The organism is Endozoicomonas sp. ALB115 (genome assembly GCF_049310245.1).
Classification (GTDB): Bacteria; Pseudomonadota; Gammaproteobacteria; order Pseudomonadales; family Endozoicomonadaceae; genus Endozoicomonas.
Map to the genome: position 1 here is coordinate 1 of NZ_JBLYZG010000041.1, position 47733 is coordinate 47733.

The window sequence follows — 47733 nt, forward strand, 5'->3', positions numbered from 1 at the left end:
GCATAGCCGTAGCTATGTGACCGTAGTTGTAACGCCGCAGAGTGACTGCCCACTTAGTCAGAAAATACGATTTCATTTGGTTAACTACTTAGTGTCGTAGCGGTTGCAAAGCAGGGCTGAAGACGATTTATTGACCGGTCTATTGATATCAGTCAATACCGGTTGATAATTGAACGGTTTTATTGTGTTACTGTCTTTTGTAATGTTGCAGTTTTGTTGTCAGTATCACACTACCTTTACGGATTTGATGTCCATTATGAGTTTGCCTGTGCAGCTACCGCTCAGTGTCCAGTTAAGAGACGATGCCACGTTCGCCAACTTCTACAGTGGGCGAAATGAGACGCTGGTCAATCTTCTGGATATGGATAGATCGGTTCCCGGCATCGAATCCGAGCAGTTTATTTTCCTCTACGGCCCCAAAGGGGTCGGCTGCAGCCATCTGCTTCAGGCGGCCTGTCATCAGGTGGACCGGCGCAGCGGGCGAAGCATTTATCTGCCCATGAAAGAGCTGGTTCACTACTCGCCAAAGCTTCTGGAAGGTATTGAGCGGCTGCAGCTGGTGTGTCTTGACGATATTGGTGAGGTTGCCGGTATCGATGAGTGGGAAGAAGCGCTGTTTGATCTGTTTAACCGGCTCCGGGACTCCAGAACCCGGTTTCTGGTGGCGGCGGACAATCCTCCCAGGGCTCTGGGAATTCAACTTCAGGACCTGGTTTCCCGCCTTGGCTGGGGCATGGTATTTCAGGTGCATCCACTGGATGATCGGGATAAAGTCGCAGCGCTCAAGCTTCGGGCTCATTACCGTGGCTTTGACCTGAGTGATGACGTTGCCCGCTTTATTATTCACCGTGGTTCCCGGGATATGGGCAACCTGTTTACCTTGTTGCATAAACTGGACAGTGCCTCTCTGCGCGCCAAGCGCAAGCTCACCATCCCCTTTGTTAAGGAAGTCATGAGGTGGTGACCATAAAATTCCGCATCAAGTGTGGTGAAAACCTTGGGGTTTGGTTTTTGCGGAATTTTTAGGGTTAAGGAGTGGTCATCAGGTTTGGAGCTGGCCTATGTGGTTGAGAAAGGTTGGTGGTTTTCAGTTTGTGGGGCTTTTGGGGCTGCTTTTTCTGGGGGGGCTTTCTATTTCTGGGTGGTGGTTTGCCCGGGTTTCTGATCGGGTTTTGAACAGCCTTCACCAACAGACCGGGCAACGCCTGCCTGGTAAAGACATTACTTTTGATCCATGGCAGCGCCGATTGACCGGCAGTGATATTCGGGTGGAAGAGCAAGGGATTCAGTTCACTGCTCAGAAGGTCAGTGTCGTGTTGAACTATCGCCATTGGTGGGGGGCGTGGTTTGGTGAGAATATTGAATCGTTAAGTGGGATTGAACTGGATGATGTCAGCATCGCTATTGATCCGGAGTTGATTGCCTTGCCTCTGCCGACGCTCTTTCAAAGGCTGTCCATCAATCGTGGCCGCCTTTCTATCACCGGAATAGATCAGCCACTCTTTGTTGACCAGCTGACGCTGGCGAAAGAAGAGGGTGGCAGAATCAGGATTCATTCAGATAACCGTGATGGTGAGAGCTGGAGTTTCTCAGGCGTTTATCAGGTCAGTAAAGGCTTGCTGGATGGTGAAGTGAGGCTGGTCGAACTGCCTTTGTCCGCGCTGGTTAAAGCTGTGCCTCTTAATGTATTGGCGACGCAGAATAATGAACTGTCTGCCAATGACCGTTTTTCCGGGACAGTGAGTGCCACATTATCACTGTCCTGGGATAAGCCGGGCGGCCTGATTCTGAAAGGCAATGCAGAAGGGCGCAGTGGGCAGCTCTTGTGGTCGGGACTATCTGCCCAATGGCAGCAGTGGCATCTGAATAACCTGCAATTCCATGGCAATGATCCTGCACAATCTACGGCAGAGCTGGCTATTTCAGGTCTTGATCTGAGAGTGCCAGAAACACTGGCAGGAGAATGTCCGGTTCAGTTAATGCCAGCCTTACCGGCTGGTATTACTTCGTTTGATATTAACGACAGTCGTCTTGAACTGGCAAATGGCCATTCACCCTGGGTATTTGAAAGCGTAAATGGAAGGCTGGTTGCCGATGGTATGTCGGGGAAAGAAAAAAATTCCCGAACCTATCAGTTCAGTGCTGCACTGGCCAACATCGGGGATTTGCAGTTGAGTGGTCGATTATCCGGCTCTGATAATGATTTTGCGTTTCAGCTCAACGATGCTCGTCTTGCAGGTCCTTTAAAAAAGTATTCGGCTGTTGCCGGTTATGATATGCAGGGTAGCCAATTTGACTTGAGTTATAACAGTCAAAATCATACAGGTCAGCTTGATATTTCTGACTGGCAGGCAAAAAAGATCGCAAACAGCCTGCCGGTTTCATCCATCCATTTATTAAAAGCCCTGATAACCGATTCGTCAGGTAGAGCGGCTATCCCGTTTTCACTTGAGTCCGATAAATCGAGATTACCACAGCGTATCTATCGGGCGGTTGAGCAACGTGTTATGGCCATTGTCCAAGCTCCGTTCGACTACCTTTCCCATACCAGCGGTCATGCACTTGAACCTGTGCTTTACCATGAAGCGGGTAAAGCGACATTAACACAGCGATCACAAAAAAATCTGGTAAACCTTAAGAAAGCGCTTATCGAGAGACCAAAGTTGAATGTGTTGGTTAATGTGGGTGTTTCTGAATCCAGAGATTGGCCCGAGCTCTCACGTTATGAACTGGAAAAGGCATTGCTGGAACTGTACGCAGCGACCAGTTCAGTGGAGCCTGCTGAGATGATCACTATTCCACCCGGGGTGCGGGCATCGCTTGTGGAGCAAATGTATCTGGCTACCCGTCGTCACCAGAAAATTCCCGAAGTGGGTGAACAATCACCCGGGCAGAGGTTTCAGCAAGCCGAAAGCTGGTTGTTGAAAAACTGGCCAAAGATGCCTGATCAACTGGAGAGTTTGCAAAAGGCCAGATACGACTACCTGAAAAGTGAAACTGGCACGGCGTCCGGGCATATTGAGTTGCAGTTATCATCAGGCCCGGACCGAAAAGGGAGTGAGCCTGTATCGGTACTAACTCTCCACTAACCTGTTCGCCTGAGCCTGCCAGCGCACAAACATCATGGAAGTAATAAATAGCAGTACGCTGAATCCGGTGATCAGCCAGCCCTGGGGTTGTTCCGGCCTGAACCAGGCATCAAGAACGCCGCTGATAAAATAAAAGCAAAGGATAAAACAGAGCCAGGAGGCTGCTCTCAGGCCACGCTTCAGAAGGCCGGGAAGTGGCAACAGCAGTGGCAGTATCTGCAGGGCCGAGATACCAAGGATCGAACCCTGTGGCGGATTCAACCACCAGGTTTCTGCCAGCAGAGAGAGAATCAGGCCAGCATAGAGGGCAAGGCAGACTTGGTAGATTTGGTTGGCTTTTTGCTGCATTGTCAGAGGATCTCAAGCACGGACTCAGGAGGGCGGCCAATTCTGGCTTTTTCGCCGTTGACCACAATGGGGCGCTCAATCAATCTGGGAAACTCGCACATAACGTTGATCAGTTGCTCTTCCGTCAGGGATGGATCTTTGAGGTTATTATCCTTGAACTCCTGTTCACCTTTACGAAGCAGGTTCCGGGCATTGATGCCCAGTTTGCCCAGAATGGCTCTCAGCTGATCCGCATCCGGCGGGCTTTCCAGGTACAGCACCACCTCAGGACTGATTCCCTGCTCTTCCAGAATGCTCAGGGTTTGACGGGATTTGGAACAGCGTGGATTGTGAAAGATAGTAATGCTCATGATGACCTTGCCTGGAGGACTATAGATATTTTCCGCAAAGCCTACCAATCTCTGTGGATGCTCTGCAAATCATTTGTAATAGATGTCGGATGTATAGTCAGGAAGTAAACCTGTCCCTTTCAGCCTCTGAATTCGGTACACTTATCTCTCGTTTGACAGGGAGTTCATCATGGCACCGGTACTGCAATTCTGGTCATCCTTCCAGAGTTTTTTCACGGCGGTTATTAAACGCTTTCTAGATAACCGCTGCATTGAAAATGCCGCGGCACTGACCTATACGACGCTGTTCGCCGTGGTGCCACTGATGACGGTCACCTACAGTATCCTGTCAGCGGTGCCCAGTCTTCAGGATGTTGGAGACACCATTCAGAACTTTATCTTTACCAGTTTTGTGCCTTCGACGGGGGAGATGGTTCAATCTTATCTGAACGATTTTTCCCAACAGGCAAGAAAATTAACCAGTATCGGTATCGCTTTCCTGCTGGTCACTTCCTTTCTGATGCTGAGAACCATTGATAAGGCATTGAATACTATCTGGCAGGTGGCGCATGTGCGCCGTGGCATGACCGGTTTTCTGCTGTACTGGGCCATCCTCAGCCTGGGGCCTGTGCTATTGAGTGCCGGGTTTCTTACGACTTCTTATCTGGCATCCTTCAAACTGGTTTCTCATACCACGGCCATACTGGGCGCAGAGCAGTGGCTTTTGCGCCTTATGCCGGTTGTTCTCAGTACATTGGTTCTTACCCTGCTGTATACGGCGGTGCCCAACAGAAAAGTGCCGGTTCGTCATGCTTTGGTCGGTGCGGTTTTTGTGGCCATTCTGGTTGAACTGGCCAAGGCAGGCTTTACCTTATTTATTACTCTGTCGCCTACCTATCAGCTGATTTACGGTGCTTTTGCCGCTGTGCCTCTGTTTCTGCTCTGGGTGTATCTAAGCTGGCTGATGGTGCTGTTTGGTGCGGTGCTGGTTCGATCCCTGGATCTTTATGGCAAACAGGCCGGTGGTGAGCGGCCACACCCGTTAATCTCGATTTTATTAATCCTTAAGCAGTTGCAGGAAAAGTTTGAGCAGGGACGGGGGTTGCATTACAGCGACCTGCGCAAACGTGATCTTCCGGTTTCTCTTGATGATTGGGAGGGGCATACTGCCCGGCTGATGGCAATGGGGTTGATCAGCAAGAGCGATGACGGCGAATGGCTCCTTGCCAGGGATCTCAGACACATCAGTCTGTTTACTTTCTGTGAGCAGTTGCCCTGGCCGATGCCTCAGGATGAGCAGCTCCGGAATATTCTTATCGCTGATGATCCGAACTGGTTATCTGATCTGATTCAGAGGTTGCAGACAGTAAACAGTGCCAGACTGGAAGCGCTGGACTGTTCGCTGGATCAGTTACTGTCTAAATAGCGGGTTTTGGCAGCTTTTGGTCAACTTGATCAGGTGCTGTCTCTGGCTAATACTGAATTGCGTCTGTCTGGTAAGCCGGAACTTTGTGGAGCCCGGTGGATGGGCGTGGTTCTGGCTCTTGTTATGAGCAGCAGGTAGAGCGAGTTAAACGGGAGTTGCATAACATTGTGCGTCCTTCCCGATGAATGTTTTTTCGGAGGTATTCGTGAGGATAACAAGAACATTGGAATACTTTCTGGTGGTTGTACTGTTGGGTGCTCTTGTGGCCTGTAGCAAGCCAGTGACTTTTGCGGATTTAAACGGCAACCCTGTTGCTATTGCCAGCGAAAATGGTCAATGGCTCGCGTTGAATTTCTGGGCAGAATGGTGTGACCCTTGCCGGGAAGAGATTCCGGAGCTGAATGAGCTGGCCAATGATGGTCAGGTCAGGGTGCTGGGCGTTGATTTTGACAACAGTCAGGGGGAGGCGTTAATCAAGAAGGCAAAAGCCCTGGATATTCTCTTTCCGGTGCTTCGGGAGTCGCCACTGACGGTGTTGAACGAGCCTCCTCCCCAAGTGTTGCCCGCCACATATATTATTTCGCCAGAAGGTAAAGTGGTGAGCAAACTGTTTGGACCACAGACCAGGAAAAGCCTTGAAGAGCAGATTCACAAGTTAAGTAAACACCAATTACAGGAAACCTCGTCCAATGGCTGATGTATGCAAAAGAGCCTTTGTTGAAGGCAGGGTTCAGGGTGTCTGGTTTCGAGGCTCAACCCAGGAGCGAGCCCGTCGCCTGGGCATCGGTGGCTGGGCAAGAAATCTGCCGGATGGACGGGTTGAAGTGTTGATGTGTGGCTCAGAAGAAGCCGTTGCCAGGCTGGAAGAGTGGCTTCATAAAGGACCACCTCTGGCCAGGGTGGTTAATATTTCCATTACCGAAGAGTCGCTGCAGGCGTTTGACTCGTTTACCACGGGTTAATTCACAACCCAGTGACGTTCCCAGTTGGTCAGTACGCGCTCCGGATACCAGGTTTTGCCCAGGCTGCCATTATATCGGGCCAGAGCCCTGGTCAGATTGCCATTTTCTTTCTTAAGGTAATAACTGAGAATGGTGCAGCCATAGCGCAGGTTGGTCTGAATGGTGATGAGGTTGTCCTTATCCCGGCCAATAACATTTTTCCAGAACGGCATAATCTGCATTAAACCCAGGGCACCAGCCGAAGACACTGCATACTGGTCAAAGGCAGATTCTGTCTGAATCAGTGCCAGCACCAGCTCCGGTTGTAAATCTACCTTGGATGCTTCGAAGTGAATCATCCTGAGCACCTCAAGCCGAAGGTCCGGGTCTTTAATAAACCGGGCCAGACGGGCAGACATATCAACCAGCCAGACCTCGGCGTCAAACTGATCGTCAAAGCTGCTGGGTTGATCCAGTGAGCGTGACAGCACTTCCTGTAAAATCGGGTCGTGCCATTCCGCCTGACTGGCTGCTGGCATAACAAGAGCCATGACAAGAACGGCCACAATTCCCAAAGCCCGGAATCGGGCTTTGGGGGTGGCAGTTTTCAGCAAGCTACTTAAGTAGTTAACCAAATGAAATCCTATTTTCTTACTAAGTGGACAGTCACTCCCGGCAACTGCTCCTGCGTTGCTCTAGCTCCTGCATCCATGCAGTCGTGCGGCGTTACAACTCCGGTCACATAGCTAAGGCTATGCTCCCTGCGTTGTGCCTTGCATAGTAACTGCCCACTTAGCCAGAAATATACGATTCCATTTGGCCAACTACTTATCACGGGTAAAAGGCTGTCAGCAGTTAAAGTACCGTTAGCGTTTTGTGCGTTCTTTAAGCAGTTCGATAATTTCACTGAGCTGAATATCTTCTTTATCGTTTGCAGTCCGGTGCTTGTATTCCACCATGCCATCCGCCAGGCCACGGTCACTGAGAACCACGCGGTGCGGAATACCGATAAGCTCCATATCGGCAAACTTCACTCCGGGGCTGGCTTTTCTGTCGTCCATCAGCACTTCAAAGCCTGCTGTGGTCAGTTCCTGGTAGAGTTTTTCGGCCGCTTCACGGACTGCTTCGGATTTTTCAATCTTCAGAGGTACCAGGGCGATCTGGAAAGGCGCGATGGCTTCCGGCCAGATAATGCCACGGTCATCGTAATTCTGTTCAATGGCGGCGGCGGCGGTTCTGGAAACGCCGATGCCATAGCAGCCCATGGCCAGCGGAATGCTCTTGCCATTTTCACTGAGAACCGTGGCGTTCATGGATTCGCTGTATTTGGTACCCAGCTGGAAAATATGGCCAACTTCGATACCACGCTTGATAAACAGCTGTCCTTTACCGCAGGGGCTTGGGTCACCTTCCTGAATATTGCGCAGGTCTTCAACGCGGCTGAAGGTGCAGTCACGCTCCCAGTTGATGCCGAAGTAGTGTTTGCCTTCGATATTGGCACCGGCACCAAAGTCGGCCATTTTCGCTACGGTTCGATCGACAATCACCGGGATTGGGCAGTTAACCGGGCCAAGTGAGCCAGGGCCGGCACCCATGATGTTTTTAACTTCTTCTTCGGTGGCAAAGCGCAGGGGAGCAGCCACATCCGCAAGGTTTTCCGCCTTGACTTCGTTAAGCTCGTGGTCGCCACGGATCAGCAGGGCAATGAACTCGCTGTCAGCGTCTTCTGCAGCCGCAACAATCAGGGTCTTGATGGTTTTTTCAACAGGCAGGTTGAACTGTTCTACCAGTTGATCGATGGCCCGGGCATCCGGAGTGTCCACCAGTGTCATCGCTTCAGAGGGGGCAGGGCGTTCACCTGCAGGGGCAATAGCTTCTGCTTTCTCAATGTTGGCTGCATAGTCGCTCTGGTCGCTGAATACGATGGCATCTTCACCGGACTCGGCCAGTACATGGAACTCCTGGGAACCACTGCCGCCAATGGCACCGCTGTCAGCCTGCACTGCACGGTATTCAAGACCCAGGCGGTCAAAGATGCGGCAGTAGGTCGTGTGCATATTCTGATACTCTGCCTGCAGACACGCTTCAGTGGCATGGAATGAATAGGCATCTTTCATCAGGAATTCGCGGCCGCGCATCAGGCCGAAACGTGGGCGACGCTCGTCACGGAATTTGGTCTGGATCTGGTACAGGTTGATTGGCAGCTGCTTGTAGCTGTTCAACTCGTTACGGGCAATGTCAGTAATGACTTCTTCATGGGTTGGGCCAATCACAAAATCACGACCGTGGCGATCCTGAAAACGCAGCAGTTCAGCGCCAAATTGATCCCAGCGACCGGTTTCCTGCCACAGTTCCGCCGGTTGAACGGCGGGCATCAGGGTCTCCAGTGCGCCAGAGCGGTTCATCTCTTCACGAACAATGTTTTCTACTTTTTGCAGGACCCTGAGACCCAGAGGCAACCAGGTATAGAGGCCGGATGCCAGTTTGCGGATCATACCGGCACGCAACATCAGCTGGTGGCTGATGACCACGGCATCGGCAGGCGTCTCCTTAAGGGTTGGAATCAGATACTGACTGGTTCTCATGTGCTCATTTACCAGGCTGTTCAAAAAAAGCGTGTCAAAATTTGACGTCAATTAATGCGGCATTTTAAGGCCAATCGGTTATTATACCAACCGCTGTTGCAAAATCCCCTGTTGTTGATTGGTTGTTCTGAAAAATACCTTCTCTATTCTATTTTCTCTGGATGGGCTGTACCGTGAGTAGCTTTGAACTGGATCCCCAGCTGGCAAGAGACAGTGTGGTTATTGGTGATTTTCCTGTTTGTCGCCTTTTGCTAATGAACGATAGCCAGTATCCCTGGTTTATCCTGGTTCCCCGTATCCAGGGGGTGGAAGAGATTTATCAGTTGGATGAGGCGGCCCAGCAACAGCTGCTTTTCGAATCCTCATATCTGGCGGAAATGCTGCAGGTGCTGTTCTGTGCAGACAAGATGAATGTGGCCGCGTTGGGTAACGTGGTTCGACAGCTGCATGTGCATCATGTCGTCCGTTTCACGGCGGATGCTGCCTGGCCAGCGCCGGTGTGGGGCAGGCATCCAGCCCGGCCTTATACGGATGAACAGCTCGCAGAGGTGATGCACAAGCTGAAAACGGGCATTACCGATATGCCTTCTTTCCAGTGGGCTTAACAGGTAAGGTAAATTTGGAAGGCAGAAGCTCAAGGAGTAGACTGCGCAGATTAATCTGCTTCCGGTTGCCTGTAATCGATCTTGTTTAATGACCGGAAGTGGTTTGGCTGGCTGCCTGTGGGAGTAACAAACGATGCAAGATGAACTGCTTGAGCTGCAAACCCAGTTGAGTTTTCAGGAGGATACGATTGCTCAATTGAATGAAGTGGTTACCCGGCAGCAGAAAGATATTGACCGGTTAACAGAAGCCATGGCGCAACTGAAAAAGCAATTTGAAGAGATGGTGGCTGAACAGCTGGAAAGCCAGGAAGAGTTACCTCCTCCCCACTATTGATTGATGATTAGACGGCTCTGGATTCTTCTGGCCGGAATAACGTTTGCCAGCCAGAAGACCGGAATGCCTATCTTCCTTTCGGTGCGGCAATCACATCTTCCGCCTGAAGGCCTTTGTCCCTTTCAACCACAATAAACTCAACCCGCTGTCCTTCACTCAGGGTTCGGTGTCCTTCACCACGTATGGCACGGTAATGGACAAAGACATCTTCCCCCATATCACGGGTAATAAAGCCAAACCCTTTGGTGATATTGAACCATTTGACCGAGCCGGTTTCCCGTCCGGAGTCATCAAGCGGTTCCTCCGCTGAGCCGGAACTGCCGGGCAGGTTGGCAATAACATGAAACAGGGTGCCGGTGCTGACTGAAAACAGCGTCATCTGGTCGAGAGTCACGCCAGAGATCATCAGGGTGTTGTTATAGGCGAAACCAACCGCTGCGCAGAGCGCTGAAAACAGCAAGACGGACCCGGCTATCTGCAGCCACCGTTGGAAGCCATTGCGTCTGCTCAGGTAGGCTCCTGTCATTAAATTTAATGAAGCGGCCATCAGTAATAGTGCAACCACCGGGTTGGTCGGGTTGGCAGCGGCTGTTGATGGCTGGTAGAGGTTGGTCATGATGGCAATGACGAAAAAAAATGCCAACAGGCCGGTTAAAAGATGAGCTATTTTTAAATGTTTCAAGGCATGTTCCCTTAATTTGTTATCAGTATCAGTTGAAAACATCGAGCCCTTCTACGCATAGGCTTTTCAGAACCACAAGCCATCCGTGAAAACAGAATCTGGTGTAAAGCTGTCGTGCATTTTTTAATCATGACCAGACAGCATTGAGCCCGACAAACACGTTGTGCAACTTATTATGATGGAACACATGGTTTCCCATATCAGTGTTAATGTACCTTTATGATGTTTATTTCTCAAATATTGACAGGCCTGCCTGACATTTAACATCAGTCGAGACACTTCACGGACGGTGCAGGCAGGCGGGAAAGAGCCTGTAAACAGCGATGTGAGCTTTCTGGTGGGTTGTTGGAAGGGGTGATTGACTCTGTTATTTGGGTGTGAATCTTTTGGTAAAAAATGCTCGACGTGGAAAAATACCGATATTATAGTGGTATTCAGTACCTTGTATATCTACTGCTGCCGTCTTCTATTAAGCATGGTGTTCGTAAAGTTGTAGAAATGTCTAGAGGTTGTTAATAGATAACGTTGTACTCATGGAGTGATAAGGCAACTCTGGTCATGTCTTATTGAGAAAGGGAGGTACCAAATCCGCCTGGTGCTGTGGCAGATAATGCAGTCGCTGATAGTTGCCGTTAGCTGGTCAAAGCAGATTGCTTTAATCAGATAACAGTAAAACATTGGCAAGCGCTCAATGCCCTCTTTAAAAGGGAAAGCCTAAGGGAAGGCTTAAAAGGAATTTTCATCAGGAGAGTACGACTATGGCTGGGAAAAAAGCACCCGCAATCAAGGAAAAATACAGCAAAACCCAGATGCTGGCAGAAATTGCCGAGAATACCGGGCTTAGCAGAAAGCAGGTCAGTGCGGTAATGGATGAACTGAGCGAACTGGTTGAGCGCCATATTAAAAAACGGGGGTGTGGTGAGTTTACCTTGCCCGGTCTGTTAAAAATCGTGACCAAGAAAAAACCGGCGCAAAAAGCCAAAAAAGGGGTGCCAAACCCTTTCAAACCCGGCGAATTAATGGATGTGCCAGCCAAGCCTGCTTCTATTCAGGTGAAGGTAAGGCCATTGAAGAAGCTGAAGGAGTTTGCAGCATCGTAGTGCATCATTTCAATGAGTTTGATGTGTACAATCTCCGTTCACCCTGAGCGCCCTTCGGCTCGGCTCAGGGTGAACGGACGAAGGGTGGTTGGCACAGTCTTTATTCAGGGTATGGAGCTTACGCCCTTCGACTCCGCTCAGGACGAACGAAGTATGGAGGTCAGTGAAGGAACCCATCAATTGCATTGAAACCATTTACCAGGCTGCTTATAAGAGCTGCAACACCAAAGGAGCTTACCGGCTCCTTTTTTTATGGTTGCAATTTGTTCAGGGTTGTAGAAAAATAATTTCTCGTTGCGAATAGGATGTATCACCAAGGGGAACTGCTTATGTCAGTTGGTGGTAGTCGCAATAATAAACACAACACAAAGTACTCAGGGAGCAATTCTGATTATGAAAACCCTCGCTAAAAGCGCACTGGGTGTAGCTGTTGCTACAGCTGTCGCCGCTACCTCTGTTCAGGCTTCTGAAGCTGTGACTATGGATCCGAGTCTGACGTTTACGTATAAGAATTTTTACTGGAAAGAAGATGGTAAGAATGGAAGCGGTCATGTAGGTGATGGTGATTATGATCGCAAAGAATGGGTTCACGGTCTGATTGCTGACTTTGATACCGGTTATGTAAATGACCTGGTTGGTGCTGTAGTTACTGCTGGATATGCAGGACCATTAAGCATTAAAAAAGAATACGGTACTGCTTCAAACGTCCCTGGTGGAAGTGATGGCAAGGGTGATGGAATCTCAGGCTTTCAACAGGCCTACCTGAAAACAAAAACAACATTCAGTGGTGTTGAATTGGCAGGTACTGTTGGTGTCAAGAAGCGTAGTACAGAAACTTACTCTGATTCAGGCTCTCGCGTTCTGGCGGCCAGCTCTACAGGTTACGACCTTTCGGTTGGTTTCGAAGGTGCTAATGCATACATTACTGAAATCACCAGTGTTAGTGAGCGTAATGCTTCAACATTGAATGGCGACCTTTCTGGTAATGGCGATAAGGTTGATTATCTCCGTATCCTGGGGGCAAATTACAGTTATGAAGGTTTGGATCTCGCAGCAGAATATGGAAACTCAAAAGGCTTGGTTAAGCAGACTTTCCTGAAAGCCGGTTATGGTTTTGAGCTTGATGATATGAGTTCTGTTGATCTTGACGTTCGTTACGGTAAAGCCAAGAGTGATGAGTCAGGTAATGATGCAAAAGCCAAGTATTATAACCTGAATGCAACTTATAACTATGGCAATGCTTATGTCGGTCTTGGTTACAATAAAACCAAAGATGGTGATTATAATTCTGACTACATTGATGGTGAGCATGGTAAATTCAATTCCAGCTTGTCTCTGTGGGCAGATTATGCAGAAGAAGGTGAGAAAGCTTACGTCGTCTCTGCTGGCTACAACTTTGCTGATCAAGGTCTGAGCGGTTTAACTTTAGATGTTTGGTACGCTAAAGGCGATGATGCTGATGAAATAGAAGATTTCAAGCGCCGCGAGTATGGTAGTTACGTTTCTTATGCTTTCGATGGCTCTCTTGAAGGCCTTTCTCTAGCTTGGCTTTACACCAATTATCGAGCTCAAGGTGATACAAGTGAAAGCCTTGGAGATCTTTCTAATCAGGATGTAAACCGTCTGTACCTGACTTACTCTGTTGCTGCATTCTAAGCAGTTAACTGCTTAAGTTAAAAAAAGAGGGCGAATGCCCTCTTTTTTTGCTTAAAAATTAGTGAATCAATATTCCAGATGCCTTGTAATCAGGGTATGCCAGTGCATACAAATCTTTCATTATCTAAATTGCTTATTTCGGTGATGGCTTTATCAATGAGTTATTGTATGTTCTGAGGCCTCAGTCCATCTGTAAGTATCCGCAAATTCCATACGACTGATTTTTAATTCAGGTGCTGAGTGAAAAAAAGATAGCACAGAATTTTATATAAACATTTGATTTCTATAGTGATTAGGTCGGTTTTCAGCCTTGCTGCTATTAATGATAAATAGGTATAAATATAAACTGGTTATAATGGAATAATACCTTACACAATTTTATCAGGGATGAGGCTTTTGAGGGTTATGGATAATAAGGCTGATCAGCCGTCCTCAGCGTCACTTTGGCTCGCTTATCTGGCTAAAGGTGGCTCCATGAAAGAACTTCGTAATTTGGATCAATGTCAGCTTGATGCTATGTACAGGTTGGCTTTTGCCCAATTCAATTCCGGCCATTTTACCGATGCTTTAAAGGTCTTCCGACATCTTTGTCTGCTTGATCATACCAGCTATTCCTATTTTCTTGGCCTGGGCTTGTCTCAGTATGAGCTTTCCCTGTTTGCTGAGGCTGCGGCAACGCTGGCTTATGGGGAAAAGCTTGATCAGAAGGACCCAAGGGCTTCACTGATGATGGCTAAATGCTTTATTGAGATCAAACGCTGGTCTCTGGCTCAGAAAGCCTTATCTGAGGCGGTGACCAGAGCAAGCCAGTCTGCCCGTTGGAAAGATGAGCTTCAGCAGGCGAAAAAATTGACCAGTTTTGTTCGTGGCAAATTGCAGTGAAGATGTTTCAGGGATTGTTTGTTGCCCGGTAAGGAATACCGGGCAGGGTGATTTTCAGGCGTCAGAGTCAGGGAGGGCGTTATTATGTCGAACACAGTTGGAGAACCGGGTGGTGTACAAACAGGAATAACGCCTGCTCCGGGCACACCGGGCAATGTTTCGGCAAATCCCGGGAATGGGGTAAGCAGTGGCTACAGTCCAGCAAATTCTGTCTCACAATCTGGGGGTTCCGGTCCGGACGGAAGTCAGGCGGGTGTCCAGCTGAATGCGCCGGCAAATAGTGGCAACAACGGTGTTGACTATCTGGCAAGAACCTTGCAGTCAAGGCTGGATTCGTTTCGTGCCACGATTGCCCAGAATAATGCCATGACCCCGGGGGAGCTTGATCTTTCTGATACCCAGAACCTGCTGTTGTCCTTAAGAGGTGCGATTAATGACCTTAAGGTACTCAACAGTGTGACAACCATTGAAATACGGGCTGCGGATCGACAGGCACAAGTCTCTCTTTCATCAGACATTAGTGCAATGAGAAAAACGATTGAGTCTACGCAGCATTCGATCAACAGCAAGCAGTCAGAACGGGACAGGGCTCCTGACCATCAGAAGCCAGCACTGGATGCTGAAATAGAATCATTAAAAGGGAGGAAAATGGCCGCGGAGGTGCGACTGACTGCAAAAGAGGCGCTGCTTTCGAGTTCTGATGATAATGCGGTCAGGGACCTGTCGGTTCCCCTGGTGAAGGCTATCAGTCCGGAATCTCTGGAATCCGGTGAAGAGCAGCTGGATGAACTTAAACATGAATTAAAAGTATTAGAAAAGCGTTTTGACAGTGACGAGGTTCGCTCCAGGCTGACCAGTCTTATTGCTGCTGACTATGACAGGGAGATTCTTCGGGTATCGGATCGTGACATTGAAAGTCGTCAGCCCCGGGGAGGTAAAGGCTCTCCTGAGGCCTTGAAATCGCTGGTAAGCCCGGAGGTCGTTGATAACCTGTTCAGTTTCTTTTCGGCCCGTGACACCTCTGCGCTGGACTCTGTGCGCAATCAGGCCGCTCCATCTGAACAACAGTTAACTGATGCTGCTGAAGGTCTGGCTCTGGTGCTGCTTGCAGAGCCTCCCGTGACAGCCCGTGAAAAAAATACCGTCAATCGGTCATATCCTGATGATAGTACCAGTATTGAGGATGCCGATAATTCACAGGCTCCAATGCTGCGCGCAGAGCTACCAGTAACGGCCAATGATAAAAATGCAACTGATCAGCCAAATCCTGGCGATAGTCTTGAAGGCACCAAACATGCACAGTCTCCGATACCCCCGGCAGAGCCACCAGTGACAGCCAGTGAAGAAAATCCCGTCGATCAGCCCTATCTTGGCGACAGTCTCAGTCTTGAAGGGGCTAATAATCCACAGGCATTTACAATGCTCCTGTTAAAAGAGCGAATGGCTGATATGCAAGAGGCGCTGGAAAAGAGATCGGATGGGGACATGGTTGATTCTGTTGGGACCAATCAACTTGCCCAGCTTCTTGAAGCAGAGCGAGAGGTCGAGGCCATGGTTGTCGAGGCGATCAGGGATCAGGAGCGCTATGAGGCGGATATGCTTAAATCTCATCCGGTTTAAGAGGCAATATCTACGATAGGGATTCAGTGTTGTTCGTTCTATTTGATAAGCCGTACTGGTGACCAGTGCGGCTTTTTTTGTCTGGCAACGGCTGACTCTGCCGGTCTTTGGGGTATAATGGCCGTTTTTCTGCGAATCAGTATACGTAAGCGCCCAATTCAATACGATATCAATGGTGCTTACTGTTGTAAGTGAAAGGGTAGGCCAGCGTCAATGCCGATCTATGAGTATCAGTGTGAGCAATGCTCCGAAGTGACGGAAGCGATTCAAAAATTCGGTGATGCACCGTTGAGTGATTGCCCGGTCTGTGGTCAGGCCGCACTGAAGAAGCTGTTAAGCGCGCCGGCCTTCAGGCTGAAAGGTGGTGGTTGGTATGAAACCGACTTCAAAGGAGGCAGTAAGAAAAACCTGTCTTCCAGTGATAACCACTGTCCTGGCAAAGACAGCAAAAGCAGTTGTGCCGGTTGCCCTGCAACCAGTCAATAAAAGCGTTGCCCGGCAACCAGTGATTGATCCAAATCCTTTCAGCCCGGTGGCTGTAGGGAAGAAATCCAGTTGAATTCCTGATTTGAGGTATATTATGCGCAGCCATTATTGCGGCGAACTGAATCTTTCCCATGATGGGCAGGAAGTCACCCTCTGCGGTTGGGTACATCGCCGTCGTGATCACGGTGGCGTGATTTTCCTGGACCTGCGTGACCGTGAAGGCCTGGCTCAGGTGGTGGTCGACCCTGATACCGAAGAAGCGTTTGCACTGGCTGACAAGGTGCGTAGCGAATATGTCCTGAAAATTACCGGTATTGTGCGTCCCCGTCCGGAAGGCACTGTGAACAGCAATATGTCTACCGGTGAGATTGAGGTGCTGGGTAAGCAGGTGGAAATCCTTAACCAGGCCCAGACTCCGCCTTTCCAGATCGAAGGTTATACCGACGTGGGTGAAGATGTGCGCCTGCGTAACCGGGTCATTGATCTGCGTCGTCCTGAAATGCAGGAAAAGCTGATTATTCGCAGCAAAGCCACCGCTGTAGTCCGTCGCTTTATGGAAGAGCACGGCTTTCTGGATATCGAAACACCGATGCTGACCCGTGCAACTCCGGAGGGTGCCCGGGACTACCTGGTGCCCAGCCGTGTGCATCCGGGGCACTTCTACGCACTTCCCCAGTCTCCTCAGTTGTTCAAGCAGATGCTGATGGTGTCTGGCTTTGATCGCTACTACCAGATCGTCAAGTGTTTCCGTGATGAAGATCTGCGTGCTGACCGTCAGCCGGAATTTACCCAGATCGATATTGAGACATCCTTCCTGGATGAAGCTCAGATCATGGGCATTACCGAGTCCCTGATCAAAAAACTGTTTATGGAAGTGAAGAGCGTGGATCTCGGTACCGAATTCCCACGCATGACCTATGCCGAAGCCATGAGCCGTTATGGTTCTGACAAGCCAGACCTGCGTATTCCCCTGGAGCTGGTGGATGTGGCAGACCTGATGGCCGGCGTTGACTTCAAGGTATTTAAAGGCCCGGCAGAAGATCCTAAAGGCCGGGTTGCCGCACTGAAAGTGACCGGCGGTGCCGAGCTGAGCCGTAAGCAGATTGACGACTACACGAAGTTTGTCAGCATCTACGGCGCCAAAGGTCTGGCCTGGATCAAGGTGAATGAGCTGGAGAAAGGGGTTGAAGGCCTTCAGTCGCCAATCATCAAGTTCCTGGGAGATGATGTCACCATGAACATCATGTCCCGTATTGGCGCTGCCAATGGCGATATTGTCTTCTTTGGTGCGGATAAAGAAACAATTGTGAATGAGGCGCTGGGTGCTCTGCGTTGCAAGGTGGGTGAAGATCTGAATCTTTATACCTGTGACTGGGCACCGTTGTGGGTTATTGACTTCCCGATGTTTGAAGAGACCGATAATGGCTCCCTGACTGCGCTGCACCATCCATTCACAGCACCAACCTGTTCTCCCCAAGAGCTGGAAGCTAATCCGTCTCAGGCACTGTCCCGTGCTTATGATATGGTTCTGAATGGCTATGAAGTGGGTGGTGGTTCTGTCCGTATTCATCGTCAGGACATGCAGCAGGCGGTATTCCGTGTGCTGGACATCCAGGAAGAAGAGCAGCGTGAGAAGTTTGGCTTCCTGCTGGATGCCCTGAAGTACGGTGCGCCTCCTCACGGTGGCCTGGCGTTCGGCCTGGACCGTCTGGTGATGCTGCTGTGTGGTACCACTAACATTCGTGAAGTGATTGCCTTCCCGAAAACCCAGTCAGCTTCCTGTTTGCTGACCCAGGCTCCGGGTGAAGTGGAAAGTCAGCAGCTGCGCGATCTGAATCTGCGCATTCGTCGCGATCCGGCATCTGCAACCAGTCACTGATTCATCCTGGCAGCCTCTCAGTGGAGCGGCTGCCAGCCAAGCGTTTAAATAGAGGTTTTTATGGCAGGTCATAGTAAATGGGCCAACATCAAACACCGTAAGGCTGCGCAGGACGCCAAGCGGGGCAAAGTCTTTACCAAAATCATCCGGGAACTGACCGTTGCCGCCAAGCAGGGCGGTGGTAATGTTGAGGATAACCCGAAGCTGCGAGCGATCGTTGATAAAGCCCTGGCTGCCAATATGACCCGGGATACCATTAACCGCGCAATTGCCCGTGGTGCCGGTGGTGAAGATGATTCCAATATGGAAGAAGTCACCTATGAAGGGTACGGGGCTGGTGGCATCGCGGTGCTGGTTGAGTGTCTGACGGATAACCGCAACCGGACGGTGGCTGAAGTTCGTCATGCTTTTTCCAAGCATGGTGGTAACCTCGGTACCGATGGTTCCGTTGCTTATCTGTTCGAGCGTAAAGGTCAGATTTTCTTTGAAGAAGGTGTTGATGAAGAGCAGCTGATGGACGCAGCCCTGGAAGCCGGTGCTGAAGATGTCGTCACTAATGATGATGGCTCAGTAGAAGTGCTGACCGAGTGGACTGAGTTTATGGCCGTCAAGGATGCTCTGGAAGCGGCCGGGCTCACTCCTGCCGGTGGTGAAGTCGCCATGATCGCTTCTACCCAGACAGAGCTTGATCTGGCAGGTGCCGAGAAAGTCATGAAACTGATTGATCGTCTGGAAGATCTGGATGATGTTCAGAATGTCTATACCAATGCGGACATTTCTGCAGAAATCATGGAGCAACTGGGCTGAGTTCTGGTCTGGATTGAGTTAAGTGAAAGCCCGGATTGCTCCGGGTTTTGTTTTACATCAAACCGGGAGGGAGTCGTTAGCCCGGGATAAGTCTGGAGGAAACCTGTTTACTGTCCAGATGGCATCCGGCGTGGAGAAGGCATGAAATTAACACAGCCTCCTGGCAGAGACCCTGCAAGAGTCTGAGTACCAATGCAAGGCACAGGGGCTGACGATCCCGTAGTAGTGATGAAGATGCTGTAATGGCGCTGGAGCAAAGGGGGTCGATCATCCCGTTGAATTTGGAAATCAACCAATGGTAACTCATCGCTGCCGGTGGGAGGGATTTTTGGTAACAACAAGTCCCTGGGTTTATGCTTCACTGGCAGATACGTCAGAAACTTTCTCCGGTCATTATCCCCATAATGAGTTTTTACTGGCTTTTTTTCTCTTCCTTTTTCTCTTTTTTGGATTACCTGTCTGTTCTTCTAAATATTCTTCCGCAGTAAAGTAACAGTCATCTGAGAATTGCTCTCCTTCATCGGCAGTAACGTATGCCTCATCGTTTGCCCCCCCGCCGCTATTAAGTGACACAGAGCCATGGGGCTCTGGCAGGACTGCTAACTTTGTCTTTATTTGATCAATAACGATTTTCATTGAATTCTGGTTATCAAGCTTGTTCACCGGGATTTCAATGACATCAAATCCCAGTTTTTGCAGCAGGGCGATTTTAAGCAAAGTCGAACCATTCCTGGTTTTGAAATCACCACTCACGTAATGAGAAGGTCCCTGAACATCGATAACCATGTTGTAATCTGGCAGTCGCAGGTCAACCGGAGGTAATGAGTTCAGACTCTTTTCTTCTTCAATCTTCAACGACGGAAAGCTTGATTGGAGGTGATCGCGGAAGGTGGATTGAGATTGTGAAATGATTGTTCGGTAATGGGGGACCACCGGACACGTTCTCCCTAGCCAACTTGCAGCCATGGCAATGATGTATTGATCATCTGTATTGCCTGATGATGTATTTTCCAGGCGAGAAAATAGTTCACCTATGTGCTTTTCAAGCGAGTTTTTATCACTGCAACCTCTGTCCAGATAAAATCTGGCACAGAATGCCATTACTCCCCAGAGAGACATCAATATACCCTGCTCAGAGAGCTGAGGGTTTTCACTGATTCTCTCGACAAGAGAATCGAACGTTGATTTAACCGCGTTCAGCTCAATAGCCTCACCCAGTTTTGCCAGGGACCACAGCAGGTTGGCGACTTCCTGTGGCTTGAAATGGTCTTTCTCTTCCTTTGATTCGGCTTTGATTTTCACATGTGGCAATAGTGCGACCACGGCCTCTTTGAGTTTCGGTGTTTGCTCCAGCTCCAGCACCAGCCCATTGTCCGCCAGTTTCGCCAAGGCCCACAGCAAGTTGGCGACAGCCTGTGGCTTGAATTGGTCTTTCTCTTCTTTTGATTCGGCCTTGGTTTCCACATGGGGCAACAGCGCGGCCACGGCCCCTTTCAGCTTCGGTGTCTTCTCCAGCTCCAGGCCATTGTCCACCAGTTTCGCCACGGCCCATAGCAGGTTGGCGACATCCTGTGGCTTGAAGAGGTCTTTACCTTCTTTTGTTTCGGCTTTGGTTTTCACGTGGCGCAAAAGTGCGGCCACGGCCTCTATGAGCTTCGGTACCTTCTCCAGCTCCAGCCCGTTGTCCACCAGTTTCGCCACGGCCCATAGCAGGTTGGCGACATCCTGTGGCTTGAAGAGGTCTTTATCTTCTTTTGTTTCGGCTTTGGTTTTCACGTGGCGCAAAAGTGCAGCCACGGCCTCTATGAGCTTCGGTACCTTCTCCAGCTCCAGCCCGTTGTCCACCAGTTTCGTCACCGCCCACAACAGGTTGGCGACCTCCTGTGGCTTGAAGTGTTCTTTCTTTTCTTTTGATTCGGCTTTGGTTTTCACATGGGGCAACAGCGCGGCCACGGCCTCTTTGAGCTTCGGTGTCTTCTCCAGCTCCAGCCCGTTGTCCACCAGTTTCGCCAAAGACCACAGCAGGTTTGCGATATGCTGAGGAGTGAAGCGGTCTTTCTCTTTTTTTGATTCGGCTTTGGTTTTCACATGGGGCAACAACGCGGCTACGGCCTCTTTGAGCTTCGGTGTTTTCTCCAGCTTGAGCCCGTTTTCCACCAGTTTCGCCACGGCCCACAGCAGGTTGGCGATATGCTGAGGAATAAAGTGGTCTTTCTCGTCTTTTGCTTCGGCTTTTTTGGTTTTCACATGGGGCAACAGCGCGGCCACGGCCTCTTTGAGCTTTGGTGTTTTCTCCATCTCCAGCCCGTTGTCTACCAGTTTCGCCACGGACCACAGCAGGTTGGTGATACCTTGAGCGATGAAGTGGTCTTTCTCGTCTTTTGATTCGGCTTTGGTTTTCACATGGGGCAACAGAGCGGCCACGGCCTCTTTGAGCTTCGGTGTTTTCTCCAGCTCCAGCCCGTTGTCCACCAGTTTCGCCACAGACCACAGCAGGTTGGCGATACCTTGAGTGTTGAAGTGGTCTTTCTCGTCTTTTGATTCGGCTTTGGTTTTCACATGGGGCAACAGCGCGGCTACGGCCTCTTTGAGCTTCGCTGTCTTCTCCAGCCCGTTGTCCACCAGTTTCGCCACAGACCACAGTAGGTTGGCGATACCTTGTGTATCAATAGTTCTGACTTCAGGTTTTTGGTTGCACTGTATTATTACTGCATCAAGTAAAGTTGACAGTAAAGCAGCTTGAGTTTCCTTTCCCAACTCATCCATGTATTTATGAGGGGTCAAAACACCCGCTGAAGTAAAGGAATGAAGCGTTGTCGTCAGGCTTCGCCAGGTCCACCCGGGTGTCGCTTTAAAATCGTGCAACAATGGTATCAGTTGGCTTTGTTCACTATGATTTAAAGGTCGTTTTGACCCTAATGTGTATTGTTTAATTGAACTGGCAAATTGACTGTGTTTTCTACCATCATAGCGATCACCATAACGAGCAGATATCCTCACCAGGCAACTCATTTTTTCGTGTGTAATGAGAGCATTAAAATCATAAACAGGTTTTACTGAATGTCTTGGTGGATAGTGAGAAGAGCATGCGTCAGAAGTATGATAAAATTCATTACACCTTGAGATATAGGGGGGTGGAGTATTCACCTGTCTGACTGTGTCATGCCGATATCGCCCACTCCTTGAAGCATTGGTATGACCATCCGGTGGTTTATAATCATTACCTGATGTCGTGTATTTCCAACTTATACCAGCAGTGCCTCTATCCATAATTATATTTCATTAATTCATAAAAAATATGAAAAGTGTACACTGTTCTGTTTATAGTTCATCTTGCTGAAATGTCTATAAACTCTGGTTTAATTGGTGCTTGCGACGAATTTTATAGATTAAATTCGAAACTTGTCTTTATTTGATCAACAATGGGTTTTTTAGACCAATTTGCTGCCGCCGCAGTAGGGCAGTTTATTCTCGGACAGCCCCCCGGGAGCCCTGATAAAAAAGGCTGAAACCAATGACAAAGAGGAAGATGAGGCATACCGACAGGAGACCGGATACGGTATCCCGGGAGATCTGAAGTTCAAACAGCAGCGGTTGGAAAAAATCCAGAAGGCCAAAAAAAACCTTGAAGAACGAGAGCTGGCACTGAATCCGGACAAGCCAATAGACGATAAAAAAATAACTCAGTTTTGCCGACCCCCATGCCCGGATGAGGCAGGTATTGACGCCTATGTGGCGACTGATAGTAAGGAAAACCATCGAAAGAACTGCTGGAAAACTCAGACAGGAAGTTTGTCAAAGCCGATTTTATTTATAACTCGGCCAGCACAGACAAAACAATTATCAGGGAGCCTTAGGCTTCCATTAAAGATTAAAGGCCAGTGTGATTAGAAACAGCACCAGAGTGACACTGGCAATGATCAGTAATGTTTTCATTTGATGGTTCATCTGGCAGGCTGGCTCCCCAAAACTCATGTTCAAGGGTAAGTCGCAACTGCTGAGTTTCGTAGCCTGTTTTGGTAATGCCGTGTTTCAAAATTGTAATGCTGGAAACGTGTATGTATATACAGTATTCTTTTTAACGACAGGTTTGGAACAGAAATGGAATGGCCATATTGTTGGGGATTGATCCCGGGTCCAGGATTACCGGGTATGGAATCATTGAGGAAATTGGCTCCCAATGTAAATACGTAGCATCCGGCTGTATCCGAATTCAGGATGGGCCACTGCCAGAAAGACTTGCCCAAATTTTTCAGGGTATCAATACGGTGATTGAAATGTACAGTCCGCAATCTGTCGGTATTGAGCAGGTGTTTATGGCACGCAATGCCGACTCTGCCCTGAAGCTTGGGCAGGCCCGTGGTGCGGCGATTGTTGCCGCAGTAAATCATGGGCTTGAAGTTGCAGAGTACTCGGCACGACAGGTGAAACAGGCGGTGGTGGGTAAGGGCTCTGCGGAAAAGTTCCAGGTACAGCACATGATTACTTCAATTCTGAAGCTGGATAAAACCCCTCAGGCCGATGCCGCTGATGCGTTAGCAGTGGCATTGTGCCACTCCCACACACGGGCAAGCCTGGTGCGAATGGCCGGAGCAACGGGCAGAAGAAATCGTCGGTTATTAAGTAGTTAAGTCGTTAGAAGAGATACTGAATATGATAGGCAGACTTCGCGGTATTTTGCTGGAAAAAAAAGCCCCATACCTGCTGATTGAGGCTGGTGGGGTGGGCTATGAAGTTGAAGCGCCGATGTCGGTGTTTTACCGTCTGCCAGAGGTTGGTGTTGAGACAACGCTTTATACGCACTTTGTCGTTAGAGAAGATGCACAGCTGCTCTATGGCTTTAGCGACGCCCGGGAGAGAGAGCTTTTCCGTACTCTGATTAAAGTGAATGGAGTGGGTCCGAAACTGGGCCTGACACTGCTCTCCGGAATAGAAGCGTCTGTATTTGTACGTTGTATCCATGATGGCGACAGTTCTACCCTGGTGAAATTACCCGGGGTTGGCAAGAAAACCGCGGAACGCCTGATCGTGGAGTTAAAAGACAAACTGTCAACATGGGATAGCTCTGCTGCGCAATTTGATGGTTTGACTGGAACGCCCCTGGGGCAGGCCCTGGAAAAACAGGCCGCGGATACTGAACAGGAAGCCGTCAGTGCCCTGGTTGCCCTGGGCTATAAGCCTCAGGAAGCCAGCAAGGTGATTGGGCGGATTAAAGTAGAAGGTCTGTCCAGTGAAGAACTGATCAGGCAGGCATTAAGAAGTATGATTTAACATCATTCCCGGAAAAAATTATGATTGAAGCGGATCGCTTAATATCAGCCAGTGAGCGCCCGAGTGAAGAGGCCCAGGATCGGGCCATTCGACCTGTCCGGTTGCGTGAGTACACCGGGCAGCCAAAAGTCAGGGAGCAGATGGAGATATTTATCCAGGCGGCCCGAAAGCGTGGTGATGCTTTGGATCATACGTTGATATTTGGTCCGCCCGGGCTGGGCAAGACAACGCTTTCCCATATTGTTGCCAATGAAATGGGCAGTAATATCCGTTCGACTTCCGGGCCAGTGATTGAAAAAGCCGGAGACCTTGCCGCCCTGCTCACGAACCTTGAGCCTAATGACATCCTGTTTATTGATGAGATCCATCGTCTCAGCCCGGCCGTTGAAGAAGTGCTCTATCCGGCCATGGAAGATTATCAATTGGATATTATGATTGGTGAAGGCCCAGCGGCACGTTCGATCAAACTGGATCTGCCACCCTTTACCCTGGTCGGCGCGACCACCCGAGCAGGGCTGCTGACTTCACCTTTAAGGGATCGGTTTGGCATTGTTCAGCGGCTTGAGTTCTACAATGTGGCGGATCTCAGTGCCATTGTGCTCCGTTCTGCTGGTATTCTCGGAGTGCCGATGAATAGCGAGGCGGCCAATGAAGTTGCCCGCCGTTCAAGAGGCACACCCCGTATCGCCAACCGGCTGCTGCGAAGAGTCAGGGATTACGCGGAAGTAAAAGGCGATGGTTCGGTAACCCGTGAACTGGCAGACGCTGCCCTGAATATGCTGGATGTGGACGCCAGCGGTTTTGATCATATGGACCGTCGACTGTTACTGGCCATGATTGAAAAGTTTGATGGAGGTCCAGTGGGCGTGGACAACCTTGCCGCAGCCATCAGTGAAGAGCGGGACACCATTGAAGATGTGCTTGAGCCCTACCTGATTCAACAGGGTTATATAATGAGAACACCCAGAGGCAGGGTATTAACTAAGAGCGCTTATCTACATTTTGGCTATGATTACCCCTAGGGGCTGTTCAGGTTGTATTATGAACTAGACTTCAGTTCATGCTCGGAGGACCTGTCAGTCCTCTTTTTTTATCCTTACGGCATTTGGAAATATCGTAACAGGAGTACCTGATACCCTCAGTATGCAACTCAACTTCAACAGGCCACAGTCCGGCCCTATCTAAACAGACAGGATGTATAATATGCTCCCAGCTGGAACGCCTGAAACTTCCTACGGGATGCAGGTACGCTCGAAAATTGATAGACCAGAGTCAGAGTATCCAACAGGAGAGGTACAAACTGCTGCCGGCATCAAAAGACGTGTTATCCCTTTTACAGTAGGCGAACATGTCTTCAATGAGAACCTGATAGAAGGATTGATTAATCACAATGGAATGGGGAGACTGGCAGGGGTAAAAGACAGGGGATGTCGTCTGGTTGAGCGTCCTGAGTTAATTCAGTGGTTAACGTCTGAAGCTACGCAAAGTCGTTTATCGTCATCTGATGTCATTTGGCCTCACAGGGGGATCAAGAGACCGAAATCAGATTACAGTACTCTCAGTCAACTTGAAGACCTGGCCGTGTTGATGGGGTTTGCGAAAAGTTTAGGGTTCACCCGTCATTCAGTTCAGGATGGCAGCACATCTTTATGCAGTGATCTTCATCCGGTCATGGAGAAATTTGTTGCGTTGTTCGACAGCAACAATCTCGCGTTGAATTCTTATTACGAGGTGAGCTTTTATGCAAGGGATGATGTAGATAAACTGTATTTACACCTGAAACATTCACATGCGGTGACGCTGTTAACCCCTGATATTATTCCCGATCAAGAGGATCCCTTTGGTCGCCATAACTTTGATCGTGTTACTGACCCAATGTATAGTCCTGATGGTATCTACATTGAACTGGATGGTGCTGAGGATGACAGGGCGTTTGCAGGATTGATTAATCGAGTAAGACTGCTGGATCCATTTGAGGAAAAATCCAGCATGAATTTCCTGATTCGCTTTCGGAAAAATATTCCTGAGGATCAGAATATTTCTGATATTGCCAACTATCGGCTGGTCACAGGAAGTGAGGACAGGAATCAACTGTATTTCTCCTGCAGTGTCCCTGTAACAACTCTGAAAAAAGGAGAATTATTTATTGAGTTGCAAGCTCCGTTTATTAACTGTCCTGAACCCGATCTTGATGAAATATTTGATGTCGAAAAGGAGTGCAAATCAACCAGGGATAAGCTGAAAAGAAATACGGATGGCAGTATAAACAATAAAACCAACAGGGATCTTCTACGCCAGAAGTCGATACCCATTGTCAGAAATACCAGGAAGACTACGCCTGAGAAAAATGGCTTTGTCGGTGAATATCTTGGTTCAGGAATTGCGCAATGTGTCTTTACCCATGCAGAGTTTAACAAATTGGCAGCAAAGAAAATCATGCACAGCATGAATCACGCTGCTTCTGGAGCAACCATCAGGACACTGTGTAGTACACAGAGAATGTGTTCCTGTGTGATGACAGACCCCCTGCTGGGAAAAAATGGAGAAATCAAGTTTGCACTGAGTCCTATAGAATACATAGCGGTGCCGTATCGGGATGGTGCGATTGGTGCTGATCAGGTTTATGAATTTGATTTACCAGAAAAGAATGTTTCCTATGGTGTCGCTGCTTCTAATTATCCAGTGAGGGTCAGGAGGATAAGAAACAGTGCATCAGAGTCCGATGCTTTCAATAATCTTGATTACCTGCCCGTCCTGCCCAGAGAAGATTGCGATGAACCGGTCTTGTCCGATTACCATTACAGGATGGAAGCAATGGATGTTAATGGCGATTCAATGAAACCGGAGTTTTATGAACAGGACCAGGTGACAGTGTTAGGATTACAGAGGAAATACGATCAGGAAGAGATGGTTGAGTGTATATTGAAAGATCCTAATGAGAAACCTGAGGTTAAATTTGAAATCATTAAAGGCATTCTGGATTTGATAGACCGGTGTGACCGTTTTAACAAGATGATCGAGGAGAAAGGTAATGGCTGGGTAATCAAATGTGTTATTGATGGTAATTTTGCAAATTTTGCCTATGACCGGAAGAAACATCAGCTTATTTATCTTGATGTTGCCCCGGCAACGGTTACCATCGATGGACAGATTTTGCCGGGGAATCAATTTATGATGGAATGGATTAAGGAGCGCCATGAATTTATTTCCAAAATGTCTGAAGATCCACAGATGTCAAAATTGTTTGTGCTGGTGATGCTGACCAATGATCTTCGTCAACTTGAAAAAATACAATCCAGACTGGTAAGAGAGTCGGTCAGTCATGATTCACATAAAGAGGAAACCTCTTCCCTGCGGGATGTGGTCAGCAAAGTGTCCTCTTTGCTGGCGGAAGATGATCGATTTTTATCCTGGTGTGCCTGCCATTTTTTCTCAGACTCTGAAATGACTATGGAAAGCCTCAGTTACAATGAAGACGCGTCTTCAGGGGGGCGGTTTTCTCAAGTTGTATCGAGTTTATTTGAACGGTATATACAAAACCCCCTGGTTGATTTTGATCAGTATGTAGATAAGACTGATCCGGCTGAATCAGAAAAGATAAAATCATTACCCTTATCAAGAAGAATGGAGTTGCTTCGACAGTTGTCTGATGCGGCTTTTGGACACATGAAGCGAATAAAAAAGAGTCTTGCGGAGAAATCATCGAAGAAGTTGAATGGCAATGGTGTTGATGACCATAAAGAAGATATCTTATCCAAAATTGAATACGAAACAATGATGAATAAGGCTATAAGGGGTGATGTTATTCATTTCTTTCCAACTACTTGCCCTAAAGAGGATATGTTTAATGAATCTGCTTTTGCCTGGCTAAAAAAATGGGAAGCTATTCATAGCTATAAACCCATAGAGGGCGATAGCGTTGATAGTGTTTTGGGATTAAGTCGTCAGTTATTGCTGGATGCCGAGTTTGACGAAACCAGTGATTCTCTAATGATCACCATACCTTGCTTTCAACGACTGGTCAGAAGGATTTATGGTAAAAAAGTGGATGTGCTCCTGGTTGAGCCTTTTCATGGGCGTGATAAGAAATTTCGAACGGCTTTATATCAGTGGCGGTCTATGTGTCAGGATAAATCTCTTCGCCTGGAAGAATGCACAGGGGTTGAGGCATTTCATGATACTCTGGAGAATTTGACAATGGACACAATGATACTTGTTAATCGTCAGCCGGAGAATTCCTATCTGATTGGCAATGTCAGTGAAACCCCATGGTCCAGTATCTTCGTCAAGGACAAAGGAGAGCAGGCCAGTAAGCTAAATTGCTCATTACCGGTTACCTACATGCCATGCCAGGATGGTTGTGAAAAGTTATTTTTTGAAAAAGTGCTTCGGGGTTTGAAAGAATTATACGAAATCAGAAAAGAAAGAAGTCTGGGAAATGAAAATAGTGAGAATCTCTCTGATGAGGATTTCCTTAAGAAGCTCGTCGTATGGCTCCCGGGCAGCTGTGCAGAAACCAGGAAGGTAGAGCGGGATGTTGAGCGTGTCTTTATCAAAATGAAATTGTCGTCCAGTATCATGACTCGATTAAAGCCATGGCTTCGTGGTTATGTTGATATGATACAAGATGAATTTGGTCGGGAGCACTCTCCAAGAGTGTACCTGATGATGCCACTACCTTCAGAAGATACCAGAGAGTATGCTCGTTGGATGCTTCGTCTCACGAAGGATAGAAATGGCAATGACATATCATTCATGAACTTTACCAGTGAGCTTAACATGAATATGCTTCAGGAAAAGATTAAGGCAAGTATTAATGAAACGTCATCCTCCAAACCGGATTTTATGTTTATCGAGGGTGGGTATGGGTACAGGTCGGGTTATTTTCTGCTGCATGATACGCCAGTCGTCAGAGTATGCAGCGGTTATGATGAGGGCTTTTTCAAAGAAATAGACCGCATTGGTTCTGTGAAAGATCTAGCCTTGAAATCAGTATCTGTCAGTATACCATATACTTCTCTTATCAACGGGGATCCCGTCAGCAGGAGTTCTATGGAGTGCCTGAATGAACCCCATGGGAGATTCTTTAGTGATCGATAATGTGGGGCATGTTGGATGATGGTTGTCTGATAAACAGGGCAGCAGTACCTATGAAATATTTCCGGATGTAATATGGTGTTATGGCTACATCTATCCGTCAGAAGATTACGCTGTTTAATCTGCTACCAGCGATAGTGTTCTACAGTATCATTACGTTTGTTTTTCTATACTTTACCTTTCGGACGGCCTCTGAAGAAATCGGTAGAAGGCATCTCAACGAGACGTTGCGATATGCAGCATCCGTAGATACAAGAATGAGTAAAGTGATCCTGGCTGGCAAGGCTTTATCCCTGTCTGCCAGTGAGATTTCTTATCATGACCTCTCTGCAAAAGTTATTTCAATATTCAGAGATATGCCCTATGTGAAATCGTTATCCATTGTCGATTTTGAAAAGAAAGGCGGGGTGTTGATAAAAAGTAAAGAGTCTGTTTATTTTGATTGGATGGTGAAGAAATTTGTTTCTGGAGACCAGGACTCAGATTACTCCATTCCTGATCAAATCTATTTGTCAATCAACAATAACTTAGAGTATGACTGGTATGTTAATACTGAATTAACCGGCCCGGTGTTTTATACCAGCTTTCTGGTCAGGGTTTCGGATGATAACCATCGGAGCCGCTTCCTAAGGCTCGATCTGGATGCCGCCAAGCTGGTCAATATGCCGATAAACCTGGATTTTCGGGTTCGCCTGATTATTGCCGACCCTTTCGGACACATTGTGTACGCCAATGGCATATCACTACTGAAGTACAGAACCATTGAAAAATTCTCACGGCTTGGGCCTTGTGAGGGCAGTGGCGAACTCTATTTTCCCTCAGAGAATGGCGGTTCGTTCAGGCATTTGCTGTACAGCCCGATTAAACCTTCCAGGCCTGATGAGCCGTGCGGCTTTATGAAAGATGTTTTGCACAATGTTGTTAAGGAGGGCAGGCTGGTCAGTGTCCGTATTCTAACCAGGGGCAGCTACAAGTGGTCTGCCGCTGTGCCTGTTAAATCCACCGGTTGGTTTTTCAGCTATAGCATCATGGAAACTGACATCATGAAGCCGGTGTATAAACAGGCCTTTTTAAGCGCAAGCCTGATTGGCCTGGCCATGGTGTTAGCCATTATATGCTTATGGGGTGTGTCTGGCAGGATTACGCGTCCCCTGAATGAATTAAAGCGTGAAATGAATACCTTTGGTTTTCTGCCCAGTGATTCAAGTGATAATTTCCAGGATTCAAAGGATGAAGCGGTTAGCCTGAACCGGAGCTTTATCCGGTTAAAGGAACGACTGTTAAACCGGGAAGAGGCTTTGCAAAAAGCCCGGGCGCAAAATATGGCCAGCCTTGTCCAGCAGTTAAGAGGACGTTATTTCTATTTTCATCTGGCCACTTCCGGGGATATTACCTATGTCAGTCCATCAATTACTTCAGTACTGGGTTTCGACGAAGACGAGTTTTCTGGAAAAATTCAGGGTTTTTTAACGGATTCGGTGGTTAACGATACCTTCAGAAGCGTCCTGAAGCAGTTGCCAAAAGGGGTTTGGCAGGAAACATTTGAACTGGAATTTTTCCATAAAGACGGTTCCATACGCTGTATTGAAGTGGGTTGTGCGGGGCACGCCAATAAAAGCTCTCTCACCCAGAAAAACACCGGTCAACAGCTCGATAGCATTGAGTGTATGGGAAATGATATTACCCACCTTGTTCGTGATACGGAAAAATTCAAGGCATTGATAGCCGGTTCGCCGGATGCCATTGTTATCACCGATACGGCGGGTGTCATCACCCTGGTAAATCCCAGGGTCGAAGATCTCTTTCGTTATCATGAGTGTGATTTACTGGGCCTGCCATTAGCGCTGTTAATTGACCCTGAGTACCGATCAGATCTGATGCTGCTGAAGGAACTCGACTCCGATGACATCGATAGCCATTGCCTGGAGGCAAGGCTCTCCCGTGGGGTTGATAAGTATGGCCATGGATTTCCAGTGGAAATATCCAGCAACGTGCTGACCACAGCCGATGGTTTGCTGATCTCCATTGTCTTTCGTGACATTACCCAGAGAAAGCGAATCGAAGGCGAGCTACTGAAGGCGAAAGAAACGGCCGAAAAGGCCAGCAAGGCAAAATCCTTATTCCTGTCACATATCAGCCATGAACTGAGGACCCCGCTTAATGGCGTCCTTGGCTATGCCCAGCTGCTGTTGGCTGACAGAGATGTTCCCGATAAATACCGGGAAAGTCTGTCATCCCTTGAGGCCTGTGGTTTGCATCTTTTGACCATGATTAATGACATTCTCGATATCACCAAGATTGAAAGCGGCATTGTGAGAACCCGGGTGGTGCCTTTTAATATCCAGGTGACGCTGGATATGGTGTTTGCCAATTTTCGCGAAACTGCGAAAGTCAAAGGCCTGAACTTACTGCTGGATATTCTGCCCAATGTAGAACTGGAGATTGTTGCTGATAATGTCAAACTGCGCCAGGTGTTGATCAATTTGATTGGCAATGCCGTCAAGTTTACTGATTCTGGCAGTGTCTATCTAAAGGTGTTTGTCAAAGGTGACAAGCTTCAGTTTGAAGTGCTTGATAGTGGCGTGGGGATTGTCTCATCGGATTTGGCGCAGCTGTTTCAGCCATTCACCCAGCTAAAAAAAGGGCAGGAATGTGGCGGTGCCGGTTTGGGGCTGTCTATCAGTTATCGTCTGGTGGAAGCCATGGGGGGAGAGCTTCAGGCTGAGAGTGAACCTGGCAAAGGGAGTCGTTTTTATTTCAGTATTCCCTATCAGATTAGCCAAGGGGAAAGCAGAAAAGTGTTAGCCGAATTACCCCCGGGAAACGGCGGACCTGATTTACAGCCAGAGCACTTTAATCAACATCAAATTCTGGTGGTTGACGATAGCATTAATAATAGAGATATGTTGGTAAAGGCCCTTAAGTCCAAATCTTTTCATGTTGAGGCAGCAGAGGGAGGGTTGGAAGCGGTGGAAAAATGCAGAACCACTCGCTATGACCTTATTTTGATGGATCTCAGAATGCCCGGCCTGGATGGCTTTGATGCTGCCAGGGCGATTCACCGTATCGGCCGACACCCATCCATTAAGATTATGGCCGTATCTGCCAGTGTGTCAGAACAGGCGAGAGTACAAATTGCAGATTCCGGTTTTTGTGGTTTTATTGCCAAACCCGTGCGCTTTGATGAACTGTTTAATTGTATTTATGACCATTTGGAAAATGATAACGGCTTGTCTCCTGATTTGCCGCTCTCCGGCGTTTGTCAGCAGGAAATGGTCACTGTTTTGCAGCGCCTGCTTGAGATCGGTGACCTGAAAACACTGGAAGAAAAAGCCGAAGGGTGGTCAGTGCAGCCGGGTTATGGCACCGTCCCTGAAAAAGTTATTGAGCTGTGCAAGCTACTGGACGTTATGGGGCTGGAGACACTCTATAACGCTTTAGTGGAGCATTCTGGCTAGGAGCCTGTCTGACTTAAGACTGTCCTACTGTAGGGTGTGTGTAAATCTGATTTGATCTCCCTCACTGACGTGCTATCAAACAGTTATTCACGGGATACAATTACCTTGGACCTTTATCGGGTGGTTCTGATCCCCATTGTGGTTTTTGGTGTTATGATCAGTCCTTTTTCGACTTCATAATTGATGGGTAGAGAGGTTGTCGGTGGCAGAAAGCATGTCTCTATGGGCTCTGGTGGGTAACGCCAGTTGGATTGTGCTACTGGTGTTATTGTTACTGGTAGCTGCATCGGTTGTTTCATGGATGATAATTTTCCAGCGGGGAATCCTGCTGAGAAATGCGCAGCAGGCCATGATTGCGTTTGAGGATCGTTTCTGGTCGGGAATGGATCTGATTCTGCTGTACAAGGAAGTGCAACAAAATGAACAGTCCGGCTCAGGGGTGGAACACATCTTTAAAGCCGGCTTCGCCGAATTTACCCGCCTGCGAAACCAGGGGACTGTTGATCCTGATGCGGTTATGGAAGGTGCTCAGCGGGCCATGAGGGTGGCCATTTCCAGGGAGCAGGAGCGCCTCGAAGGAAACCTTCCCTTTCTTGCCAGCGTTGGTTCTACCTGCCCTTATCTTGGTCTTTTTGGCACAGTTGTCGGTATTATGAACTCTTTCCGGGGGCTGGCGGTGGTTCAGCAGCCAACCCTGGCTTCGGTTGCACCGGGCATTGCCGAGGCTTTGCTGACCACTGCTGTTGGCCTGGTTGCCGCTATTCCGGCGGTTGTCGCCTATAACCGCTATGCTTCAAGGGTTGAAGCCCTGGTGTCCAATTACGAGATATTTGCGGATGAGTTTTCCAGTATCCTTCACCGTAAAGTTTACAGCCGGACATAAAGGGATCTTACCGCAATGTCACCGATGATAAGTGGGGCAAAGATAAGAAGTCGTCGTAAACCCATGTCTGAAATAAACATGGTGCCGTTTATCGATATCATGATGGTGCTACTGGTCGCTTTTATGATCACTGCGCCCATGATGACCCAGGGCGTGAAAGTTGAGCTGCCCAAAACCAGTAGCGATAATATTGCTCTGCCAGAAGATAAAGAAGTCCTGGTCATCTCTATCAAGGCGGATGGCAGTTATTATATGGACGTCGGATCTGACCATGACAAAGCCGTGAATCTTTCGTCCCTGACAGAGAAAGTCAGTAAGGTCGTGAGTGCCAGACCCGGTACTCAAGTGTTGATTCAAGGAGACACCAGCGTTGCCTATGGATCAGTAGTTCAATTAATGGCTGGCCTGCAAAACTCAGGTATCAGTCATGTTGGGCTGGTCACTGATCCGGTGGCGGTTGGCATGGAAGAGCGGTAGATGAAGAGATGGTTTAATATTGCTTTTCCAGCCTTTATATCAAGGGTGACCGAAGGTTATGGATTTTCTGTAGCCCTCTCTCTGATTCTTCATCTCATGATGTTTGGTGTGCTTTTAGTCAACTGGAGTGCCGACGCCCATCCAAAAATAGCACCGCCGGTGCCCATCAGCGCCGCATTGGTATCGTTGCCTGAACCGGCGGCAAAGCCGCAAACTGTCAGGAAGCCTGCGCAGAGTCAGGTGGAACAAAAGCGCAAAGAAGAGGCAAAAAGGCGGGCAGAAGCCAAAAAAACAGCAGAGGCAAAGCGCAAAAAAGCGGAACAGCAGCGAAAGGAGCAGGAGCGGCAGAAAGCCCTGGCCTTGAAGCGGGAAGAGGAAAGAAAAAAAGATGAGCTTCGCAAAAAGGAAGAAGCTGCCCGGGAACGTCAGGAGCTGGAGAGGCGTCAGCGGGAAAAGGAGCAAAAGCGCAAAGAGCAGCAAGCGCTTGAGCAAGCCATGGCAATGGAGCAACAGGCTTTGGCAGCTGCTCAGCAGCTTGAGCATGACCAGCTGCTGCAGGCACAATATGCCGCGCTGATTAAAAACCTGACCTCCCGGTATTGGAGCAGGCCGCCCAGTGCACGCAATAACATGGTGGCAGAAATTCGAATCAGTCTTTCTCCCTTTGGGGATGTGCTGGATATTACTATGCTGAAGTCCAGTGGTAATGATGAGTTTGATCGCTCCGTTATTCAGGCTATACGCCGAGCGTCGCCCTTTTCGGAGTTGAAGGATCTTGAGCGGCGAATTTTTGAACAACACTTCCGACGAATTACCTTCCGATTCAGGCCCGAGGATCTGGTTAAATGAGGCACTTATTCAAAACCTGTTTATTATTTTACTGTCTGCTCTGGGGGATGAGTGCTCAGGCAGAGCTTGTCATTGAGGTCACCCAGGGAAATGACCAGGCTGTGTCCATGGCAGTTTCCCCCTTCAGCTGGACAGGGGGGAAAGTGTTGCCGGAAGACCCGGCGGCAATCATTGATAACGATTTGAAACTCAGCGGTCTGTTCAAGGCGCTGCCAAGAACCAGTATGCTCAGCTTCCCGGCCAGTGAACAGGAAGTTTATTATCGTGACTGGAGGTTGCTTGGGGTCTCTTACCTGGTAACAGGGCAGGTGACACACAGGGGCACAGGTTACACCGTGAACTATCAGCTTTATGATGTTGTCAGGGGAAAGCGCATTGCCAAGGGGGGATTTACCGGAAACAGTGCCCAGCTTCGTGAGATGGCCCATCGCATCAGCGATGTTGTCTATGAAAAGATCACGGGCCTGAAGGGCGATTTTTCCACCCGGATTCTCTACGTAACCGCCCAGAGGCACGACGCTGAAAGAACCGATTATCAGCTGAATTATGCCGATGCGGATGGTAAACGTAACAGGAAGGTGTTCAGCTCCAGCGAGCCTATTTTATCGCCCAGCTGGTCACCAGATGGAACCAGGGTTACCTATGTCTCCTTCGAGCAGGGTCGCCCTGCCATTTACATGCAGGAACTGGCAACGGGCATTCGCAAGAAACTGACCGGTTTTAAAGGGCTGAATAACTCGCCGGTATGGGCACCGAACGGTAAATCCATTGCCATGGTGCTTTCCAAGGATGGTAATCCGGACATTTATATTCTTGATCTGGCAACGAACAAAATCAGTAATGTCTCGACTCATTACGCCATAGACACTGAACCGGACTGGATGCCAGATGGCAACAGTCTCGTGTTTACCTCAAACCGGGGTGGGAGTCCTCAGGTCTATCAGCAGGAGGTCAGCCGTAAAAGTGATGGTGAATTTATCACAACAGGCAAGCCCCGTCGTCTAACCTTTGAAGGGCGGTTCAATGCCCGGGCCAAGGTCTTTCCGGATGGTAAGTCCCTGGCTCTGGTGCATAAAGGGGAGGGAGCTGCAGACTTTAACATCGCGGTGCTCGACCTGGATACCGATAGACTGCGGCTGCTGACGTCATCCAGCCTGGAAGATTCTCCCAGTATTGCCCCGGGTGGGCGCAGACTGATCTATTCTGTACAGGGTGGCAAGAATGGCGAGCTGGGAATAGTTTCTGCTGATGGGCGGGTGAAACAGCGATTGCCTTCTGCCAAGGGTGATGTCCGGGAGCCTGCATGGGGCCCGGCTATTGAACTCAGGTAACGTACAGGCAGGGTGACCGCTCTGAAGTTCTGTGAAGCAGATCGCAGGCAGTCACTTTTGCCCTGCCGATTTTCCGACTTGCTGCTATGCTCGTTTAAACTGCTTTTTTCCGGTAGCCCTTTCTCTGAGGAAACCTCACCATCCCTTGCTATTCGGGCTAGTCGGGTGACTTCAGTTCTGATAGTGTACTGCACAAATCTTTGAAATCCCGTAGAGAATGATTGGAGTTAAAAATGCAAATCGCCAATGTTGTTAAAGCGGCTTCTATGGCTGTAGCCGCTCTCTGGCTGGCAGGGTGTGCTTCCAGGAAAGAGCCAACTACAGCAGAAATCCAGCCACCGGTTGTTACTGTTGAAGAAGAGGTGCTGGTTGAAGTTCAGCCAGTTCTGGATCCTGCAGTTCAGGCAGTGATTGACAGTGGCCGAATTGATGAGTCTCCGGAAGAGATTCAGGCGCTTCTGGAGAAGAACACCTATTTCTTCCCATTTGACAGTGCCAGGCTGGATAATGACGCATACAAGGCTCTGGATGTGCATGCTGCCTACCTGACTTCTGATATGGGTTACATGAAAAATATCGTCATTCAGGGTCATACTGATGAGCGTGGTACCCGTACATACAACCTGGCCCTGGGTGAGCGTCGTGGCAAAGCGGTGATGGATTACCTGGCCGCTAAAGGTGTAGCAGCTAACCGTGTTGAAGTAATCAGCTTCGGTTTTGAGAAGCCTCTGGATCCTGAGCACAGTGAAAGTGCGTGGGCTTTGAACCGTCGTGCGGTAATTGTTACTGAGTAAGCAATAATACCAGTCATATTCTTGATGCTCTCCCGGTAAGCTTGCTGGAAAGCAGCCCGGTGATAAAGGAGAATACGACTGGTATCATTTTTCGTCCGGGGGATAAATGCGTAGAGGAAACACTAACCCAAAGCTGATGTCGGGGCTGGCTCTTCCAGTGTTGCTTGCTGGTGCTCTGAATGGCGTGGCAATTGCCGCAGCCCCGGTTGAAGAACCGAGACCTCTGGGGCTTTCAGCTCAATCTCAAACGGTTGTCAGTCAGATCTCAGATGGTCCTGTTACGATTTCATCCTCATCGGATAGTGATGCTGATTACAATGGTACGGCTCATCTGCTGAATACGATTGATCAGCTTCGACAGGAAATGATGGAAATGCGCGGGCAGCTGGAAGAGCAGGCCTTTCGCATTGAGCAACTGCAGCAGGAAGGTCGGGACAGGTATCTTGACCTTGATGATCGAATCTCTCGATTGAAAGATCAGTCCGTGCCCCCGGCTCCAGTTGCCAACGTAAAGCCACCAATGGTGAGCGCACCAGTGGCAGAGGCGGCAGAAAAAAACAACCAACCGGCTTTGAAAGCTGAGGAAGCAGCTTACCAGTCAGCATTTGACCTGATTCGCTCCAAACAGTTTGATAAAGCGAAAAACGCACTCCAGGAGCAGCTGAAAACCTACCCTGAAGGTCGTTACGCAGACAATGCCCATTATTGGCTCGGTGAAGTTGATATGGCTCAAGGGCATTACGATGCCGCCAAAGTCTCCTTCCAGATCATTTTGAATGAGTTTCCAAAAAGTCCAAAAGTTCCGGATGCCAGCTATAAGCTTGGGCGAGTGCACGACTTGCTCGGCAATCAGAAAGAGGCAAAGAGACTTCTTGAGCTGGTTATTCAGCAATATCCTGATAGCTCGGCAGCCAGGCTTTCTGATACTTATTTGAGAACCATGGGCGATTCCTGATACCTGATGGCAGTCATCCTCAATGCTGAGAATTACCGAGATATTTTACTCATTGCAGGGAGAGACCAGAACCACCGGTTTGCCTACGGTATTTGTGCGCTTAACCGGTTGTCCCCTCCGTTGTCGCTGGTGTGATACGGAGTATGCCTTTAAGGGGGGAGAGTTATTATCTGCTGAAGAAATCCTGGACAAAGTATCAGAATATAACCCCGGATACGTCACCGTGACGGGAGGCGAGCCACTGGCCCAGAAAGCATGCCACGGGTTGCTGGCTCTTCTGGCTGACCAGGGTTATGAGGTTTCTCTTGAAACCAGTGGGGCAATCAGTCTCTCTGAGGTTGACGCCAGGGTGGTCAAGGTAATGGATTTGAAGCCTCCAGCCTCAGGCGAGTCCCATCGTAACCTGTATGAAAATATCGGTTTTCTGACCAGACAAGACCAGTTGAAATTTGTGATTGCCGATCGCGGCGATTATGAATGGTCAGTCTCCAAACTGATCCAATACGACCTGGCGAACAGGGTTTCCGATGTTCTTTTTTCTCCGGTCAGTGGCACCCTGTCTGCCCGGGTATTGGCAGGTTGGATCCTTGAAGACAGGCTGCCGGTGAGATTTCAATTACAGCTGCACCGGATGATCTGGGGTGATCAGCCTGGTGTCTAGTGCAGAAAAGCGATATTACCCGTACACCACGTTCACCCTGAGCGGAGTCGAAGGGTGCTTGGCACGATCTATCAGAGTCCGGAGTTTTCGCCCTTCGACAAGCTCAGGACGAACAGTATGGGTAACAGCGCTTAGCTGCACTAGTTTAATTCTTGTTTCATAAAAAGGTATTGCAGATGAACAGAGCAGTAATCCTATTATCCGGAGGGCTGGATTCGGCCACCGTTCTGGCGATGGCTTTAGAACAGGGATTCGAATGTTACTCGGTCAGTTTTGATTATGGGCAGCGTCACCGTTGTGAACTTGAGGCTTCCCGCAAGTTAGCTGAGGCCCTGGGGGTTAGTGAACACAAGGTGTTAAAACTGGGGTTGACTGATATAGGCGGTTCAGCGCTGACCGATGATGATATTGCAGTCCCGGATTTCGGCGATCCCCTCAAGGAGGCCCAGAGCCAGGTTCCGGTCACTTATGTTCCTGCAAGGAATACAGTTTTTCTCTCTCTTGCTCTTGGTTGGGCAGAAGTGCTGGGGGCTCGTGATATTTTTATTGGTGCCAATATCGTTGATTACTCGAATTATCCTGACTGTCGCCCGGAGTACCTGAAAGCATTTGAAGATATGGCGAATCTTGCCACCCGGGCTGGCGTTGAAGGTGATCTTTTTCGGATCAGGGCACCACTGCTGAATTTAACCAAGTCTGAAATAATTTCTGAAGGCGTCAGGCTGGGGGTGGATTATGGGATGACAGTCTCTTGCTACCAGGCCGATGAATACGGTGCTGCCTGCGGTGTTTGTGATAGTTGCTGTTACCGGCGAAAGGGGTTTATTGAAGCAGGGGTTGATGACCCGACGACTTATCGCATTGCGGTTTAACTCGAATCACTTGTAAAACGAATTCTGGCGCGTATAATTTCGCGGATTGGGTCGTTAGCTCAGTTGGTAGAGCAGTTGGCTTTTAACCAATTGGTCGTAGGTTCGAATCCTACACGACCCACCACTTCCTGCCAAACCCTCTTATTTACCTCTTCACCATAATTATTATTAGTGCTGATGCTGTGTTAGAATACTGCCACATTTTTTTTAGAAAATGGCGGTGCAGAAATAGTGCGGAGCTGGACTTCCTGCCATTGTGGGGAGAGCGGTAACGTAATATTTTCGGCTCATGGCTGATTGATAGAGGAAGTTGCAGACACTTACCTGCCGTGAAACAGTTCATCCTGGAAGGGTAAAGTGCTTTGCCGGATGCAAGCTTTATGAATGCAGTGATAGACAGAGAGCTCGTTCAGGGCCATTTGCAGAAGGCTCCATTACCGGTGGATCCGGTTGCGAAGGATGCCAAAAAAAACAGAATCAAACAGCTCCTGAAAGAGAGGGGAGCGGTTCTGGTTGCCCACTATTATACAGATCCTGTCGTTCAGGAACTGGCTGATGAGACCGGTGGCTTTATTGCCGACTCATTGGAAATGGCACGCTTTGGTGCCCGGCACGATGCCAACACGCTGATCGTGGCTGGTGTTCGTTTCATGGGGGAAACCGCCAAAATTCTCAGCCCGGAAAAGCGGGTGCTGATGCCGACCCTCGAAGCGGAGTGTTCCCTTGACCTGGGCTGCCCTGTGGAAGAATTTTCCGCTTTTTGTGATCAACACCCTGACCGGGAAGTTGTCGTCTATGCCAATACGTCTGCTGCCGTAAAAGCACGGGCAGACTGGGTAGTAACCTCCAGCTGTGCGCTTGATATCATCGAAGATCTTGATGCCCAGGGTAAAGCCATTATCTGGGGGCCGGATAAATACCTTGGCAGCTATATTCAAAAAAATACCGGTGCCGATATGCTGCTCTGGGACAGTAGCTGTATTGTTCATGAAGAGTTTAAGGCGAAAGGTATTGAAGACCTGAAACGTGTTTATCCTGATGCCGCCGTGCTGGTTCATCCGGAGTCCCCTGGCTCAGTGGTTGAGATTGCTGATGTGGTGGGCTCGACGAGTCAGTTATTGAAAGCTTCTCAGGACATGCCCAACAGCGCATTCATTGTGGCTACAGACCGTGGGATTTTCTATAAAATGCAGCAGGCTTCACCTGAGAAACGTTTTATAGAGGCTCCCACCGCAGGCAGTGGTGCCACGTGCCGCAGTTGTGCCCATTGCCCATGGATGGCAATGAATACCCTTGATGCTCTGCTGGAATGTCTGGAAACTCCGGGTGACCTGAATGTCATTGAAGTCAGTGATGAGTTGCGGGATAAGGCACTGAAGCCCTTACAACGCATGTTGGACTTTACGGCGGCCGGTTAACATTAATTATCTTCCCGATTTCCGAGGAGGTCGTCCGAGAATGAATGGCCTCCAGGCATTGTTTTATAAGTTCTTCCTGTGTTTTTCCATGTGATTTATCAAGCTGGCCTGTAACTCAGCTTGTGACTCAGCTTTCGATGTAAGTGGTATCCCTACACATAGTTCCAGTGGCGTACCTCCAAATAGGCAGAAGGGCATTTTCTCAAGCAGATCTTGTCTAGCCGAAGGAGCAGTGGAGGGGTAGGTGCCCTCTTCGTGCCAGAAAAAGCCGGCAATGTTGGCTTTGCCTTCATCCAAATTGCCACCATTGTCGATAAGCTTGAACATTGCCTGCAGGTGGCCCTCTAAGGCTGCAAAATGCATGGGAGTAGCGCTGCCATTCAACCGACCGGTGCTTTGGTTTATCCTGGCATTGCGTTCTATCAGATGGTCGATCATTTCCAGGTTGCCAGACCAGGCAGCCAGGTGGAGCAGTCGAATGCCGCCTGTAATGATTGGCTTATTGACATCTGGAACGGCACTGATCAGCATACTGATAATATCGTTATTGCCTTGCTTAAAGGCCTTATAAAAATAGGAACTGGCGATATTATGATAAAATCTTTTGACATTGGCTCCAGCCGATAATAGTACCCTCATTGTATCGGTATCTTCGATTTCCATGCTTTTCTGTAGCGCTGTCAGGCCATTCGGGTAAAGCAACTCCAGGTAAAGTGAGTCCGGGTAAAGCGATTTCGGGCAAGGCGAGTCCGGGTTAGCTTTACCTTCTTTGCAGAGAATCTCTACTGATTTCGATTGTCTGTTCTTCACTGCCCAGTGTAGCGCTTCTTGTTTTTGTATTCTGGCATCGGGAAAAGTTGCACACAGATAAGTTAAAACTTTCTTATTACCCGATATGGCCGCCCTTGCAAAAGGATTTAAGGCAGGATTTTCGCCTGCACCCGTTGTTGTCAGGCGCATAAACGTCGAAGAAGGCACGGCTTGCGCCAGATGGTTGATGACATTTGCATTATTGTTTGAGCATGCCCACAGGAATAACGACTGAAAATCCTCCACGCTGATTTCCTGTCCATCATCCAGAGGTAATTTGAATGGTAATTGGGGAAAGGGCAAGGATGATTCAGAGGCATTTTCAGATGTAGTTTCATCGTCATCTAAATCGATATCAAGGCAGGGCGTGTAGGCCGCCTCCCTGGCAAAAGGAGAAAACCGGGCAATTCTCTGGAAGAGGGTCTGGGTAAAAGATTCATGGGGTTGGACGGTGGGGAGATTTCCTGTAGGCGTTGTTTCGCGAACCCGCTTACCGTTGAAATTGACTCGAATGGTCTCCGGGTGTGTTCCAGAGGGGGGCGAATCAGGATTGCTATTTGTCCTGCGGGTAGTTGTCCTGGGGTTCAGTGTAAAGCTGCACTCCAGTATAAATCTTCTGGTGGCTGATGAGTGAGTAAAGGTGAACTTGTGCATTATTAGAGTCCTTCTTAATTCTTGACTTAGTTAATATTTATCTTTTTCTGACCGTTTAGATGGCGGATAGTTCCCAAGGATGACGTGAGCGTGATAATTATTTTGAGGTCAAATGGCGTTATTTATCGTCCAGGTACAGGGTTTTGTTCTGAAAGCAGCAGCATCACACAATTTTCTCCCAAAGCCTGTTACCTGCCTTGTGAAATGTTCTTAAATGTCAATTTCTGCAACTGCACCAATATTTCGGTGCCTCTCTCGCTGATCTGACGAAAGCAGGGATCTCCACTTTGCAGCTTCTCCCAGGAAAACGGGGTGGCCAGCCGGGTCATACTCAACGGCCAGGACGGATGAGGGGGGGATGAATGCTTAATGATGCTTTGGTGAAGATAATCCCGGGCTCGCAGACGTCGTAATGCTACTTTCTGAATGATGGGTTTAAGTACGAAATGCAAATGACTACTGAAATTGTTTCTCAGCAATATCAGTTCGCCCATCAGGTGACTCCATGTGTACAGCTGGCAGAATGCCCTGTTGGCGTTTACTAAAAAATCAGAAACAACCTGTTCTGTCGGGGATCGGGGGGGAGGCAGCTGTTGCCATAATTTCTTATATGATTCCAGCTCCAGGCAAAGGGCTGATGAAGCATATTGCACTTGAAAAGCCAAAGTGGCTTTGTCCAGCTTCTTTTTAAACTTCCCGACGGTTCTGGAATGCTCAGGCAATTCCAGCAGCCTGTTTCTCCCTGAATCAATGATGACGGAAGAAGCCTCCCGGGCTGAACTGTTAATCATTTCCCTCAGCTTTCTATTGTTCTCCTGATGGATGATTTCAGCTACCTCCCTGTGGGAGGCAAACAGGGAGCCTGCTTTTTGTGTGTCATGGGGATGGAGCACAAACACCCGTAGGTAGGGGCAGGATCGATCCATTTTATCAGGCTCATTTGATCTGCTTTCCTGTACGGGGTCCGCAATAAAGTAAATTTGGGTGGCTCTGACATTGCCCTCAGCATCGATTACCTGCACCAGAGGCTTGTCGCGATAGATGTTTCTTAAACAACGAGAGTCGTGCAGTCCATCCCTCTGCAGCACCCCCGTTTTCAGATAACTTCTGGTAATATTCTCTGCCTTAATAGGGTTTTTCTGTTCTTTTTGAAAAGTCTCGGTTATCCCGGCCGCGACAAAGCGTGAATTCTTCAGACAAAAAGCGCAGGTTAATCGCTCATCAAGCCCTTTGACCCCCGGGGCTGCGGCCTGAGTTTGCAGCAGGGATTTGTCTGCTGCTTTATCACAGGCATAGCTTCCGGAAAAAAACAGGCCTTCATCAACATAGTGGCTGAGCAACTCGGGGGTGTTTACTAACATACGACATAGTCCAGATTCACCCTTGTGCTCGGTAAAAGTCTGGTATCGATCAGCAGTAGTGTTGGGCAGCGAGCAGCGTCCGGCGTTGCAATGATTTTCATACCAAATCGTCGGGTCCATCCAACAGGAATCATCTTTAATGCGCCGCTCTTTCGGATCAGTAATAGCATCTATTTTGCGGGTTACATCAAGCCAGCTTCGCACGACCCAGATATCTCGCTCCTGGAGCGTCTTGATAACCAGGTTCAAACCCTGCACAAAGCCCTTGTGCTCATCAACAAGATAAAGACGCTTGCCAGGGTTCAGTGGGATGACGGTGTAACCCGGACCATTGCAGGTAAGAAGAAAAAAGCCAGCGACATCTGGCTCAAGTTTAGCCTCCAGATAATGTCCCGGGGCGGTGCTACGGGAATTTGGCTTGGTTAGCGGTACTGATTTATGTCTGGGGTCTTTTTCCAGATTGGCACTGGCCGGACAAATATCAAAATCACCATGCTGGTTCATCATTCTGTCGATTTCTGAATCAGATTTTGGGACGCATCGAACGAGCATATTCGACCTTGACCTCCTACTTTATATAAACGTTAGTAGCCATTGTGCAGACTGTTTTTTCATTGGATAGTTCCAAACTCTTTGTCATCTAAATTCCAGAGTCTGAAGAAAATATTGTCCAATTAACGGGAAAAGCTTGTGCAGTTAAATTCGTGCGTCTTCCGGAGGCAAAATTTTGCTTAACTATTTATCGGGGCAAAGATCGGACAGAGTCTTATAACTTGAATTCATTACTTCATACTTGGAAATAAACTCCAGAGTCGTTAACGGTCAGAGGTTCTATGAACAATAAGATTGAGATTGGTGATAATGCTAATTTTTCCCTTCACAGCTGCGGTAGAACAATCCCGTGTCACAATCAGGCAGGAGTAAAAACGTCAGAGAGGGTTTCGGTTGTTCCCCCGGAACAGGTGTCGCCTTTATTGGCATTACCCGATGAACTCCTGATTAAAATTGCTGACAATCTGAGTTTTGTTGATTGGCGAAGCCTGGATTTGACCAGCAGGCGGTTAAATACACTTTTTAACACCGAAGAAAGGCTGAAAATCCTATTCGTTCGATATTATGGATCTCCCTCCGAAGCCTATAGAAAAATAATTGAAAACAGGGGGATACCTGCTCTTCCACACAATGAAATCAAGAACCCTTTTTTACGACTTGCCTGTGGCAGATACGTAAGCAATGAATACCTGGCTTCTCTGGGAAATGATGCCTCGCAAACCTGTGTGAAGACGCTGTCTGGGCATACTGGCGAGGTGATGTCAGTCACGCCACTGGCTGATGGGCGGCTGGCTTCTTGCGCTGCTGACGAAACCGTAAGGGTGTGGGATCTGAGCAAGCCCGATGGGTCGCAATGCGTGATGACGCTGAATGGACATACTGGCATTGTTTACTCAGTCACGGAATTGCCTGATGGGCGGCTGGCTTCCTGCTCTGATGATGAGACCGTAAACGTGTGGGATCTGAGTAAGCCCGACGGGCAGCAATGCGTGGCGACGCTGCGTGGACATTCCTATCACGTGCGCTCAGTCATACCATTGGCCGATGGGCGGCTGGCTTCCTGCGCTACTGACAAAACCGTAAAGGTGTGGGATCTGAGTAAGCCCGACGGGCAGCAATGCGTGGCGACGCTGCGTGGGCATACCGAGGGGGTGAGTTCAGTCACGCAATTGCCCGATGGGCGGCTGGCTTCCTGCGCTGGTGACCATACCGTAAAGGTGTGGGATCTGAGTAAGCCTGACGGGCAACAATGCGTGGCGACGCTGAATGGGCATACCCAATGGGGGACATCTGTCGCGGCATTTGACGATGGGCGGCTGGCTTCCAGCTCTCTTGACAAGACCGTAAAGGTGTGGGATCTGAGTAAGCCCGACGGGCAGCAATGCGTGGCGACGCTGAATGGGCATACCCAATGGGTGAAATCTGTCACGGTATTGGCCGATGGTCGGCTGGCTTCCTGCGCTGGTAGCTATCATGATGTCTATTTGGGTGACGGCACTGGTGACAAGAGCATAAAGGTGTGGGATCTGAGCATGCCCGATGGGCAGCAATGTGTGGCGACGCTGAATGGGCATGAAAGCTGGGTGAACTCAGTCACGCAATTGCCCAATGGGCTGCTCGCTTCCTGCTCTGAAGACAAGACCATAAAGGTGTGGGATCTCAAGGCAGCGGCTATGTGTGTCGACGCTGAAGGGCATACTGACGGGGTGAACTCAGTCACGGCAATAGCCGGGCAGCTGGATTCCTTCTCCCTCTGAAAGAAGAAAAATCGTTGCTTGATAATGAAAAAAATACCAGTGCTATCTGAGCTAAAAGTCACCGTGCAGCGGCCTGCCCTGGAGCCATTTTTCAGGACCAGGCAGGAGCGTCTTCTGGATATTGATTATGAATTTCTCATTTTCTGGCGATAGTTTTGCATATCCGTCAGCTTTTGCTGAAGTTTTGATTTGAGCGAGAAGTTATCCCCTGACATCTTTAATGCATACTGCAGGTGTCTGATAGCATCATCCAGATTGCCATTCAGGAAGAAGTACTCAGCCCTTGACTGATGCAGGCCGACAATGTCTTCTGCCAGCCCCTGAACTTCCGCCAGCTCAAACCAGATGTCCGGATCGTCCGGACGGAGGCGGCTGAGTTTCTGCAGCTCATCCCGGGCACTGGCATAATCCTGTTGTTGCAGCAGAATTTCTGCCCGGGTGGCCAGCAGCGGGTAGCTTTGTGGGTTGGTACTCAATGCCTGGTCGATGCGTTTAAGACCCTGGCTGGCTTTTCCGGAGGCGGCTTGGACCAGGGACTGAGTCATAATCAGATAAGGGTTATCAGGGTATTGTTGCAGCAGAAGATTCATTTGCTGCTCTGCGACCGTAAAGTTTCGGGTTTTCATGCTGGCCAGCACCAAACCATACCGAGTGGGAGCCAGGCTGGCTGCTGATGTGGCGGTTAATCCGGACTCTAATTCCTTGTTCAGCTGTCTGGCCATTTCATGATGGTTGTTGCTGTTCAGGACGGCGGCACGGACTCGCATGAATTGGTAGTTTTGTGAGCCTTTCATAGTTTTTAACTGCTGGTCTGACATCTGGTCAGCCCGTGCCCGGGAGTCTGCGATACGGTTTTCTGTCACCGGGTGTGTCAGCAGGAATTCTGGAGGACGGCTGCCGTAGCGGCTGGCTTTGTTCATTTGTTCAAAGATTTCAGGCATCGCCTGTGGGTCAAAGCCGGCCCTGGCAAGGGTGGTGATGCCGATGTTATCCGCTTCCCGTTCAAACTGGCGACTGAAACGAAGCCGTGCACTTTGCATTCCAGCCACGGTTGAGGTCAGTGCTGCGGCACCGGCATCTCCCCCTGCGGTGGCCATGATCAGTATGGACCCAAGAATGGCGGCGGCATTGGGGATGCTTTTGTTCCGTGCCTCTTCAACATTGCGGGCGTAGTGACGCTGGCTCAAGTGTGCCAGTTCGTGTGCCAGAACGGCGGCAAACTGGGCTTCGGTTTCGGCATTGAGAAACAGGCCGGTGTTGACGCCAACAATGCCGCCCGGGGCGGCAAAAGCATTCAGGACCGGGCTGTCAATCACCAGCGGGACCAGCCGGTGATCTTGCAGTTGGCTGGCAGCGGCCAGTCGGAAGATAAGGTTTTCCAGGTAGTCTTTCAGTTGCGGGTCAGAAACCATGGGGGTCTGATTGCGCAGGGCTTTTAACCATGACCGTCCGAGCTCATGCTCTTCCTGTTGGGAAATAATACCCGACGTGCTATCACCCAGGCTCGGCAGGTTGAGGTTGCTGCTCATGGTGACGCTGGAGTAGGTCGATAGTACCGCGGTCAGTGCTGTGGCTAATATAAGTACTGACAAAAAGCCCGCTCGTTTCATAGAATATCCATACCCGTGTTTTCTACAGTACACTTTATCACGAATCTGTTTATGGTTGAGTAATATAAGTAGCTGGCCATATGGAATCATATATTTCTGGCTACTTGGGCAGGTGCTATGCGAGGCACAACGGAGGGAGCATAGCCGTAGCTAT

The 47733-nt window shown here is 49.0% G+C and carries 40 protein-coding genes and 1 tRNA gene; 31 read left to right on the plus strand and 10 right to left on the minus strand.

What is annotated here, in order from left to right; all coding sequences use genetic code 11:
- Positions 1–247: 247 nt before the first annotated feature.
- Together hda and ACO6VE_RS16660 are read left to right on the plus strand one after the other, a co-directional pair.
- A complete protein-coding gene (hda, locus tag ACO6VE_RS16655; RefSeq protein WP_101746377.1) occupies positions 248–964 on the plus strand; it encodes a DnaA regulatory inactivator Hda in 717 nt (238 codons plus the stop codon).
- Positions 965–1061: 97 nt separating this feature from the next.
- On the plus strand, positions 1062–3089 hold the full coding sequence (locus tag ACO6VE_RS16660) for a hypothetical protein (protein WP_422451015.1): 2028 nt from the start codon (positions 1062–1064) through the stop codon (positions 3087–3089).
- Here ACO6VE_RS16660 and ACO6VE_RS16665 read toward each other — a convergent pair.
- Together ACO6VE_RS16665 and arsC are read right to left on the minus strand one after the other, a co-directional pair.
- Positions 3075–3437, minus strand: coding sequence for a DUF2069 domain-containing protein (locus tag ACO6VE_RS16665; protein WP_422451016.1), 363 nt, complete (start codon positions 3435–3437; stop codon positions 3075–3077). The two genes, ACO6VE_RS16660 and ACO6VE_RS16665, sit on opposite strands and share 15 nt — an antisense overlap.
- A gap of 2 nt (positions 3438–3439) precedes the next feature.
- The gene (arsC, locus tag ACO6VE_RS16670) at positions 3440–3787 is read right to left on the minus strand and encodes an arsenate reductase (glutaredoxin) (protein ID WP_422451018.1); all 348 of its coding nucleotides are present in this window, start codon (positions 3785–3787) and stop codon (positions 3440–3442) included.
- A 169-nt stretch (positions 3788–3956) separates the two neighbouring features.
- On the opposite strand from arsC, the gene ACO6VE_RS16675 reads away from it, so the two are divergent.
- From ACO6VE_RS16675 to ACO6VE_RS16690, 4 genes are all read left to right on the plus strand, one after another.
- Entirely contained in the window at positions 3957–5192 is a 1236-nt protein-coding gene (locus ACO6VE_RS16675) for a YihY family inner membrane protein (protein WP_422451019.1), read from the plus strand.
- 6 nt (positions 5193–5198) lie between these two features.
- Entirely contained in the window at positions 5199–5330 is a 132-nt protein-coding gene (locus tag ACO6VE_RS16680; RefSeq protein WP_422451020.1) for a hypothetical protein, read from the plus strand.
- A gap of 67 nt (positions 5331–5397) precedes the next feature.
- Positions 5398–5889: a TlpA family protein disulfide reductase gene (locus ACO6VE_RS16685; protein ID WP_422462418.1), complete on the plus strand. Its 492-nt coding sequence runs from the start codon at positions 5398–5400 to the stop codon at positions 5887–5889.
- A complete protein-coding gene (locus ACO6VE_RS16690; RefSeq protein WP_422451024.1) occupies positions 5882–6154 on the plus strand; it encodes an acylphosphatase in 273 nt (90 codons plus the stop codon). Before ACO6VE_RS16685 ends, ACO6VE_RS16690 begins: the two co-directional genes overlap by 8 nt.
- On the opposite strand, the gene ACO6VE_RS16695 is transcribed toward ACO6VE_RS16690, so the two are convergent.
- Both ACO6VE_RS16695 and ACO6VE_RS16700 read right to left on the minus strand, forming a co-directional pair.
- Positions 6151–6768 (minus strand): lytic transglycosylase domain-containing protein, encoded by a 618-nt coding sequence (locus ACO6VE_RS16695; RefSeq protein WP_422451025.1) that lies wholly within the window; start codon positions 6766–6768, stop codon positions 6151–6153. The genes ACO6VE_RS16690 and ACO6VE_RS16695 overlap by 4 nt on opposite strands.
- A gap of 231 nt (positions 6769–6999) precedes the next feature.
- Entirely contained in the window at positions 7000–8718 is a 1719-nt protein-coding gene (locus ACO6VE_RS16700; protein ID WP_422451026.1) for a proline--tRNA ligase, read from the minus strand.
- A gap of 161 nt (positions 8719–8879) precedes the next feature.
- On the opposite strand from ACO6VE_RS16700, the gene ACO6VE_RS16705 reads away from it, so the two are divergent.
- Both ACO6VE_RS16705 and ACO6VE_RS16710 read left to right on the plus strand, forming a co-directional pair.
- The gene (locus tag ACO6VE_RS16705; protein WP_422451028.1) at positions 8880–9323 is read left to right on the plus strand and encodes an HIT domain-containing protein; all 444 of its coding nucleotides are present in this window, start codon (positions 8880–8882) and stop codon (positions 9321–9323) included.
- A 133-nt stretch (positions 9324–9456) separates the two neighbouring features.
- A complete protein-coding gene (locus ACO6VE_RS16710; RefSeq protein ID WP_209202664.1) occupies positions 9457–9657 on the plus strand; it encodes a SlyX family protein in 201 nt (66 codons plus the stop codon).
- Between the two features lie 67 nt (positions 9658–9724).
- Here ACO6VE_RS16710 and ACO6VE_RS16715 read toward each other — a convergent pair whose 3' ends face one another.
- Entirely contained in the window at positions 9725–10339 is a 615-nt protein-coding gene (locus tag ACO6VE_RS16715) for a cold-shock protein (protein WP_422462420.1), read from the minus strand.
- A 758-nt stretch (positions 10340–11097) separates the two neighbouring features.
- On the opposite strand from ACO6VE_RS16715, the gene ACO6VE_RS16720 reads away from it, so the two are divergent.
- The 7 genes from ACO6VE_RS16720 to ACO6VE_RS16750 all read left to right on the plus strand — a co-directional run bounded on the left by ACO6VE_RS16720 (position 11098) and on the right by ACO6VE_RS16750 (position 18769).
- Positions 11098–11439 carry an HU family DNA-binding protein gene (locus tag ACO6VE_RS16720; protein WP_101746367.1) on the plus strand — a complete coding sequence of 114 codons (342 nt, stop codon included), beginning with the start codon at positions 11098–11100 and terminating at the stop codon, positions 11437–11439.
- 393 nt (positions 11440–11832) lie between these two features.
- Entirely contained in the window at positions 11833–13095 is a 1263-nt protein-coding gene (locus tag ACO6VE_RS16725; RefSeq protein WP_422462421.1) for an OprD family outer membrane porin, read from the plus strand.
- A gap of 405 nt (positions 13096–13500) precedes the next feature.
- Positions 13501–13977: a tetratricopeptide repeat protein gene (locus ACO6VE_RS16730; RefSeq protein WP_422462423.1), complete on the plus strand. Its 477-nt coding sequence runs from the start codon at positions 13501–13503 to the stop codon at positions 13975–13977.
- 84 nt (positions 13978–14061) lie between these two features.
- Positions 14062–15597 carry a hypothetical protein gene (locus ACO6VE_RS16735; RefSeq protein WP_422462425.1) on the plus strand — a complete coding sequence of 512 codons (1536 nt, stop codon included), beginning with the start codon at positions 14062–14064 and terminating at the stop codon, positions 15595–15597.
- Between the two features lie 213 nt (positions 15598–15810).
- A complete protein-coding gene (locus tag ACO6VE_RS16740) occupies positions 15811–16083 on the plus strand; it encodes an FmdB family zinc ribbon protein (RefSeq protein ID WP_422462427.1) in 273 nt (90 codons plus the stop codon).
- 94 nt (positions 16084–16177) lie between these two features.
- Positions 16178–17962 (plus strand): aspartate--tRNA ligase, encoded by a 1785-nt coding sequence (gene aspS, locus ACO6VE_RS16745; protein ID WP_422451037.1) that lies wholly within the window; start codon positions 16178–16180, stop codon positions 17960–17962.
- Positions 17963–18022: 60 nt separating this feature from the next.
- Positions 18023–18769 (plus strand): YebC/PmpR family DNA-binding transcriptional regulator, encoded by a 747-nt coding sequence (locus ACO6VE_RS16750; RefSeq protein WP_422451039.1) that lies wholly within the window; start codon positions 18023–18025, stop codon positions 18767–18769.
- Positions 18770–19162: 393 nt separating this feature from the next.
- Here ACO6VE_RS16750 and ACO6VE_RS16755 read toward each other — a convergent pair whose 3' ends face one another.
- Positions 19163–22039, minus strand: coding sequence for a DUF1601 domain-containing protein (locus ACO6VE_RS16755; protein ID WP_422451040.1), 2877 nt, complete (start codon positions 22037–22039; stop codon positions 19163–19165).
- Between the two features lie 195 nt (positions 22040–22234).
- Entirely contained in the window at positions 22235–22528 is a 294-nt protein-coding gene (locus tag ACO6VE_RS16760; protein WP_422462429.1) for a hypothetical protein, read from the minus strand.
- A gap of 347 nt (positions 22529–22875) precedes the next feature.
- Here ACO6VE_RS16760 and ruvC point away from each other — a divergent pair, with 347 nt between their 5' ends.
- The 15 genes from ruvC (at position 22876) to nadA (ending at position 40835) form a co-directional block, all read left to right on the plus strand.
- Positions 22876–23400, plus strand: coding sequence for a crossover junction endodeoxyribonuclease RuvC (gene ruvC / locus ACO6VE_RS16765; RefSeq protein WP_422462431.1), 525 nt, complete (start codon positions 22876–22878; stop codon positions 23398–23400).
- A gap of 22 nt (positions 23401–23422) precedes the next feature.
- Positions 23423–24040 carry a Holliday junction branch migration protein RuvA gene (ruvA, locus tag ACO6VE_RS16770; RefSeq protein ID WP_422451044.1) on the plus strand — a complete coding sequence of 206 codons (618 nt, stop codon included), beginning with the start codon at positions 23423–23425 and terminating at the stop codon, positions 24038–24040.
- Between the two features lie 20 nt (positions 24041–24060).
- A complete protein-coding gene (gene ruvB / locus ACO6VE_RS16775; protein ID WP_422451046.1) occupies positions 24061–25062 on the plus strand; it encodes a Holliday junction branch migration DNA helicase RuvB in 1002 nt (333 codons plus the stop codon).
- A gap of 1489 nt (positions 25063–26551) precedes the next feature.
- On the plus strand, positions 26552–29140 hold the full coding sequence (locus ACO6VE_RS16780; RefSeq protein WP_422462433.1) for a hypothetical protein: 2589 nt from the start codon (positions 26552–26554) through the stop codon (positions 29138–29140).
- 254 nt (positions 29141–29394) lie between these two features.
- A complete protein-coding gene (locus tag ACO6VE_RS16785; RefSeq protein ID WP_422451049.1) occupies positions 29395–32595 on the plus strand; it encodes an ATP-binding protein in 3201 nt (1066 codons plus the stop codon).
- 214 nt (positions 32596–32809) lie between these two features.
- Positions 32810–33478, plus strand: coding sequence for a protein TolQ (gene tolQ / locus ACO6VE_RS16790; protein ID WP_422451051.1), 669 nt, complete (start codon positions 32810–32812; stop codon positions 33476–33478).
- Positions 33479–33493: 15 nt separating this feature from the next.
- Positions 33494–33955: a protein TolR gene (gene tolR, locus ACO6VE_RS16795; protein ID WP_269674966.1), complete on the plus strand. Its 462-nt coding sequence runs from the start codon at positions 33494–33496 to the stop codon at positions 33953–33955.
- Positions 33956–34804 (plus strand): TonB family protein, encoded by an 849-nt coding sequence (locus ACO6VE_RS16800; RefSeq protein WP_422462435.1) that lies wholly within the window; start codon positions 33956–33958, stop codon positions 34802–34804.
- Positions 34801–36135 carry a Tol-Pal system beta propeller repeat protein TolB gene (tolB, locus tag ACO6VE_RS16805; RefSeq protein WP_422451054.1) on the plus strand — a complete coding sequence of 445 codons (1335 nt, stop codon included), beginning with the start codon at positions 34801–34803 and terminating at the stop codon, positions 36133–36135. The genes ACO6VE_RS16800 and tolB overlap by 4 nt, the downstream gene beginning before the upstream one ends.
- Before the next feature lie 233 nt (positions 36136–36368).
- The gene (locus ACO6VE_RS16810) at positions 36369–36929 is read left to right on the plus strand and encodes an OmpA family protein (protein WP_422451055.1); all 561 of its coding nucleotides are present in this window, start codon (positions 36369–36371) and stop codon (positions 36927–36929) included.
- A gap of 106 nt (positions 36930–37035) precedes the next feature.
- A complete protein-coding gene (gene ybgF, locus ACO6VE_RS16815; RefSeq protein WP_422462438.1) occupies positions 37036–37884 on the plus strand; it encodes a tol-pal system protein YbgF in 849 nt (282 codons plus the stop codon).
- Between the two features lie 22 nt (positions 37885–37906).
- Entirely contained in the window at positions 37907–38545 is a 639-nt protein-coding gene (queE, locus tag ACO6VE_RS16820) for a 7-carboxy-7-deazaguanine synthase QueE (RefSeq protein ID WP_422462440.1), read from the plus strand.
- 176 nt (positions 38546–38721) lie between these two features.
- The gene (gene queC / locus ACO6VE_RS16825) at positions 38722–39417 is read left to right on the plus strand and encodes a 7-cyano-7-deazaguanine synthase QueC (RefSeq protein ID WP_422451060.1); all 696 of its coding nucleotides are present in this window, start codon (positions 38722–38724) and stop codon (positions 39415–39417) included.
- A gap of 48 nt (positions 39418–39465) precedes the next feature.
- Positions 39466–39541, plus strand: a tRNA-Lys gene (locus tag ACO6VE_RS16830).
- Positions 39542–39797: 256 nt separating this feature from the next.
- Positions 39798–40835, plus strand: coding sequence for a quinolinate synthase NadA (nadA, locus tag ACO6VE_RS16835; RefSeq protein ID WP_422451061.1), 1038 nt, complete (start codon positions 39798–39800; stop codon positions 40833–40835).
- A gap of 63 nt (positions 40836–40898) precedes the next feature.
- Here the strand turns inward: nadA and ACO6VE_RS16840 are convergent, their stop codons facing one another.
- Positions 40899–41891 (minus strand): ankyrin repeat domain-containing protein, encoded by a 993-nt coding sequence (locus ACO6VE_RS16840; protein WP_422451062.1) that lies wholly within the window; start codon positions 41889–41891, stop codon positions 40899–40901.
- Positions 41892–42487: 596 nt separating this feature from the next.
- Complete coding sequence (locus ACO6VE_RS16845; RefSeq protein WP_422462442.1) at positions 42488–44167, minus strand: hypothetical protein; 1680 nt, start codon at positions 44165–44167, stop codon at positions 42488–42490.
- Between the two features lie 326 nt (positions 44168–44493).
- Between ACO6VE_RS16845 and ACO6VE_RS16850 the strand changes: the two genes are divergently transcribed.
- Positions 44494–45969, plus strand: coding sequence for an F-box/WD repeat-containing protein (locus tag ACO6VE_RS16850; protein ID WP_422451066.1), 1476 nt, complete (start codon positions 44494–44496; stop codon positions 45967–45969).
- A gap of 125 nt (positions 45970–46094) precedes the next feature.
- Here ACO6VE_RS16850 and ACO6VE_RS16855 read toward each other — a convergent pair whose 3' ends face one another.
- Complete coding sequence (locus ACO6VE_RS16855) at positions 46095–47561, minus strand: M48 family metalloprotease (RefSeq protein ID WP_422451067.1); 1467 nt, start codon at positions 47559–47561, stop codon at positions 46095–46097.
- Positions 47562–47733 lie beyond the last annotated feature (172 nt).

Excerpts from the sequence above, each read along its gene's own strand:
- ACO6VE_RS16720 (WP_101746367.1), top strand. The coding sequence starts at position 11,098 with ATGGCTGGGAAAAAAGCACCCGCAATCAAGGAAAAATACAGCAAAACC.
- ACO6VE_RS16800 (WP_422462435.1), top strand. The coding sequence starts at position 33,956 with ATGAAGAGATGGTTTAATATTGCTTTTCCAGCCTTTATATCAAGGGTG.
- queE (WP_422462440.1), top strand. The coding sequence starts at position 37,907 with ATGCTGAGAATTACCGAGATATTTTACTCATTGCAGGGAGAGACCAGA.
- ACO6VE_RS16755 (WP_422451040.1), bottom strand. The coding sequence starts at position 22,039 with ATGGATAGAGGCACTGCTGGTATAAGTTGGAAATACACGACATCAGGT.
- arsC (WP_422451018.1), bottom strand. The coding sequence starts at position 3,787 with ATGAGCATTACTATCTTTCACAATCCACGCTGTTCCAAATCCCGTCAA.
- ACO6VE_RS16735 (WP_422462425.1), top strand. The coding sequence starts at position 14,062 with ATGTCGAACACAGTTGGAGAACCGGGTGGTGTACAAACAGGAATAACG.
- ACO6VE_RS16750 (WP_422451039.1), top strand. The coding sequence starts at position 18,023 with ATGGCAGGTCATAGTAAATGGGCCAACATCAAACACCGTAAGGCTGCG.
- aspS (WP_422451037.1), top strand. The coding sequence starts at position 16,178 with ATGCGCAGCCATTATTGCGGCGAACTGAATCTTTCCCATGATGGGCAG.
- ACO6VE_RS16730 (WP_422462423.1), top strand. The coding sequence starts at position 13,501 with ATGGATAATAAGGCTGATCAGCCGTCCTCAGCGTCACTTTGGCTCGCT.
- ACO6VE_RS16810 (WP_422451055.1), top strand. The coding sequence starts at position 36,369 with ATGCAAATCGCCAATGTTGTTAAAGCGGCTTCTATGGCTGTAGCCGCT.
- tolQ (WP_422451051.1), top strand. The coding sequence starts at position 32,810 with ATGTCTCTATGGGCTCTGGTGGGTAACGCCAGTTGGATTGTGCTACTG.
- ybgF (WP_422462438.1), top strand. The coding sequence starts at position 37,036 with ATGCGTAGAGGAAACACTAACCCAAAGCTGATGTCGGGGCTGGCTCTT.
- queC (WP_422451060.1), top strand. The coding sequence starts at position 38,722 with ATGAACAGAGCAGTAATCCTATTATCCGGAGGGCTGGATTCGGCCACC.
- nadA (WP_422451061.1), top strand. The coding sequence starts at position 39,798 with ATGAATGCAGTGATAGACAGAGAGCTCGTTCAGGGCCATTTGCAGAAG.
- ACO6VE_RS16850 (WP_422451066.1), top strand. The coding sequence starts at position 44,494 with ATGAACAATAAGATTGAGATTGGTGATAATGCTAATTTTTCCCTTCAC.
- ACO6VE_RS16705 (WP_422451028.1), top strand. The coding sequence starts at position 8,880 with ATGGGCTGTACCGTGAGTAGCTTTGAACTGGATCCCCAGCTGGCAAGA.
- ruvC (WP_422462431.1), top strand. The coding sequence starts at position 22,876 with ATGGCCATATTGTTGGGGATTGATCCCGGGTCCAGGATTACCGGGTAT.
- ACO6VE_RS16845 (WP_422462442.1), bottom strand. The coding sequence starts at position 44,167 with ATGATGAACCAGCATGGTGATTTTGATATTTGTCCGGCCAGTGCCAAT.
- ACO6VE_RS16690 (WP_422451024.1), top strand. The coding sequence starts at position 5,882 with ATGGCTGATGTATGCAAAAGAGCCTTTGTTGAAGGCAGGGTTCAGGGT.
- hda (WP_101746377.1), top strand. The coding sequence starts at position 248 with ATGTCCATTATGAGTTTGCCTGTGCAGCTACCGCTCAGTGTCCAGTTA.
- ruvA (WP_422451044.1), top strand. The coding sequence starts at position 23,423 with ATGATAGGCAGACTTCGCGGTATTTTGCTGGAAAAAAAAGCCCCATAC.
- ACO6VE_RS16725 (WP_422462421.1), top strand. The coding sequence starts at position 11,833 with ATGAAAACCCTCGCTAAAAGCGCACTGGGTGTAGCTGTTGCTACAGCT.
- ACO6VE_RS16665 (WP_422451016.1), bottom strand. The coding sequence starts at position 3,437 with ATGCAGCAAAAAGCCAACCAAATCTACCAAGTCTGCCTTGCCCTCTAT.
- ACO6VE_RS16700 (WP_422451026.1), bottom strand. The coding sequence starts at position 8,718 with ATGAGAACCAGTCAGTATCTGATTCCAACCCTTAAGGAGACGCCTGCC.
- ACO6VE_RS16785 (WP_422451049.1), top strand. The coding sequence starts at position 29,395 with ATGAGTAAAGTGATCCTGGCTGGCAAGGCTTTATCCCTGTCTGCCAGT.
- ACO6VE_RS16760 (WP_422462429.1), bottom strand. The coding sequence starts at position 22,528 with ATGGTTTTCCTTACTATCAGTCGCCACATAGGCGTCAATACCTGCCTC.
- ACO6VE_RS16740 (WP_422462427.1), top strand. The coding sequence starts at position 15,811 with ATGCCGATCTATGAGTATCAGTGTGAGCAATGCTCCGAAGTGACGGAA.
- ACO6VE_RS16675 (WP_422451019.1), top strand. The coding sequence starts at position 3,957 with ATGGCACCGGTACTGCAATTCTGGTCATCCTTCCAGAGTTTTTTCACG.
- ACO6VE_RS16710 (WP_209202664.1), top strand. The coding sequence starts at position 9,457 with ATGCAAGATGAACTGCTTGAGCTGCAAACCCAGTTGAGTTTTCAGGAG.
- tolR (WP_269674966.1), top strand. The coding sequence starts at position 33,494 with ATGTCACCGATGATAAGTGGGGCAAAGATAAGAAGTCGTCGTAAACCC.
- ruvB (WP_422451046.1), top strand. The coding sequence starts at position 24,061 with ATGATTGAAGCGGATCGCTTAATATCAGCCAGTGAGCGCCCGAGTGAA.
- ACO6VE_RS16660 (WP_422451015.1), top strand. The coding sequence starts at position 1,062 with ATGTGGTTGAGAAAGGTTGGTGGTTTTCAGTTTGTGGGGCTTTTGGGG.
- tolB (WP_422451054.1), top strand. The coding sequence starts at position 34,801 with ATGAGGCACTTATTCAAAACCTGTTTATTATTTTACTGTCTGCTCTGG.